The sequence below is a fragment of the Streptomyces sp. NPDC090083 genome (assembly GCF_044747445.1).
In the GTDB taxonomy this organism is placed as follows: Bacteria; Actinomycetota; Actinomycetes; order Streptomycetales; family Streptomycetaceae; genus Streptomyces.
In genome coordinates, this window is the sequence record NZ_JBIVED010000017.1 from 1 (window position 1) to 56828 (window position 56828).

A 56828-nucleotide genomic window follows, 5' to 3' on the forward strand; every position below is an offset into this window, starting at 1 on the left:
AGCGAACTGTCGGGCGAGGCCGCCGCCTACATGCGGCCCAACCTCTTCGTGAACACCCCCGACATCCTCCACGAGTTCCTCCAGCACGGCGGCCGCCCCGCCTTCGAACTACGGGCGGTACTCGCCGCCACCCTCTCCCCGACCTGGGGGGTCTACAGCGGGTATGAGTTGTGCGAGAACACCCCGTTGCGACCGGGCAGCGAGGAGTATCTCGACTCGGAGAAGTACCAACTCCGGCCCCGTGACTGGGCGTCGGCCGAGCGGGAAGGACGGAGCATCGCGCCACTGCTGGGCAGGCTCAACGACATCCGGCGCCGCAGTCCGGCGCTCCGGCAGCTGCGTGACCTCCACTTCCACCATGTGGATCAGGAGGCGGTGATCGCGTACTCGAAGCGGAGCGGTTCGAACACGGTTCTGGTGGTCGCGAACCTCGACCCGCACCACACCCAGGAGGCCACGGTCTCGTTGGACATGCCGCAACTCGGCATGGAATGGCACGAGTCGGTGCCGGTGCGCGACGAGCTCACCGGTGAGACCTATCACTGGGGCAGGGCCAACTATGTGCGCCTGGAGCCGGGCAACCGGCCCGCGCACATCCTCACCGTCCTGCGACCGTCGCCGCAGATCGGAGGGTCACCCGCCATATGATCGTCAACGAGCCCGTCCCGGACACCTTCGAGGACACTCCCGCCAAGGACCGGGACCCCGACTGGTTCAAACGCGCCGTCTTCTACGAGGTCCTGGTCCGCTCCTTCCAGGACAGCAACGGCGACGGCGTCGGTGACCTCAAGGGCATCACCGCCAAACTCGACTACCTCCAGTGGCTCGGCGTCGACTGCCTCTGGCTGCCACCCTTCTTCAAGTCCCCCCTCCGCGACGGCGGCTACGACGTCTCCGACTACACCGCCGTCCTCCCCGAGTTCGGCGACCTCGCCGACTTCGTCGAGTTCGTCGACTCCGCCCACCAACGCGGCATGCGCGTCATCATCGACTTCGTCATGAACCACACCAGCGACCAGCACCCGTGGTTCCAGGAATCCCGCCGCGACCCCGACGGCCCCTACGGCGACTACTACATGTGGGCCGACGACGACAAGCAGTACCCCGACGCCCGCATCATCTTCGTCGACACCGAAGCCTCCAACTGGACCTTCGACCCCGTCCGCAAGCAGTACTTCTGGCACCGCTTCTTCTCCCACCAGCCGGACCTCAACTACGAGAACCCGGCCGTCCAGGAAGAGATCATCTCGGCGCTGAAGTTCTGGCTGGACCTGGGCATCGACGGCTTCCGCCTGGACGCGGTCCCGTACCTGTTCGCGGCCGAGGGCACCAACTGCGAAAACCTTCCGGCAACCCATGAGTTCCTCCGCCGGGTGCGCAAGGAGATCGACGCCCAGTACCCCGACACGGTGGTGCTGGCCGAGGCGAACCAGTGGCCCGAGGACGTCGTCGACTACTTCGGCGACTTCCAGAGCGGCGGCGACGAATGCCACATGGCATTCCACTTCCCGGTCATGCCCCGCATCTTCATGGCCGTCCGCCGCGAGTCCCGCTACCCCGTCTCGGAGATCCTCGCCAAGACACCGGCGATCCCGTCCGGCTGCCAGTGGGGCATCTTCCTGCGCAACCACGACGAGCTGACCCTCGAAATGGTCACCGACGAGGAACGCGACTACATGTGGGCCGAGTACGCGAAGGACCCGCGTATGCGCGCCAACATCGGCATCAGGCGCAGGCTGGCCCCGCTGCTGGACAACGACCGCAACCAGATCGAACTGTTCACGGCCCTGCTGCTCTCGCTCCCCGGCTCGCCGATCCTCTACTACGGCGACGAGATCGGCATGGGCGACAACATCTGGCTCGGCGACCGCGACGCCGTGCGCACGCCGATGCAGTGGACACCGGATCGCAACGCAGGTTTTTCGTCCTGTGACCCCGGCCGCCTGTCGTTGCCGACCATCATGGACCCCGTCTACGGCTACCAGGTCACCAACGTCGAGGCGTCCATGTCGTCGCCCTCCTCGCTGCTGCACTGGACCCGCCGCATGATCGAGATCCGCAAGCAGAACCCGGCCTTCGGACTGGGTTCGTACCGGGAGCTGCCGTCGTCCAACCCGGCGGTGATCGCGTTCCTGCGCGAGTACGAGGACGACCTCGTGCTGTGCGTGAACAACTTCTCCCGGTTCGCGCAGCCGACGGAACTCGACCTGCGGGCGTTCAACGGACGGCATCCGGTCGAACTGTTCGGCGGGGTGCGCTTCCCGGCCGTGGGCGAGCTGCCGTACCTGCTGACGCTGGCGGGACACGGTTTCTACTGGTTCAGGCTCCGCAAGGAAGCCGCCTAGTTCCTTGCTGGATCCCGGTGGGGTGGGGCGGTTTCGGTTTCCCCCGCCCCGCCCGGGGCACGCAACAGTGACACCCCGACCACCCCCCGGGGAAAGGAATGTGGCACCTATGGCGGAGACTGTCACAATTTCCGGCCGGACCAGTCCCGGCGCCGGCCTCCTCGCGTCCCTCGATCCCCTCCTGCGGGACTGGCTGCCGAGGCAGCGGTGGTTCGCGGGCAAGGGCCGTCCCGTCACCGGTTTCTCACTGGTGGCGGCGACGGAGCTGCTTCCGGTGGACGGCCCGCTCGGCCTCTACCACCTCCTGCTCCGGGCCCACCAGTCCCCCGCGCCGGGCGACTGCTACCAACTCCTCATAGGCGTGCGCGAGGCGCTGCCACCCCGGCTCGCGCCCGCGCTGATCGGACATGTGGAGAAGGGCCCGCTCGCCGGACGCACGGTGTACGAGGCCCTGTACGACCCCCGGCCCGCCGAGGTGCTCCTGGAGGCGCTGCGCACCAGGGCCCGCATCGGCGGGCTGCGTTTCGAGCGGGCCCCGGACGCGCCGGAGTTCGGCCCCGGCCTGACCCCCCGCCTCATGACCGCGGAACAGTCCAACTCCTCGGTCGTCTACGGCGACACGTACATCCTGAAACTCCTGCGCCGGATCGTCCCCGGCACCAACCCCGACCTCGAACTCCCGCTGGCCCTCGCCCAGGAGGGCTGCCCCCGGGTGCCCGCCCCCACGGCATGGCTCCGGGCGGAGCTGGCCGACGAGCCGTACGTCCTCGGAGTCCTCCAGCCTTTCGTGCAGGGCGCGTCCGACGGCTGGGAACTGGCGCTGGACGCGTTGGCGAAGGGCGAGGACTTCGGCGAGCAGGCGCGGTCGCTGGGCCGGGCGACGGCGGAGGTGCACGTGGCCCTGGCCCGCGCGCTCCCCACGACCACCCTGGGCCACGCCCAACTGGAACTCCTGGTGCACGGCATGACCGAACGCCTGGACGCGGCGGCGCAGGCGGTACCGGTGCTCCGCCCCTACGTTCCCGGCCTGCGCTCGGCGTTCACCGCGCTGGCGGATCTCGCGGCGGAGGGCGAGACGTGGACGGCCCAACGCATCCACGGCGACCTGCACCTCGGCCAGTGCCTCTACTCGCCGTCCGGCGAATGGTCACTGATCGACTTCGAGGGCGAACCCTCCAGGCCCCTCGCCGAACGCCGCATGCCCCAGCCACCGGTACGTGACATCGCGGGCATGCTCCGTTCCTTCGACTACGCGGCCCACTCCGCGACTCCGGCCGTGCCGGGCTGGGCGGACATGTGCCGGGCGGCGTACTGCTCCGGATACGCCGAGGTCACGGGCACCGACCCGCGCACGGACCCGGTCCTGCTCCGCGCCTACGAGACGGACAAGGCGATCTACGAGGTCCTGTACGAGGCACGGCATCGGCCGGATTGGCTGGCGGTGCCGATGTCGGCGGTACGACGCCTGTCAGATCCGACGTAGCCCCCCCCGCTCCCTCACCCTCACCCCGCCCAGGAGGCCTCGATCGTGACCCCGCGCCCACCGTCCAACCGTCCCCGCCCGGAGAGGACGGCCGAGGAAGACGGCCGCGTGGGAGAGAGGCCGGGAGGTGAAGGGGCTGTGCGCGGAGAGGGGGCGGCCGGGGGCAGGAAGGCGGCGGGCAGCAGGCCGGCGCCGAAGAACGCCGAGGCGGAGACAGGTTCGGCGGACGAGACCTCGGCGACGAGAGCTGCGACGGAGAAGGCCATGACGAAGACGGGCGCCGCGAAGAAGTCGGGTACGTCGGTGAAGCGGACCAGCGTGACGGCGAAGGTTCCGGTGGAGACGGGTTCTGTGGATCCGGGGTCGGTGGATCAGGGTTCAGTGGAGACAGGTTCGGCGGCTGACGCCGTGGCGAAGACGGGCGACTTGAGGAAGACCGTGACGAAGCGAGCCTCAGCGAAGAAGGCGGCGGGCAAGAAGGCCGTGGCCAAGAAGGGCGCCGGAAAGAAGAGTTCGGCGAAGAAGGGCCTGGCCAGGAAGACGAGCGCGGCCGAGAAGCCGACGCGGCGGACGGTGAGCGCCGACACGGACGCGGTCACGGATCCGGAAGCGGCTCCCACTGAGCCGGAGCGGACGGCTGCCGCACCGGAGGAGGCGAGTGCCGGGGCGGAACGGATGAGTACCGCGGCGGACGAGCCGGACCTCGCACCGGAACGGGCGCCCTCCACGCCTGAGCAAGCCGCTGCCGCGACAGGCACCACACCCGCGCCCGAGCCGAGCCCCACCCCGGAACCGGACCTCGCGTCGGTGCCGGAGCCCACGCTGGACCCGAGCCCCGTGTCGGCGTCCGGGCCCGCCCAGGACCCGGTCGACCCCACGGAGACCGTCATACCTCCGACGACTGCCACCCTCCCGGACCCGGTCGAGCCCACGGAGTCGGCCTCCGTCGACGTCCCGGAGCCGACCGCACCCGCATCCCCCACCCCCGCCATCTCCCCCGCCCTGAACGCCACGGATCGTGGCCGTCTCCTCCACGGAACCCATCACGCCCCCCACTCCGTACTCGGCGCCCACCCGGTCCCCGGCGGAGTCGCGTTCCGGGTGTTCCGGCCGTTCGCTCTTGGAGTGACCGTCGTGGCAGGGGAGTTGAGGGCGGAGCTGCATGACGACGGGGACGGTTTCTTCTCGGGGTTGCTGCCCTTGCGGGACGTGCCCGCTTACCGGCTCAGCGTGGCGTACGACGGTGCTGTCCAGGACGTCGAGGACGCGTACCGGTTCCTGCCCGCGCTCGGTGATCTGGACCTGCACCTGATCGGCGAGGGCAGGCACGAGGAGTTGTGGCAGGCGCTCGGCGCGCGGACCATGACGCATCAGGGCGTGCCCGGCACCCGGTTCACGGTGTGGGCCCCGGACGCCCAGGGCGTACGCCTCGCCGGCACCTTCAACTTCTGGGACGGCACCGGCGCCCCGCTCCGCTCCCTCGGTGCCACCGGCGTCTGGGAGGTGTTCATGCCGGGCATCGGCGAGGGCGAGTTGTACAAGTTCGAGATCACCCGCCCGGACGGGTCCAGGACGCTCCGCGCCGACCCGATGGCCCGCCGTACCGAGGTCCCTCCGAGCACGTCCTCGATCGTCACCGCCTCGCACTACACGTGGGGCGACGAGGAGTGGCTCGCCCGGCGCGCCCAAGTCCCCGCCCACGAGGCCGCGTTCTCCGTCTACGAGCTGCATCTCGCGTCCTGGCGGCCGGGACTGACGTATCGCCAGCTGGCGGAGCAACTCCCGGCCTACATAAAGGACCTGGGCTTCACCCACGTGGAGCTGATGCCGGTCGCCGAGCACCCCTTCGGCGGTTCCTGGGGCTACCAGGTCACCGGTTTCTACGCCCCGACCGCCCGCCTCGGCACCCCCGACGACTTCAGATTCCTCGTCGACGCGCTGCACCAGGCCGGCATCGGCGTCCTCATGGACTGGGTCCCGGCCCACTTCCCGCGCGACGAGTGGGCGTTGGCCGAGTTCGACGGCCGCCCCCTGTACGAGCACGAGGACCCGCTGCGTGCCGCGCACCCGGACTGGGGCACCCTGGAGTTCGACTTCGGGCGCCGCGAGGTCCGCAACTTCCTTGTGGCGAACGCGGTCTACTGGTGCGAGGAGTTCCACATCGACGGCCTGCGCGTGGACGCGGTCGCCTCGATGCTCTACCTCGACTACTCGCGCGAGCCGGACCAGTGGACGCCGAACGAGCACGGCGGCCGGGAGAACCTCGACGCGGTGGCCTTCCTCCAGGAGATGAACGCGACCGTGTACCGCAGGGTGCCCGGTGTCGTCACCATCGCCGAGGAGTCCACCGCCTGGGACGGTGTCACCCGGGCCACGCACCACATCGGACCGGGCGGATTCGGCGGTCTCGGCTTCGGGCTGAAGTGGAACATGGGCTGGATGCACGACTCGCTGGACTACATGTCCCACGAGCCCGTGCACCGCAAGTTCCACCACCACGAGATGACGTTCTCGATGGTGTACGCGTACAGCGAGAACTACGTCCTGCCGATCTCGCACGACGAGGTCGTCCACGGCAAGCGGTCACTGGTCTCCAAGATGCCCGGCGACTGGTGGCAGCAGCGCGCCAACCACCGCGCGTACCTGGGGTTCATGTGGGCCCACCCCGGCAAGCAACTCCTCTTCATGGGGCAGGAGTTCGCCCAGGGCGCGGAGTGGTCCGAGACCCGGGGTCCCGACTGGTGGCTGGTCGACCCGGCCTACGGCGCCGAGGCCGACCACCGCGGCGTACGCGACCTCGTCCGCGATCTCAACGAGGTGTACCGGCACACTCCGGCGCTGTGGCAGCTGGACACCGACCCGGCCGGCTTCCAGTGGATCACCGGCGACTCCGCCGAGGACAACGTCATCGCCTTCCTGCGCTACGACGCCGACGGCTCCCCTCTCCTGGCCGTCAGCAACTTCTCCCCCGTCGTCCGCCACGACTACCGTCTGGGCGTCCCCGACGACGTCCCGGCCTGGCACGAGACCCTCAACACCGACACCGCCCGCTACGGCGGCGGCGGCATCACCAACCCGGCCCCGGTCAAGCCCGAACCCCAGCCATGGCACGGCCGCCCGGCCAGCATCCAGGTCACCCTGCCCCCACTGGCCACCGTCTGGCTGCGCCCGTCCTAACAGCGCCCCCCGGAGACGCCCGCCCTCACACCCCGGCCGCCCCGGCCAAGCTCGGCGGCAACGCCCCCGTGTGCAGAACCCCCAACCGCTGCGTGGCCCGAGTCAGCGCCACGTACAGGTCACTCGTCCCGTACCGTCCCGGCTCCACCACCAGCACGGAGTCGAACTCCAGCCCCTTGGCCTGCCGGGGGTCGAGCAGCACGATCCCGCGCGTCAGGTCGGGCTCGGCCCCCGCCGTCACCCCGTCCAGCCGCGCCGCCAGTCGCCGATGCAGATCGCGCGGCGCGATCACCGCCAACCGCCCTTCGGCCGGCGCGAGTTCACCCACGGCCTTGGCAACGGCGCCCGGCAGGTCGTCGGTCGCCCGCACCCAGGGCCGTACCCCCGTCGACCGCACCGAACTCGGCGGCCGGAAGCCGGGGTTCTCCGCGCGGACGACCGACGCCGCGAGGTCCATGATCTCCGCGGGGGTCCGGTAGTTGACCCCGAGCCGCGTGTGGTCGAAGCGGTCCTGGACGTACGGGGCCAGGATCTCCGACCAGGAACCCACCCCCGCCGGCTCCGCCGTCTGGGCCGGGTCGCCGACCAGCGTCATCGACCGCGTGGGACTCCGCCGCATCAGCAACCGCCAGGCCATCGGGGAGAGTTCCTGTGCCTCGTCCACGATGATGTGCCCGAACGCCCAGGTCCGGTCCGCCGCCGCCCGCTGCGCCGCGCTGCGGTGATCCGACTCCTCGTGCCGCTCGGCGAAGCGCTCCGCGTCGATGATGTCGTGGGCCGACAACACCTCGGACCCCTCGGGATCCCCTTCCTCCTTGTCCTCGAACTCGAAGGTCCGCGAGGCGAAGGACACGTCCAGCACGCCCTGGGCGAAGGACACCTGCTCCTCCCGCTCGCGCTGCGCCCGCGCGAGCCGCACCCGGTCGTCGCGCCCGAGAAGCTCCGCGGCCTCGTCGAGCAGCGGTACGTCCGCCACGGTCCACTCGCGCGTCACCGGCCGCCGGATCGCGTCCGCGTCGTCGTCGGAGACGTAGCCCACGGGATCGGCGAGGAAGTCCGCGACGAGGAACTGCGGGGTCAGTCGCGGCCACAACTGGTCGATGGCGGCCCAGACTTCGGGGTTCTCGGCGAGTTCGTCGCGGATCTGGGTGATGTCGCTGGGGTCGAGGAGGTTGGTGCCGTCGAAGGGGTCGGTGCCGATGCGTTCGGCGACCATCTCGGTGAGCGTGTTGAGGATGTGGCCCTCGAAGTACTCACGGGCCGCGTTGTGCGGGAGGCGGGCCTCGCGGGTGCGGTCGCGGGCGACGCGGACGAGGCCGTCGTCGAGCATGAGGATCTCGCGGTCGTGCTCGATCGCGATCACGGGGTCGGGCAGTGACTGCCAGTCGCGGACGACGGCGGCGAGCACGTCGGCCATGTCGGCGCGGCCCTTGACCGCGGCGGCGGCCCGGCTGTCCGTGGCCTTGGCCTGCACGCCGGGGAACAGTTCGCCGACGGTGGCCAGCAGCACGCCGGTCTCGCCGAGCGAGGGCAGCACCTCGCCGATGTATCCGAGGAAGGCGGGGTTCGGGCCGACGATCAGGACGGCCCGCTTGGCGAGCAACTCCCGGTGCTCGTACAGGAGATACGCGGCCCGGTGCAGCGCGACGGCGGTCTTGCCGGTGCCGGGCCCGCCCTCGACGACGAGGACCCCGCGATGGGGTGCGCGGATGATCTCGTCCTGTTCGGCCTGGATGGTCTGCACGATGTCGCTCATCCGGCCGGTGCGGGCGGAGTTGAGCGCGGCGAGCAGGACGGCGTCGCCGGTGGGGTCCTCGTGGCCGGTGCGGGTGGCGTCGCCGAGGTCCAGGATCTCGTCGTGCAGGGCGGTGACGCGGCGGCCGTCGGTGGTGAGGTGCCGGCGGCGGCGCAGGTCCATCGGGGTGTGGCCGGTGGCCAGGTAGAAGGGGCGGGCGACGTCGGCCCGCCAGTCGATCAGGATCGGAGTGAGGTCGGCGTCGTCGGAGCGGATGCCGATGCGGCCGATGTGGTGGCTGACGCCGGAGGTCAGGTCGATCCGGCCGAAGCAGAGCGAGCCGTCCACGGCGTTCAGCGCGGCGAGCAGCCCCGAGCGTTCGGCGACCAGGATGTCCCGCTCCAGCCGGGCCTGCATGGGCGTGTTGCCCTGCCCGAGCGCGTCGGTGACGGAGTCCTCGGTGGCGCCGCGCAGCGCGTCCACGCGTGCGTACAGACCGTCGATGAATTCCTGCTCACCATGAATTTCATCGCTGTTTGACAATTCCACTCCCGGACATATATACTGTGCTCACTAAGCCTCTTTGCGACTCAATTCCCGCTAAGTCGCGAACCATTGAATATACGCAAAGAAATCCCCCGAGCGCAATTGCTCGGGGGATTTTCTCTTCTCCGGGCTCAGATCACGTCGGCGAGTTCCTCCAGCAGTCGCCGCTTGGGCCGGGCGCCCACCATGGCCTTCACCGGTTCGCCGCCCCGGAACACCATGAACGTGGGCATCGAGAGAACCTTGTAGGCGTTCGTGGTCTCCGGATTCCGGTCCACGTTCAACTGCACCACCTTGAACCGGTCGGCCTCCTCGGTGGCGAGGGCCCGCAGCACCGGCCCCATCTGCCGGCACGGAGGACACCAGTCCGCCGTGAACTCCACCAGTACCGGCAACTCCGCCCCGACCACCTCGGCCGCGAAATTCTCGTCCGTGACGTCCATGACGTCCGTGCCATCCACAACGCCGCTCACAGTTCCCGTCCTCCCAGTTCGCACAACGGTTCCGGCTCCTCGACCGTCGCGAGCCGCACCCCGATCTCGGCGCGGACCGCCTGCAACTCCCCGATGAGGGAGTCCAGTTCGGCCAGCTTGCGCCGGTAGACGGCGAGCGAGGCCGGGCACGAATCCCCCTCCGGGTGCCCGGCCCGCAGACACTCCACGAAGGGCCGCGTCTCCTCCAGGTCGAACCCGAAGTCCTGCAGTGTCCTGATCTGCCGCAGCAGCTTCAGATCGCTCTCGTCGTACGTCCGGTACCCGTTGCCTCCGCGCCGCGCGGGCAGCAGGCCGCGCGACTCGTAGTACCTGAGCGCCCGTGTCGTGGTCCCGGCCCGCTCGGCCAGCTCGCCGATTCGCATGCCTACGACGGTAATCCTTGACGTCGGCGTCAGGGCAAGGGCGGCCGGGCGGTGCCGTCAGACCATGACGCCTGCCGACGTCTCCACTTCCAGCAGGGACGCGCTCTCGCGTTCCTCGTCGAAGGCCTTCCGCCCGCCGCGCAGGCCGAACAGCCGCTTGGCGAGGGCGATGTAGAGGACGGCGAGGATGTTGAGGACGAGGGTGGCGATCTTCAGCCAGCTGATGTGTTCGGTGAGTTCGTAGATCTCCAGCGGCAGGAACGCGGCGGTCGCGACCACCGTCAGATACTCCGCCCACCGCTTGGCGTACCAGAGCCCGCCGGCCTCGACGAGTTCGATCAGCGCGTACGCCAGCAGCAGGGCGGCGACCAGGACCAGCGTGGAGTGCTTGTAGCCGAAGGTCTTCTGGATGGTGCCGACGACCGGCGAGTGGTCGAGGTCGTAGTGGAAGTGCTTGAAGACCGGGCGGAAGACGTCGAGGTACTCGTCGAAGAGCCTGCGCACCGAGTCCTGGCTGTTGCTGAACTTCCACACGGCGGCGGCCACCAGCACGATGAACACCCCGCGCACGGCCCGCTCGATCGCCAGGAACCGCAGGATGAACAGGTCCCGCAGCACCTTCCCGCGCGGTACCAACGGGGCCTGGTCGGCGGGGCCCGAGCCATGCGGTTCGCCGAGGACGAAGTCGCCGCAGCGCAGGCAGCGCCAGGCCTCCCCGAGCCCGGTCCCGGCGCGCAGCCGGTCCCGTAGCGCCGTCTCGTCGGGCGCGTACGTCACATGACCGTGCCGGGCGCAGTGCCGCCGGTCCCAGTCGATCTTCATTCCCATGTCCCCCGTGACTCCCGCCGAACGCGAACGTGCCGTGCGCGCCGGAGGTTTCCGGCACGGCACGGCACGCTAGTACATCCCTGTGGGGACCGGGCGGCTGAGCGACGGGGGGACACCCAGCCGCCCGGCGTCGACGGGGTGTCCGGACCGTGTTCAGGTCGGCCCGGGCACCCCGTGTCGGGGGGCGGTCAGGCCTTGGCGAGTTCCTTCTCGCCGCCCTGCTCGGGCACGCCGTCGACGTGGTCGTCGTCGCTCTTCTCGTCGAGCAACGTCTTCTCGTCGAAGGGCAGTTCACCCGCGAGGACGCGGTTGACGCGCTCCTTGTCGACCTCGCCGGTCCAGGTGCCGATGAGCAGCGTGGCGACGGCGTTGCCGGCGAAGTTGGTGACCGCGCGGGCCTCGCTCATGAAGCGGTCGATGCCGATGATCAGGCCGACACCGTCGACCAGGGCGGGCTTGTGCGACTGCAGGCCACTGGCCAGGACGGCGATGCCGGAGCCGGAGACACCGGCCGCGCCCTTGGAGGCGACCATCATGAAGAGCAGCAGGCCGATCTGCTGGCCGATGCTCATCGGCTGGTCCATGGCGTCGGCGATGAACAGCGAGGCCATCGTCAGGTAGATCATCGTGCCGTCGAGGTTGAAGGAGTAGCCGGTCGGCACGGTGATGCCGACGACCGGGCGGCTGACACCCAGGTGCTCCATCTTCGCGATGAGCCGCGGCAGCGCGGACTCGGACGAGGAGGTGGAGACGATCAGCAGGAACTCGCGGCCCAGGTAGCGCAGCAGCTGGAAGAGGTTGACCTTGGCGACCAGCTTGGTCAGCGTGCCGAGGACGATCACGACGAACAGCAGACACGTGATGTAGAAGCCGGCCATGATCGTGCCCAGTGCTTTGAGCGCGTCCATGCCGGTCTCGCCGATGACGGCGGCCATGGCACCGAAGGCACCGACGGGCGCGGCCCACATGATCATGCCGAGGACGCGGAAGACGAGCTTCTGGATGTACTCGACACCGCGCAGCACCGGCTCGCCGGTGCGGCCCATGGCCTGGAGCGCGAAGCCCGCGAGGAGCGCGATCAGCAGCGTCTGGAGGACCTGGCCCTCGGTGAACGCCGAGACGAAGGTGGTCGGGATGATCCCGAGCAGGAAGTCCACCGGGCCCTCGGCGGCGGCCTCGGCCTGCGTGTGTCCGACGCCCTTGACGGCCTCGGTCAGGTGCATGCCGCTGCCCGGGTGGATGATGTTGCCGACGACCAGGCCGATGGCCAGGGCGACGAACGACATCGCGACGAAGTAGCCGAGCGCGAGCCCGCCGACCTTGCCGACCTGGGCGGCCTTCCGTACCGAGCCGACGCCGAGCACGATCGTGCAGAAGATGATCGGCGAGATCATCATCTTGATCAGCGCGACGAAGCCCGTGCCGAGCGGCTTCAGCTCCTTGGCGAAGTCCGGCGCGGCGAACCCGACGGCGATGCCGAGGGCGACCGCGACGATCACCGCGATGTAGAGGTAGTGGGTGCGGTCCCGCTTCGCGGGGGGTGCGGCAGGTGCGGGAGCGGGGGTGCTGGCCACGGCTGCCCTCCTTGACGACGTCGTCGGCATCATCCGGCGTGCGGCTCACGACCGGCGGAACCCGGGCTGCGAGTGCGGCTCACGTCCGGGACGTTCTGGGGTGTCACAGCGGTCCGTACCGAGGGAGGTGCGGACCCGTCCGGGAGGCGGCTCCTTCCGGGGTTGCGGTGACTATCTCCCGGCCTGTGAGCCCGGTCACCCTTCCGTTCATTTAGTTCACGCCATGTCCGGGAGGCACACTGACGGCATGCGCCTCCCGCACGTCCCCCGACCCCGCAGCCTGGCCGGCCAGCTCTTCGCCATGCAGGCCGTGCTGATAGCGGTCGTGGTGGCCGGATACGCGCTGTTCACCTACGTCAGCGACCGCAGCCAGGCCGAGGACGCGGCGGGCCGGCAGGCGATGGCGGTGGCACGCTCGGTCGCGGACTCGCCGTCGGTGGTGGAGGCGATCGGTACGTCCGACCCGACCGCGCGTCTGGAGTCGTACTCCGTGCGGGTCCAGCGGGACACCGAGGTCGACTTCGTCACGATCATGAATCCGCAGGGCATCCGCTGGACCCATCCGGACCGCTCGCAGATCGGGAAGAAGTTCCTCGGCCACATCGAGCCCGCCCTGAAGGGCCGCTCCTTCACCGAGACGTACACCGGCACGCTCGGCCCGTCCGTCCGCGCGGTCACCCCGGTGGAGCGCGGCGGCACGGTCATCGGCCTGGTCAGCGCGGGCATCCGGGTCGAGGCGATCACCCAGCGGGTGCAGGACCAGGTGACGGCGCTCATCGGCGTCGCGGCCGGCGCGCTGGCACTGGGTGCCGTGGGGACGTACGTCGTCAACGCCCGGCTGCGCCGCCACACCCACGGCATGAACGCGACCGAGCTGAGCCACATGCACGACTACCACCAGGCCGCGCTGCACGCGGTGCGCGAGGGGCTGCTGATGCTCGACGGCCAGTACCGGGTGGCGCTGATGAACGACGGCGGGCGGGAGCTGCTGGGCGTCGGCCCCGACGTCGACGTGGTGGGCCACTCGGTGGCCGGTCTCGGCCTGCCGGCACCGCTGACGGGAGCGCTGCTGTCCTCGGAGGAACGGGTCGACGAGGTGCACCTCACGGACTCCCGCGTCCTGGTCGTCAACACCTCGCCGGTGTCGGGCGGCGAGCGCCGGGGCACGGTGGTGACCCTGCGGGACGTCACCGAACTCCAGTCCCTGATGGGCGAGTTGGACTCCGAGCGCGGCTTCACCCAAGCACTCCGCTCGCAGGCCCACGAGGCGGCGAACCGTCTGCACACGGTCGTCTCCCTGATCGAACTGGGCCGCGCCGAGGAGGCCGTGGACTTCGCGACGGCCGAACTGGAACTGGCCCAGACCCTGACCGACCAGGTCGTCTCGGCGGTCAACGAACCTGTGCTGGCAGCCCTGTTGCTGGGCAAGACGGCTCAGGCGAACGAGCGGGGCGTCGAGTTGGTCGTGTCGGAGGACAGCGGCCTGGACGACGGCCTCCTGCCGGACTCCCTGCCCGCGCGGGACCTGGTGACCATCCTCGGCAACCTCATCGACAACGCGGTCGACGCGGCCCAGGGCAGCCTGCGGGCACGGGTCACGGTGACGGCGTACACGGAGGCCGCCGCGGACGGCTCCGCGCTCCTCCTCCGGGTGGCGGACACCGGAGCGGGTGTCGACCCGGCGCACGCGGAGGCGGTCTTCCAGCGCGGCTTCTCGACGAAGCCGGCGGGACCGGCGGGCCGGGGGCTGGGGCTGGCGTTGGTACGACAGGCGGTGAACCGGCACGAGGGGACGCTGACGGTGGCCGAGGCGGAGGGAGGCGGGGCCGTGTTCGAGGTGCGGTTGCCGCTGTGGGGGGCGCGAGAGGACGGCGTGCGCGCGTCGTCCCAGGGTTCTGTTTCCAGAGGTGGCGACTCATGACCACGGCCGATCCGATCCGCGTCCTCGTCGTCGAGGACGATCCCGTCGCCGCCGACGCGCATGTCATGTACGTCGGCCGGGTGCCGGGGTTCGTGGCGGTGGGCAAGGTGCACACCGGGGCGGAGGCGCGGCGGGCGCTGGAGCGGACGCGGGTCGACCTGCTGCTGCTGGACCTGCATCTGCCGGACGCGCACGGGCTGCAGCTGGCGCGGTCCCTGCGGGCGGCCGGATATCACGCGGACGTGATAGCGGTGACGTCGGCGCGGGACCTGGCGGTGGTGCGCGAGGGCGTGTCGCTGGGGGTCGTCCAGTACGTGCTGAAGCCGTTCACGTTCGCGACGCTGCGGGACCGGCTGGTGCGGTACGCCGAGTTCCACGCGGCGGCGGGTGAGGCGAGCGGCCAGGACGAGGTCGACCGGGCACTGGCCGCGCTGCGCGCACCGTCGCCCGCCGCACTGCCGAAGGGGCTGAGCGCGCCGACGCTGGAGCGGGTGACGGTCGCCCTGCGGGACTGCGGGGAGGGGCTCACCGCCGCGGGGATCGCGGAGGCGGTCGGGATCTCCCGGATCACCGCCCGGCGGTACCTGGAGCACCTGGTGGAGGCGGGCAGGGCGGCCCGCAGTCCGCAGTACGGGACCGTGGGCCGGCCGGAGTTGCAGTACCGGTGGGTGAAGGGGTGAGCGGCGGGCCGTCCGGGGCGGCGGCCCGGGTGCGGGTCAACCGCGCGGGCCCGTAAGGGAGTTCACGGTGCCTTCGCGTACCGGACGACCTGCCAGGCCAGCCCCGCCACGGTGAGCGCCTCCAGGGCCGAGACGGCGACGAGCGGACCACCGGGCGCGTCGGCCCAGAACACCGCCAGCGCGGCCAGCGGCACGACACAGAACGCCGTCAGATCCACCGCCGTCTGTGTGGCCTTACGGGACCTGCGCCGCCGGTCCCCGCGATGCGCGGTCTCCCACCCGAACGCCTGGAAGCCACCGCCCGGTTGCGCCAACGCGGCGAGCCTGGGCGCGAGTTCGTCGCGGACGTACGCCCCGATCGCGGAGATCTTCTGGTCGTTCACGAGATACGTCCACCCGAGCACGACGCACACCGGCGGCAACGCCAGCAGCATCGACGCCCGCTCGGCCTGCGCGGCGGCGGCGATGACGGCGGCCACGACGCCCAGCGTGACGTAGAGCAGGTTGTCCCTGAACCCGATCCTCGCCTTCTGCTCGTCCTTGATGCTCTGGTACTCGGCGAGCAGCAACTGCCCGACCGTCACGTCCTGTTCCGGCACTCGATTCCCTTCCCCCGCAGTACCTTATGAGTGTGCCGGAGCCGCAGCCCACCGTCCTCGTCCTGACCGCACTCCCTCTCGAATACGACGCGGTCCGCGCGCACGTCGAGGAGCGAGAGGAACTCGTCCACCCCGACGGAACCCGGGTCGAGCGGGGCCGGCTCCCCGGCACTCCCTGGCGGATCGCCCTCAGCGAACTGGGCGTGGGCGCCGACCGGGCCGCCGCGCTCACCTCCCAGCTCGTCAACTGGCTCCATCCGCAGGCCGTGTTGTTCGTCGGGGTCGCCGGGAGCCTGAAGGACGACATCGGGATCGGCGACGTCGTCGTGGGGACGCAGGTGTACGAGATCCACGGCGGGAAGCAGACGCCGGAGGGCTTCCTGGTCCGGCCGAAGGCTCTGCCCGGGTCGCACGCGCTGGAACAGGCGGCGCGGTCCGCCGTACGGGACATGCCCGACGTGCGGGCGCACTTCGTGCCGATCGCGACGGGTGACGTGGTGCTGGCGGACGCCAGGTCCGAGATCGCCCGGTTCGTCCGCGGCCACTACAACGACGCCGGCGCGATCGAGATGGAGGGCTTCGGCGCACTCCAGGCAGCCCATCTGAACGGCCGGGTGAACGCCCTGGTCGTCCGCGGCATCAGCGACCGCGCCGACGACGGCAAGTCCCGCGCCGACGCCTCCGGTTCACAGCAACGCGCCGCCCGGCAGGCCGCGTCGGTGACGGTCGCGCTGCTGGGGAAGCACCGGCCTCGCGAGGGTTCGGGTTCCGCCGACTCCGAGGAGGAGCCCCATCGGGGGCGCGGCGGAGCGGCGTACGGCGGGGATCACATCGACTTCCGGGGCGGGACCTTCCACGGACCCGTCGTCGGCAAACGGGTCGACGGGCGGGGGTAGGAGAAGCAGGGCGCGGGGTACCACCCACGGCCCGGTGCCCAGCGCGAGCGCGACGCTGCCGCCCCGGCCACCGGGTTTCACCGGGCGCACGGCCGAACTCGACCGGCTGCTCCCCCACTTGACCCCGGACACGGACGACGCGTCCACCCTCCCGCTGCTCATCTTCGCCGTCACCGGGATGGGCGGGATCGGGAAGACCGCGCTGGCGGTGGAGACCGCGCACCGGGCTCGGGCGCGGGGCTGGTTCCCGGGCGGGACGCTGTTCGTGGACCTGCGCGGCTACGACGACGACCCGGTGACCGCCGACCAGGCGGTCCTCGCGTTGCTCGACGCGCTGGGTGTGCGCGGAGCGGACCTCCCGCCGACCGCGGATCGGCAGTACGACGTGTACCGGGGGCTGTTGGCCGCGCGCCCGGAGCGGATGCTGCTGATCCTGGACAACGCGTCCGACCCCTCGCAGTACGTGCCGTTGCTGCCGGGGACCGATCGTCACCGGGTGCTGATCACCTCCCGGGACCGTCCCGACGCCCTCGCGATCCGGCTCATCGACCTGGAGACGCTCACGCCGGAGGAGTCCGTCGCGCTGGTGGCCCGGGCCCTGCACGAGACCGACGAGCGGGACGAACGACCGGGGCGGGAGCCGGACGCCCTGCGTGAACTGGCCGCTCTCTGCGGGCACTTGCCCCTCGCCCTGCAGATCGCGGCCGGGATGCTGCGCAGGCGGAGACACCGTGACATCGCCTCGCTGGTGACCGAGATCCGGGAGGCCGGGGACCCGACGGTCGTCCTCGACGGGGGAAGCCCCGGGGCGGACCTGTACGGGCGGTCGCTGGTGCTGCGGCCCGTGCTGGAGACGTCGTACCGCCGACTGCCGCCCGACCAGGCGCGGTTGCTGCGGCTGCTGTGCCTGGCTCCGGGCGCGGAGACCGGGGCGGAGGCGATCGCGGCCCTGGCCGGCCTCGAACCCGGTTCCGCGCTGCGCCTGTTGGAGGAACTGGCGACGACCCATCTCGTGACACCTGTGCGATCCACCGCCCGCACGGCGTTCGGTGCACGGTGGCGGGCCCATGACCTTGTCCGGGCTTTCGGGGCAGGTGTGGTGGCGAGGGACGCGGGGCTGCGGGAAGAAGGTGAGGCAGCGCGGGAACGGGCGTTGGCGTTCTATCACCGATGGGCCGACGCGGCCGATGACCGGTTGCGGTGGCTGCCCGGCCAGGTGGAGCCACCACGGTTCGGAGACCGGGCGCAGGCGCTGGCGTGGTTCGACCAGGAGAGGGCGGGGCTGGTGGCCGCGGTGGGGTGGGCGGTCGATGAGCGGTTCGCGGACACAGCCACAGGGCTGGCCGAGTGCCTCGCGAAGTACCTGGAGTGGCGGCGGTTCTTCGACGACTGGGGCATCGTGGCGGGTATCGCGCGGGAGGCGGCCCACCGCGCGGGAAACCGCCGCGCCGAGGCCGTCGCGGAGACCCACCTCGGATTCGCCCTGCTGTACGCAGGCCGGTCGAGCGAGGCCGTCGACGCCCACATCCGCTCCCGCGACTTGTTCCAGGACCTCGATGACCTCAACAGCGAGGCCAGCACATGGAACAACCTCGGCACCGCGCTGCAGCACGCGGACCGGACCGACGAAGCGATCGCCGCCCACACCCGCGCCCGCGACCTGCACCGGGCTTCCGGGAACCGCCACAGCGAGGCCAGCACGTGGAACAACCTCGGCCTCGCCCTGCAACGCGTGGCCCGGACGGAAGAGGCGATCGCCGCCCACACCCGCGCCCGCCTCCTGTTCCAGGATCTCGGGGACCGCCACAGCGAGGCCAGCACATGGAACAACGTCGGTCTCGCCCTGCGAGGGGCCGGCCGGGTGGAGGAGGCGATCGAGGCGCACGGCAGGGACCTGGAGATCTGCAGGGAGTTCGAGGACTGGTTCGGCGAGGGCCAGTCCCTGAACAACCTCGCCCTTGCCCACCGGGCCGCCGGCCACCCCGCCGCAGCCCGCACCGCGTACCTCCAGGCGGCCGCCGCCTACACCCGGGCCAACGCCCCCGCGGAAGCCGCCGAAGCCCAATCCCGCGCAGACTCATTGACCTGACTAGACCACTCCACTTACCTTCACCGGGCAGCCATCCGCCCAGGCCACAACGTAGTGAGCCCGTAGGAGGTCGTGCCCGTGCGCCCCACCGCCGCCCGCCCCCGCCGAACTGCCCTTCTCACACCCCTGATCGCCCTCGCCCTCGCCGCGACCGCCCTCACCGCGTGCAGCAGCGGATCCGGAAGCGATCCGGACACGGTGAAGATCTCCTTCAAGCAGTCGACGGACAACTCCATCAAGGTGATGGACACCTATCTCGCCGACATGAAGAAGCAGTTCGAGAAGCAGTACCCCGGCAAGAAGGTCGAGCTCGTCCCGATCAAGGCCCCGGACTCGGAGTACTACACAAAGCTCCAGCAGATGCTGCGCTCCCCGAAGACCGCCCCGGACCTGGTCTACGAGGACACGTTCCTCATCAACAGCGACATCACGTCCGGGTACTTGAAGCCCCTCGACCCGTATCTCGACAAGTGGGCGGACTGGAACCAGTTCGTCGACACGGCGAAGTCCGCGGCCAAGGCGGAGGACGGGAAGACGTACGGCGTCCCGGACGGCACGGACACCCGCGGGCTCTGGTTCGACAAGGGGATCTTCAAGAAGGCGGGCCTGCCCGCGAACTGGCAGCCGAAGAACTGGGACGACGTCCTCGCCGCGGCCCGCACGATCAAGCAGAAGGTCCCGGGCGTCACGCCGCTCAACGTCTACACCGGAAAGCCCGCCGGCGAGGCAGCCACCATGCAGGGCTTCGAGATGCTGCTCTACGGCACCAACGACGGCACCACGGACCCCCTGTACGACCGCTCGTCGAAGAAGTGGATCGCCGGCGGCCAGGGTTTCAGGGACGCCCTCTCCTTCGTCCGCACGGTGTACAAGGACAAGCTCGGCCCGGACGTCTCGGACGCCCTCGACCCCAACATCCAGACCTACGTGGCCGGTGAGCTGCTCCCCAAGGGAAAACTCGGCATCGCGCTCGACGGATCCTGGCTGCCGCAGGCCTGGTTGAAGGGCAGCGGGCACGAATGGCCCGAGTGGTCCACGGAGTTGGGGCTCGCCTACATGCCCACGCAGAGCGGCCAGGCTCCCGGCAAGGTGAGCATGTCCGGCGGCTGGACCTGGGCGATCCCGTCCAAGGCCGGCAACCCGGACCTGGCCTTCGACTTCATCAGGACGATGCAGACGAAGGCGAACGCCGAGAAGTGGTACATCGCCAACTCCGGTATCTCCGTGCGGAAGGACGTCGCCGCCGACCCCGCCTACGCCACCGCGCAGCCCGGCATCAAGTTCTTCACGGACCTGGTCGCCAGCACGCACTACCGCCCGGCGTACCCCGCGTACCCGAAGGTCTCGACCGCCATCCAGGAGGCGATGGAGGGCGTGACGACGGGTGACATGTCGGTGGACAAGGCGGCGAGTTCGTACGACGACGAACTCAAGTCGGCCACGGACAACCAGGTCACGCGGAAGTGACCACGGCACCCCGGCACGCGCCGGGTCCGAACCCGCCGAAGTCCGCGCCCGGCCGCCAGCCCCGACAGGTCGTGCCGCGGCCGGACGTGAGCAACAGCGGACGTACCCGCACCGGGACCCGGATCCTCACCCACTACCTCCCCCTCTCCCCCGCCCTGGTCCTGCTGCTCCTCTTCCTGGCCGTCCCGATCGGCTACTGCGCCTACATCGCCTTCACGGACCTCCAGCTCACCGGCCAGGCCCACTCGTCGTTCGTGGGCTTCGCGAACTTCCGTGCGGCCTTCGGGGACTCGGAGTTCCTCAACGCCGTATGGCTGACGCTGGTGTTCACGGTGGTGTCGTCGCTGATCGGCCAGAACACCCTCGGGCTGGCGCTCGCCACGCTCATGCAGCGCGCCTCGAAACCGGTCCGCACCGTCACGGGCGCGATCGTGGTCACGGCGTGGGTGCTCCCGGAGGTCGTCGCGGGCTTCCTGCTCTACGCCTTCTTCCGCCGCGAGGGCACCCTGGACGCGATCCTGGTGTGGCTCCATCTCCCGTCCCAGAACTGGCTGTTCACGCTCCCGATCCTGGCGGTGTCGTTCGCGAACGTGTGGCGGGGCACGGCGTTCTCGATGCTGGTCTACTCGGCGGCCCTGGACGAGATCCCGAAGGAGATCACGGAGGCGGCGGAGGTCGACGGCGCGGGCGGCTGGCGCCGGATGTGGCACATCACGCTCCCGATGATCCGCCGCTCGATCGGCACGAACCTGATGCTGAACACGCTCCAGACCCTCTCCGTCTTCGGCCTGATCTGGGTGATGACGCGAGGCGGCCCCGGCGACAAGAGCCAGACCCTCCCCCTCTTCATGTACGAACAGGCCTTCCAGAACAGCATGATCGGCTACGGCACGGCGGTCGCCCTGCTGCTGTTGCTGGTCGGCGCGCTCTTCTCCCTCGTGTACGTACGCCTGTTGCGGACGGAGGTCTGACCCATGACCCTCACCCCCGCCCCCTCCCCCGGCCCCGCGCTCTCCCCGGGCCGCTCCCGGCTCTCCCGGCGGACGAGCCGGCGTCTGGCGGCGGACGCCGGACTCCTCGTCGTGGCCGCCGCGTTCGCGCTCCCGCTGGCCTGGGTCGTGCTGTCCTCGCTCGATCCGCACGCGGGGCTGCGGGTGAAGACCCCCAGCAGCGTCACCCTCGACAACTTCGACGCCGTCCTGAAGCCGGACATCACCTTCACGCCCCTGCTCAACAGCCTGATCCTGTGCGGCGGCGGCACGTTGCTGACAGTGGTGTGCGCGGCCCTCGCGGCGTACCCGCTCTCCCGGTTCCGGTCCCGCCTGAACCGCCCCTTCCTGCTCACCATCCTGTTCACCACGAGCCTGCCCATCACGGCGATCATGGTCCCGGTGTACGCCCTGTTCGTCCAGGTCAACCTGATCGACACCATGCAGGGCACCATCCTGTTCTTCGCCGCCTCCCAACTCCCCTTCGCCATCTGGCTGATGAAGAACTTCATGGACGGCGTGCCGAAGGAACTGGAGGAGGCCGCCTGGACGGACGGCGCGTCGTCCCTCCAGTCCCTGATCCGGATCGTGCTCCCGCTCATGGGCCCCGGCGTCGCCGTCGTCACGATCTTCTCGTTCGTGATGATGTGGGGGAACTTCTTCGTCCCCTTCATGCTGCTCCTCACCCCGGACCAGATGCCGGCCAGCGTGAGCATCAACGAGTTCTTCGGCAACCGCGGGATGGTGGCCTACGGCCAGCTGGCCGCGTTCTCCGTCGTGTACTCGACACCGGTGATCCTGCTGTACGTGCTGATCTCCCGGCGGCTGGGGGGCGGGTTCGCACTGGGCGGGGCGGTCAAGGGGTGACCTTCTCGGGCCGCGCGTGTCACTCCCCCGACAGGAGCCAGCCGATGCCCAGTTCCTCCGCGCCGGAGCGGAACACTCTTGTCAGCTCGGCGCGTTCGGGGTCTCCCTCGGGGAGATTGTCGGCGAGGAGGGCCTGGGAGGCGATGGTCTGGGGCCGGGCGCCGAGTGCGGCGCGCAGATGAAGTGAGCGGCGCAGCATGGCCATCCGCATGGCGGGCTCCATGTGCGGTGCGAGGTGCCGGATGACGTAGGACTCGAAGTAGTCGTCGCCGGTCTTCACGGCGATCTCCAGGGCGACGCGGTATCGCGGAACGGCGCCGGCCGCGTCCTCGTCGATGTTGTCCAGCAGGACGGCCCAGTGGTACTCGGCCCACCCGCGCGTCCTCTCGTCACCGTTCTCGGCCACCGCACGGTAACCGGCCTCGGCCGCGGCACGGTCGTCGGCACGAGGCTCGTGCCCGAACAGCAGGCGACTGTAGGCGAGTCGGGCCATGAGCAGCTGCGCGGCCGGCGATGCGGGGGCGAGCACGGCGACCGCCTTCTCGGCCTCGTCGTGCCCCTCGTTCCGGAAGAACCAGCGGTCGACGGCGATCTCCGCGCGCAACTCGGGCTCGGTGTCCGGTTCCAGGACGGAGAGGGCCGCGTCCCACTCTCCGAGGAGATGGAGACGGCGGGCCATGTAGGCGTCATCGGCTACCATGGCGCCTACACTAGGAAGCGGCGATGTAGGCGGTCAAGTGCCATACGGTGACTACATGGGGAACGTGACCCAGCTGGCCGTGGAACTGGCCAACACCGGGACCCTCGACCAACAGGGCGAACTGGTCGGCGCGTTCTTCACGGAACACGGGATCACCCCGCCCCCGGACGGCGACTACGGCGACCTGCCGGACCTCGTACGCGCGGCCCTGGCCCAGTCGGTCGACGGCGAGGCCCCCGAGGCCGTCCACCGCCTGCTGCGCGACTACCCGCCGGAGATGCACCTCTCCGACCACGACGACCATGACGGCTGGCACCTCCACTTCAGCCGCGACGGCACCCCGGCCAAGCGCTGGACCGGCCAACTGATCGCCGCCAAGCTGGCGTTGATCACCGCCGGCGATCCCGCGGTGGCATTGGGCCGCTGCGCCGCCGCCACGTGCGAGAACTACTTCGCCGACCAGTCCCGCAACCGCACCCGCCGCTTCTGCTCCAACACCTGCGCCAGCCGGACCACGGTCGCGGCACACCGGGCGAGGGCGGCGAGAAAGCCTTAGCGGAGCGGATGGCGATGCGGGGGAAGCCGGATGTCCCCCTCAGGCCCCGGCCCGCACGACCAAGGTCCCGATGTAACCAGGCCGAGGCGCGTCAAGGACAGTCGCCACGGCCGAGGAGAACCCGGCCCGGAGCATCAGCCGTTCCCAGACGGCCGGGCGGTAGCTGTACCGGTAGGTGAACATGGCCTTGCCCGCGAAACCTCCCTTGTACATGCCCTGCGGGCCGTACGCGCCGGGGATGGCGGGCGGCTGCGAGAACACGAAGACGCCGCCTGGATTCAACCGTGCCCGTACGAGCGGGAACAGGCGGCCCGGGTCGGTGAACCAGGCAGCGCCGAAGATCGAGTAGATCGCGTCGTAGGTGTCGTCGCACGAGGCGAGGTACTCCAGGACCTCACCGCATGCGAACCCGGCCCCGGTGCCGCCCCATCGCTCACTCGTCTTCCTGACCATGACCGGAGAGAGGTCGACGCCCTGCGCGCCGACCCCGCGCTGCGCCAGGTACGCGAGCGCCCGCCCGGTACCGCACCCGATCTCCAGCACGCTGCGCGGATCACCGAGCAGTTCGGGACCGGGCCCGTGACCGGCGTACTGCGTCCAGCAGAACGTCGGCTCGGCATCGCCCTTGAAGGCGGACTCCGCGTAGGCGTCCCACAGTTCGGTCTCGGCCGGGATGTCATGGGGTACGGGCACGGTGTCGTTCCTCTGCGTCGGGTCGGGGTGCTGGAGCCCTCGCCCTCCCCGGGGAACGGGAGGGCGGGGCCGACTGTAGTGGCCGGTCAGTGGCTGTCGGGGACCTTGTCGTCGCACGGTGAGCAGTCCGTACCGTCGATGGCCCACAACTCCTCGTCCACGGGCCAGCCCTGCCCCTTCAGGAAGTCACCGGTCCGCAGGCACAGGCCGTCGTTCCGGCGCTGGATGAACGGGGCGTGATGCTTGTACCGGCCGTCGTTGTACAGGCGGCAGATGCCGAACCAGACGGGCGTGTCGAGGATGAGCTGATGGACCCCGAGGTCGACCAGCTTGCCCACGCCGAGGTGCACGTCCGGGTTCTCGATGGAGCCGAGCACGTACATGACGGCGTTGCCCAGGACCCGTTCGGCCATGTCGCGGACCATCGTGTGATCCCGCAGCAGCAGTGCTGTCTCACGGTCCCAGATGCTCATCCCCGACTCGAAGACGTTCATGGTCAGTTCGGTGATGTGCGGGGCGACTGCGTTGAGGAGTTCCTGCGGGTCCCGGGTGCGGGTGTCGGCGGGGTGGTCGAGGGTGACGGTCATGGGCGTTCCCTTCTCGCGGGAGAGGCTTGGGTATGAGGCGGGACAGGCCGGCCGCATGTTCAATGACGTTGTTCGCGTTCCTTGCCCGATGGTGAGGGCGCGAGAGGGCCACAAGTACCCCGGGCAGGGGTACTTGGCATGGCTCGCTCAGATCGCGGCGCACCATTCGGCGAAATGGGTGAGGGACTCCGAGTCGGCGCGCTTCAACCGGCGTAGCGTCGCGGCGTCTTCACGGACCCACGGGTGCTCTCGGGTGTGCTGCGGGGCGATCCGTCGGGCGGTCTTCAGCGACTCGAAGGCGTCATCGGCGACGCCTGACCGGAGTTGGGCACGAGCCAGTTCGATGTAGAACCCGGAGCGTCGCTCGGCCGGCAGATGGAGGGGTGGTGTCCACTCGTTCGCGATGGTGAGAGCGCGATCCGTATGCCCGTCGCCGAGGCTGACAGCGACGGACACCTCATGGATGCGGACGGAGTCGGGCCCGAACGCGGTGCCGTGGTAGACGCCCCCGGTGACCTGGTCCGCGAAAGCGCGGGCTTCTCTCAGGTGGCTGGCCGCCACCCCTGCATCGCGCGCTCGGCCGGCGATGACAGCGGCCCTCATGTGGAGCGCACCCCGAGTCGCGATCTCCGGCGGCGTGTTGGGGGCGGGTGCGGAGTCGAGCGCGTGTTCCAGTGCGCGCAGCCCCGGCGCATGGGCGTGGGCGGCGAAGAACGTCTCGGTGCGGACGTAGGCGACGGAGGCCGACAAGAGCGGATCTCCGGCCTCGGGAGCGGCCCATCTCATCAGCTCGACCATGCGCGCGGACAGGTCGAGGGCGCCGGACTTGTAGACGGCGGCGTCGGCGGAGCGGTAGGCGCTGACCAGGAGCGCGGCCAGGTCGGACCGCTTGTGGGCGGAGGCCTGGTGGTAGGCGCGGGTGAGTTCGGTGATCAGCTCGGGAAGCGTCCGGACGATGCGCGTGTACTGGGCGCCCAGCCGCCAGTCGACGGCCTCGGCCACGGCCGCGCGCAGGCTGGGCAGCGGGCGCGTCGGACCGTCCTCGGGCATGTCGTAGGCGGCGATCGCGGCAGAAAGCGCGGGCAGCGCATGGTGCAAGGCCCGCAGCGCGGGGTCTCGGTCGGTTCGCAGCCAGGTCGGGTCGACGCCCAATGCATGTGCGATGGCTTCGAGGGTGGCGTCCGTGACTCCGCGTTCGCCGCGTTCGATCTTGCGGACCGTACCGAGGGCGACACACGCCGCGTCGGCGAGTTGTCGCTGCGTCAGCTTCGGGCGGACGATGCTGCGGTAGTAGGCGATCCGCCTGCCCAGTCCGTCACTCGTGAACATCGCCATACAGGCTCCAGTTGAGGGCGTCCGGTCCGGACCGGACCGGGTCGAAGCAATACGCCTGCGCGAACTGCGCCACCGACCGGGACCGTCGGGACGCGACGCTACGGTCGGCCCGTCACGATCGTTGCGAGCTGGGCAAGACTGTCGATGCGCCAGTCCGCCGCCGCCACGACCTCGGGGTCATCGGCCCACAGATGTCCCCAGGGACCACGGCGGATGTGCGCGGCACGGAGGCCCGCCGATCTGGCGGGGAAGATGTCGTTGGCGGGATGGTCACCGACGTAGACCGTCCGGTCCGGTGCCGATCGGGCCACCTCAAGTACCCGGTCGAAGAAGTCCGGTTGAGGCTTCGCCACACCCCAGTCGCCCGAGGTGACGACGAGATCCGCAGGCAGGTCGAGGGCGCGCAGCAACTCGCCGGCGCGGGGGGTCTGGTTCCCGGCGACGACGACACGCACCCCGAGTGCGCGGAGCGCGGACAGGGCCGGGCGGACGTCGTCGTAGAGGTCGCTCTCGTCGAGGTACTCGCCCTGGCCGGCCGCTTCGCGAGCGCGGTACTCGGCGGCGACGTCGATGTCCGGCCGGACGAGACGGAGCGCCTCCGCGTTGTCCTGGCCCTTGGCCACGACGGCTCCGACGAGCGCGGAGACGGTGTGGCGGGGAACGTCGAGCCAATCGGCCCACGCCTCCCAGTACCGGTCGTCTCGGGTGATCGTCTCGCCGACGTCGAACACGATGGTCTCAATCACCCGGCGAAGCCTAGGCCGTCGCAGCGCCCGCCCGGCTCGCCTCCACGCCCGCCTCTGCCGCGAGGCCCCACCATCGAATTCCCGCCACCCCCCACATCCCCCCACACCCGATCACCGCCCCCACCACAAACGCACTCCCCTTCGAACCCCGGCCGCACACTCCACCCCGGCGCGCCGTCCCCCGAAGCTGCCCGCACCGGCATATGGCAAGGCGGGGCGGCATATTCAGTGGGGCGGGGGTGCTTCCTGCGCGCCCCTCCGCCCCCGGTTTCACCACGCAGAGTCACCGGTCCCGCCCGGCCCGGGCCCGGTACGGAGCCGCCGGGCGACCGGATCCGTACGTTCCTACAATCCGTAATCCTGGCCGAACAGACCGTAGTCACCGCACGCGGGCGCCCCTAGCTTGTGGCGCGTGCGCCGACCCCCCGCTCGACCCAGCCCGTCCACGCCGCCTCCGCCACCCACCCCGCCGTTCGACGCGCCCGCCGCCCGCCGGCTCCGAACCGCGCTCAACATGGGGCCCGAGCATGTCGCGTACGGCATGCGCGCCTCGTACGGGCTGTCGTATGTCACGCCTGACCTGGTCATCGCCTGGGAGCGGGGACTCACCGCGCCGTCCGGGCCGGAACTCACCGCGCTCGCGGGCGTGTTGTGGTGCTCGGCGGGTGAACTCATCGGCAGGCCACGCACACTGCGTGAGCACCGGCTCGCCCGGGGCCTCGCGCCGGAGGACGTCGCCCGGGCCGTCGGGCTCGAACTCCTCGTGTATCTGCGGATGGAGGAGAGCGACCAGTGGCGCGGCACCGAGCGGCAGTCGGCCGCGCTCGCCGATCTCCTCGATCTCTCGCTGCCCGACTTCGTCAGCATCACGGGACGCGACGCCAAGCTCGCGGAGTTGCTGCGCGGCGCGATGACCACGCGGTGGCAGGCGTACGTACGGCCGATCGGCAAGATGGTGCCCCTGGACCGGCGGCTCCTGGAGGACTCCCTCCAGGAGTTGCACGAGGACTACCAGGCGCAGATGGTCGCGACGCTCAGCTGGGGCGGCGGCGCCTCCGCCGTCGAGGCGGGCGAGGCCGGCCGGGACTTCCTCGACCAGATCATCAGCAGGTTCTGGGCCATGGTGGAGAGGAGTGCCTATTGAGCCCGCCGCGCCGGTGGAGTCCCCGATGCCTGTCGGTGGGCGCAGGGCCCCGCGGGCGCTCCGCCCGAAGGCCGGCTCGGTCTCGCTAGAAGACCGACTCCGCCTCGTCCATCCGGTCCTTCGGCACCGTCTTCAGCTCGGTGACCGCCTCCGCCAGCGGCACCATCACCACGTCCGTGCCGCGCAGCGCGGTCATCCGGCCGAACTGCCCCTGGTGGGCGGCCTCGACCGCGTGCCAGCCGAAGCGGGTCGCCAGCACCCGGTCGTACGCGGTCGGTACGCCGCCGCGCTGGATGTGGCCGAGGATGACCGGCTTGGCCTCCTTGCCGAGGCGGCGTTCGAGTTCGTAGGCCAGCGCCGTGCCGATGCCCTGGAAGCGCTCGTGGCCGAACTGGTCGATCTCGCCCTTGTTGTAGTCCATGGAGCCCTCGGCGGGGTGCGCGCCCTCGGCCACGCACACGACGGCGAACTTCTTGCCGCGGGCGAAGCGCTCCTCGACCATCTTGACCAGGTCGGCGGGGTCGAAGGGGCGCTCGGGCAGGCAGATGCCGTGCGCGCCCGCCGCCATGCCGGACTCCAGCGCGATCCAGCCCGCGTGCCGGCCCATGACCTCGACGACCATGACCCGCTGGTGCGACTCGGCCGTGGTCTTCAGGCGGTCCATCGCCTCCGTTGCGACGCCGACCGCCGTGTCGAAGCCGAAGGTGCGGTCCGTCGACGAGATGTCGTTGTCGATGGTCTTCGGGACGCCGACGACCGGCAGGCCCGCGTCGCTCAGCATGCGCGCGGCGGTCAGCGTGCCCTCGCCGCCGATCGGGATCAGGGCGTCGATCCCGAAGTCGCGGGCGATGTCCAGCGCGTTCTCGCACGCCTCGCGGAGCCGGTCCCGCTCCAGCCGGGAGGAGCCGAGGATCGTGCCGCCGCGGGCGAGGATGCCGCTGACCGCGTCGAGGTCGAGGGTGCGGTAGCGGCCGTCGAGCAGTCCGGCGTAGCCGTCCTCGAAGCCGATGACCTCGTCGCCGTAGTTGTCGACCGCTCGGTGCACGACCGACCGGATCACGGCGTTCAGGCCGGGGCAGTCGCCGCCTGCGGTGAGAACTCCGATGCGCATCGTGCTGTGTCTCCTGCTCGCTGTTGAGACCGGTGAGCCAGGGTGATTCTTTCACGTCCTTCACAGGGTTGCCGATTCCGCCTGTCCCGGGGGTGCCGGTTCGGTCCGTTATGCGATGTTCCGCGCTCCGGCGGCTCCCGTGCGCCGCCCTAGCCGGCGGGCGTCTTATCCACCCCCGGAGGTATTGTCAAGATGGTTCTGCTCACCCTCGGTGGGCGATTTTCGCGGCTGTCCGGGGCAGGAACACGGCGGCCGGAACACGACCATCCAGAGGGAGAACGCACCCGTGACGCGCAGCGTGTACGTGACCGGGATCGACCGCGGCGACGGCCGTCAGGTCGTCGAGCTGGGGGTCATGGAACTCCTGACCCGGCAGGTCGACCGGGTGGGGGTGTTCCGCCCCCTCGTCCACGACGGCCCCGATCGTCTGTTCGAGCTGTTGCGGGCGCGCTACCGGCTGTCCCAGGACCCGGCGACCGTCTACGGCATGGACTACCACGAGGCCTCCACCCTCCAGGCCGAGCAGGGCACCGACGAGCTGGTGTCCACGCTCGTCGACCGCTTCCACCTCGTCGCCCGTGACTACGACGTCGTCCTCGTCCTCGGCACCGACTACGCGGACACCCAGTTCCCGGACGAGCTGTCCCTCAACGCCCGGCTCGCGAACGAGTTCGGCGCCTCGGTGATCCCCGTCGTCGGCGGCCGCAAGCAGACCGCCGAGTCTGTGCTCGCGGAGACGCGCAACGCGTACCGCGCCTACGACGGCCTCGGCTGCGACGTCCTCGCGATGGTCACCAACCGGGTCGCCCGCGAGGACCGGGACACGATCGCCACCCGGCTGGAGACGCGGCTGCCGGTGCCCTGCTACGTCGTGCCGGACGAGCCCGCCCTCTCCGCGCCGACCGTCGCCCAGATCACCCACGCCCTCCACGGCACGGTCCTCCTCGGGGACGACTCGGGGCTCGCGCGCGACGCGCTGGACTTCGTCTTCGGCGGGGCGATGCTGCCCAACTTCCTGAACGCGCTGACCCCGGGCTGTCTCGTCGTCACCCCGGGCGACCGCGCCGACCTCGTCATCGGCGCGCTCGCCGCGCACAGCGCCGGCACCCCGCCGATAGCCGGTGTGCTGCTCACCCTGAACGAGCGGCCCTCCGACGGTGTCCTCACCCTCGCCGCCCGCCTCGCGCCGGGCACCCCGGTGATCTCGGTGGCCGGCACCTCCTTCCCCACCGCCGCCGAACTCTTCTCCCTGGAGGGGAAGTTGAACGCGGCGACCCCGCGCAAGGCGGAGACCGCGCTCGGCCTCTTCGAGCGGTACGTCGACACGGGCGACCTGCTGAGGCGGGTCTCGGCGCCGAGCAGCGACCGGCTCACCCCGATGATGTTCGAGCACACGCTCCTGGAGCAGGCCCGCTCCGACAAGCGCCGCATCGTCCTGCCCGAGGGCACCGAACCCCGCGTCCTGCACGCCGCGGAGGTCCTTCTGCGGCGCGGTGTCTGCGAGTTGACGCTCCTCGGCGCCGAGGACCAGATCCGCAAGCGGGCCGCCGATCTCGGCATCGACCTCAGCGCGGCCCAGCTGATCGACCCGCACACCTCCGGGCTCCGCGACCGTTTCGCCGAGAAGTACGCCGCACTCCGCGCCCACAAGGGCGTGACCGTGGAGCTGGCCTACGACGTCGTCGCCGACGTGAACTACTTCGGCACCCTGATGGTCCAGGAGGGCCTCGCCGACGGCATGGTCTCCGGCGCCGTGCACTCCACCGCCGCGACGATCCGCCCCGCCTTCGAGATCATCAAGACGAAGCCGGACGCCGACATCGTCTCGTCCGTCTTCTTCATGTGCCTCGCCGACAAGGTCCTCGTCTACGGCGACTGCGCCGTGAACCCGGACCCGAACGCCGAGCAGCTGGCCGACATCGCCATCCAGTCGGCCGCCACCGCCGAGCGGTTCGGGGTGGCGGCGCGGATCGCGATGCTGTCGTACTCGACCGGTACGTCCGGCTCGGGCATCGACGTCGACAAGGTGCGCGAGGCGACCGAACTGGTCCGACTGCGGCGGCCCGACCTGCGTATCGAGGGACCCATCCAGTACGACGCGGCCGTCGAGCCCAGCGTCGCCGCCACGAAGCTGCCGGAGTCCGAAGTCGCGGGCCAGGCAAGCGTGTTGATCTTCCCCGACCTGAACACCGGCAACAACACCTACAAGGCCGTGCAGCGTTCGGCCGGCGCGATCGCGGTCGGGCCGGTGCTGCAGGGGCTGCGCAAGCCGGTCAACGACCTGTCCCGGGGCGCCCTCGTCTCGGACATCGTCAACACCGTCGCCATCACGGCGATCCAGGCACAGACCCCGAACGAGAAGGCAACCCAGCAGTGACCGCGACCCGTGTCCTCGTCCTCAACTCCGGCTCCTCGTCGGTGAAGTACCAGTTGCTCGACATGGCGGCCGGCACCCGTCTCGCGGTCGGGCTGGTCGAGCGGATCGGCGAGGAGACCTCCCGCCTCCGGCACACCCACGTCGACACGGACACCGTCCGTGAGCGGACCGGGCCGATCCCCGACCACGCGGCCGCCCTGAAGGCCGTGGCGGAAGAGCTGACGAGGGACGGACTCGGCCTGGACTCACCGGAGTTGGCGGCCATCGGGCACCGGGTGGTGCACGGCGGGCAGACCTTCACCGCGCCGACCGTGATCGACGGGGCCGTGCTCGCGGAGATCGAACGGCTGGTCCCCGTGGCCCCGTTGCACAATCCGGCGAACCTCGTCGGGATCCGTACGGCGATGGCCCTGCGGCCCGATCTGCCGCAGGTGGCCGTGTTCGACACGGCGTTCCACACGACGATGCCGGAGTCGGCCGCGCGGTACGCGATCGACGTGGCGACCGCCGACGCGTACCGGATCCGGCGCTACGGCTTCCACGGGACCTCGCACGCGTATGTGTCGCGGGCGACGGCGAAGCTGCTGGGCAAGGCGCCCGAGGACGTCAACGTGATCGTGCTGCACCTCGGGAACGGGGCGTCGGCCTCCGCCGTGCGCGGCGGCCGGTGCGTGGACACCTCCATGGGGCTGACGCCGCTGGAGGGTCTGGTGATGGGGACCAGGTCGGGAGACCTGGATCCGGCCGTCATCTTCCATTTGATGCGTGTTGGCGAAATGTCCACGGATGAGATCGACACTCTTCTCAACAAGAGGAGCGGTCTGATCGGACTGTGCGGGGACAACGACATGCGGGAGATCCGGCGCCGGATCGACGAGGGCGACGAACAGGCGGAACTCGCCTTCGACATCTACATTCACCGTTTGAAGAAGTACATCGGCGCCTACTGCGCGGTGCTCGGCCGGGTGGACGCGGTCGCCTTCACAGCGGGAGTCGGGGAGAACGCGAGTGCCGTGCGGGAAGCTGCCGTCACGGGCCTGGAGCTGCTGGGGCTCGGGGTCGACGGGGCGCTGAACGCCGTACGGAGCGACGAGCCGCGGCTGATCTCACCCGCGTCCGCGCGGGTCGCGGTCGCGGTGGTGCCGACGGACGAGGAATGGGAGATCGCCACGCAGAGCTATGCGCTGGTCGGAAATTCCAACGCCTGAGCGCCCGCCCGCCCATTTGTATCTTCCGCCAGACGGAATATTCCGTAGCGAAACAAACCGATAGGATCGTCCCATGCGCCGTTCGAAAATCGTCTGTACTCTCGGCCCCGCGGTCGACTCCCACGAGCAGTTGGTGTCGCTGATCGAGGCCGGCATGAATGTGGCCCGCTTCAATTTCAGCCACGGCACCCACGCCGAGCACCAGGGGCGGTACGACCGCGTCCGTGCCGCGGCCAAGGAGACCGGCCGTGCCATCGGCGTCCTCGCCGACCTGCAGGGCCCGAAGATCCGCCTGGAGACCTTCGCCGAGGGTCCCGTCGAGCTGGTGCGCGGTGACGAGTTCACCATCACCACCGAGGACGTCCCGGGCGACAAGACCATCTGCGGTACGACGTACAAGGGCCTGCCCGGTGACGTCTCGCGCGGGGACCAGATCCTCATCAACGACGGCAACGTCGAGCTGAAGGTCCTGGACGTCGAGGGCCCGCGGGTCCAGACGATCGTCATCGAGGGCGGTGTCATCTCCGACCACAAGGGCATCAACCTGCCCGGCGCGGCCGTGAACGTGCCCGCGCTGTCCGAGAAGGACGTCGAGGACCTGCGCTTCGCCCTGCGGATGGGCTGCGACATGGTCGCCCTGTCCTTCGTGCGCGACGCCCACGACGTGAACGACGTCCACAAGGTGATGGACGAGGAGGGCCGCCGGGTCCCCGTCATCGCCAAGGTGGAGAAGCCGCAGGCGGTCGCCAACATGGAGGCCGTGGTCGCGGCCTTCGACGCGGTGATGGTGGCCCGTGGCGACCTCGCCGTGGAGTACCCGCTGGAGAAGGTCCCGATGGTGCAGAAGCGCCTGGTGGAGCTCTGCCGCCGTAACGCCAAGCCGGTGATCGTGGCGACCCAGATGATGGAGTCGATGATCACCAACTCCCGCCCCACGCGCGCTGAGGCCTCCGACGTGGCCAACGCGATCCTGGACGGCGCGGACGCGGTCATGCTGTCCGCGGAGTCGAGCGTGGGCGCGTATCCGATCGAGACGGTCAAGACGATGTCGAAGATCGTCGTCGCGGCCGAGGAGGAGCTGCTCAGCAAGGGCCTGCAGCCGCTGGTGCCGGGCAAGAAGCCGCGTACGCAGGGCGGTTCGATCGCGCGTGCCGCGTGCGAGATCGCCGACTTCCTCGGCGGCCGGGCCCTGGTGGCCTTCACGCAGTCGGGTGACACCGCCCGCCGGCTGTCCCGCTACCGCGCCTCGCAGCCGATCGTCGCCTTCACGACGGACGAGGGCACCCGCAACCAGCTGGCGCTCAGCTGGGGCGTCGAGTCGCACGTCGTGCCGTTCGTCAACAGCACGGACGAGATGGTCGACATGGTCGACGCGGAGATCGCCAAGATCAACCGCTTCAACCCGGGCGACACCCTCATCATCACGGCCGGCTCGCCTCCCGGCGTCCCCGGCACCACCAACATGCTCCGCGTCCACCACCTCGGTGGCGGCGAGCGCAACTGACGCTCCGCCGGCGGTTGTCGCACGGCACTGAGGGCGCCCCCTGGAGAAGGGGGCGCCCTCAGTTCTGTGCGCGGCTCCCGAACGGGCTTGTGGGCGGGGTCAGTTCTGGTAGCTGCGCAGGCCCGGGACGGTCAGCGTGCCGCCGAACTGGCCCGCCTGGACCACCTTCACGTTGGTGAAGTAGATCAGCGGGATGTTGAGCGGCGGCGGGTTGTCCGGGTCGAACGTGATCGGGATCAGACCGAACAGGTTGCCCGAGATGGACTCGGTGTACATGACCGTGTCGCCGTCGCGGATCGTGGAGGTCGAGCCGGAGGCCGCCTGCACGTGGTACGTCTTGCCGGACTGCTTGTCGTCGACCGTCTGGTGCAGGTCGCCGATGTCGGTGCCGCCGGAGATGACATACTTCAGGACCTTCTTGACCGAGCCGTTGGCCGTCTTCACCTCGACGACGCCCTGGTAGTCGGCGCCCTTGAGGAGCAGCGAACTCGCGTTCAGGTACCAGGGATCGTCCGGCAGCAGCACCTTGTTGTCGACGCCGCTGGTGTCGTCCGTGGCGACCGGGCAGTCCGAGGTGTCGGTGCTCGCGCTCGCGGACGGGCTCGGGGTGGCCGTGGTGGTGGCCGCGTCCTCGGCCGCCTTCTTGGTGTCCTCGGCCGCCTTGGACGCCGCGTCGGTCGTGTCCTTCACGGTGTCCTTGACCGTGTCGGTGACCTTCTTCGTCGTGTCCTTGACGGTGTCGGACGCGCTGGAGGAACCGTCCGAGGACGTGTCCTTCGTGGCGCTCGCCGAGGCGGACGCGGTCGGCGTCGGGGTGGCACTCGCCGTGCTGTCGGACTTCGACGTACCGCCGGTGAGGATCCCGGTGATGGCGTCGCCGATGCTGTCCAGCAGGCCGCCGCTGCTCGCGGACGCCGAGGGCGTCGCGGTGGCGGTGCTGCCGGACGAACCGCTCGACTCCGCCGACTTGCTCGCGGAGGCGGACGGCGTGGGCTTGGCGGCCTTGTCGTCGGAACCTGAATCCGACGAAGAGGTCTTGCCCGAGTCCGAGTCGTCCGACGTCGACCCGTCCGTCGCCGAGGGCGAGGGCGTCGCGTCGTCCTTGGAGGAGTCGGCGGACTCACTGGCGCTGGTGGACGGCGACGCCGAGGGGGTGGCGCTCGCCGTGGACTTGGCGAGGGCCGCGACGCAGTCCTTGTACTCGTCGGCCGTCAGGCTCTTCGACGACGGCGAGGCCGTCGCACCGTTGTCGGCCAGGGCCAGCGAGGACGTGAGACCCAGGCCCATGATGACGGCGGTGGGCATCGCCACGGTGGCTATCGCCTTGCCGGCGGGCATGTGGAGCCTGGTGAACAGCGGCTTCTTGGGTGCCGCATGCCGCGGCCCGGTTCTCACACGGGACTCGTCCACATCAGTCCCGTGGGTCACCTCGTCAGCCGGCACTGTGCCTCCCGTTCGCCCCGTTGTTCACCGGGCTCGTTCCTGACAGATCGTTCGGCTCGTCCGTACCGTCGGCGGACTCGTACGGCGCGGGCTCCTGCGGCTTGGCGTAGTACGACGCGGAGTCGTGCGGTGCCGCCTCGTACGGCGCGGCCGCGGCCGGGGCGCCGCCCTCTCCCTGTACGTCCTCCGGCGCCTGCGGCTCAGGCGGTGCGCCCGGCGCCCAGGACACGGCCAGCGCCCCGCCGACCATGGCGAAGAGGAAGCCGATCAGGAAGCCGCCGAGGTTGGACACGGGGATGGACACCAGCGCCAGCAGAATCGCCGCGACACCCGCGAAGGTGCGCACGTGCTTCTGGAACCAGAGGCTGAAGCCCAGGACGACGAGCAGCACACCGATGATCAGGGACCCGGCGCCCGCGGTGGTCGCCATCGCCAGCGTCAGATGCCCGATCTGGAGATGCGCGTACGGGAAGTAGGCGATCGGGAGTCCGCCGAGCATGACGAACAGACCGGCCCAGAACGGCCTCGTGCCACGCCAGGCGCGGAACTGCTGCCTCCGGCGGGTGAACTGGCCGGGTGCGGCAGGGGTCTCGGCGCTCATGGAAAACAGCTCCCTGGTACGGCGTTGCTGTGGTGGAGAGGTGCACCTCGCGTGAAGGTGCGGGTGGAAGGTGGACGGGCGGGGGCGCCACCGGCTCCCCCGCCCGCCGTCACGTGCCTAGTAGCACTCGTGCGTGCCGGCCGAGACCGACATCTTCAGCCCGCTGAGCTTGAAGGTTCCGGCAGTGGTGGCCCACGCCGTCTGCTTCACGTTGGTCAGCGTGGCCGACTCGGCCTGCTGCGCGAATCCGTACGGGTTGGCAGCCTCGCTGCCGCCCTTCATGCCCGGACCCTTGCCGCCCTTGTCGGCGCCCGTGTTGCCGGCCGCCACACCGATGTCGATGTTGTGGAACACAGCGTCGGCGCTGAGGTCCTCGACGTCGATGTACAGGTTGTCGGCCTGGACGGGCGTACCGCCGCCGCCGGCCTTCAGCACGAGGCTGACGGACCCGAGCAGCGGGATGTTCGGGGTGACCACCGACTGGCACATGTTGGTGATCGACGCGGACTTGAACGACGAGACCGCGACCGGGTGGAGCGACTTGCTGCCGTCCAGGTTGTAACCCGAGTCGAGCGCCCCGTACTGAGCGAAGCCCGTGCCGTCGAGCTGGTCGGCCGTCACCTTGAACGACTGGCCGGAAACGCTGAACGACGCGGCGAGAGCACCCTGCGCGAGGGCCACACCTATACACGCCGTAGCGGCGACGCTGGGCACCATGACCACAGCGAAGCGCTTCCATCTGGTCCCGCCACGCACCTGGGACTCCATATTTCCTCCTTCTCGGACGTACATCTCCTGGCCCTGACTGCCCCCAGTTGGCGGCTCAGCCGGGCAGGGATGGGAGAAGTGCTACGTCCTCGGGAAGGGGAGCGCCCGTCCTCGGAGGCGCGAACCGCGCACCGATCACCGGCGATCACCCCCGAGCGACAACCACTGGTCGCGCCTGACGCACATCACGCACAACCTTGCTGGACAGGCTCCGCCGAGCGGCGAAGACCCCCCTGCCCAAGAGCCGACTCCATAGTTTCCGGCTCTACTCGGTGGGGACCCAGGAGATTCCGGCGACCCGACCGGCTGTCGGGGTACGGAAATGGACCGAGCGTCGCCGATCGTGGTGCATTCTCGCCGCCCGCACAAGGGGCTTCGTTACTGGGTAGTAACGGCCGGATAACCGAACAACGACCCGCCGGTATCGGTCGACGACGCTGGGTGCCATCCTGGGCCAGGACAAATCAGTTGAGTTCCGGACGGAATCCGACAGATCAAGGGGCCTGACTTACTCCAAGTAACAGCGGCCGCGATTACCAAGTTTTGGTAAAGCGCGGCCGCAGTGACACTCTGTCGGCAGATCTTTCACTCCGGCATCACAGGTCACGAGGTTTACCGACTGGTCAGAACCGGCCCCGTGCCCCGCTCAGAACAACGCCCTCGCCAGTGCCCGCCGGGCCGCCGTCACCCTGGGGTCATCCCCGCCGACGACCTCGAACAGCTCCAGCAGCCGCAGCCGTACGGCGTCCCGGTCGTCACCCACCGTGCGCCGCACTGTGTCGATCAGCCGGCTGAAAGCGTCCTCGACGTGACCGCCCACCAGGTCCAGGTCGGCGGCGGCGATCTGCGCCGGCACGTCACCCGGCTTCTCGGCGGCCTCGGTGCGCACCTGCTGCGGGTCGAGCGCCGACACCCGGTGCAGCAACTCGGCCTGGGCGAGCCCCAGTTTCGCCTCGGAGTTGCCCGGGTCGTCGCTCAGCACGTTCTTGTAGGCCTGCACGGCCCCGCCGAAGTCCCCGGCGTCCAGGGCCTGTACGGCGGCTTCGAGGAGTGCGTCGTAGGGGCCCGCGGGCACCTCGGCGACGGCCTCGGGACGCTCGCCCTGCCCGGCGTCGGGGTCGACGGCCAGCCCGGTGAGACCGAAGCGCTGCTCGGCGACCTGGATCAACTGGTCGAGGGTCTGCCGGATCTGCGACTCGGCGGCGGCCCCCTGGAAGAGCGGGAGCGCCTGGCCGGCGACCACCGCGAAGACGGCCGGGATGCCCTGCACCCCGAACTGCTGCATCAGCATCTGGTTGGCGTCGACGTCGATCTTGGCGAGGACGAAGCGTCCGTTGTAGTCGAGGGCGAGCCGCTCCAGGAGCGGGCTCAGCTGCTTGCACGGCTCGCACCACTCGGCCCAGAAGTCGATGACGACCGGGACCTCGGTGGACCGCTGCAGGACCTCGCTCTCGAACCCCGCCTCATCTACGTCGATCACCAGGTCGGCCGGGGAGACGGCCCCGCCGCCGCCCTGCCGGGCGGACTCGGCGCGCGCCTGCTCCGCCTTGGCCTTGGCCTCCTGGGCCGCCTTCACCGCGGCGAGGTCGACGACTCCGCTCATGGACATGTTCCGTGGCTGCATGCGTCTATCCTCCCCCGTCCGCGCGTGTGAATGAAAAGCGTTGTGAAAGCCGGTCCGGTAAGTGCTGTCCTGCGCCGGGTCCCCACCCCGCGCCCGCTGGTTACGCTACGACCCGTAGCGTAATGGCACGAGGGGCCTCCCGGACACCGGTATCCGGTGATCTCCCTCACTGCGCCACAGGACCCGACGGTTATGGTCGTGCGATGCAGAGCAGCACTCCCGCCCCGCGCGCCGCAGGACGCCCGCGCAGCGCCACGGCGGACACCGCGATCCTCGCGGCCACGCGGGAGGCCCTGGTCGAACTCGGCTGGTCCAGGCTCACGCTGGGGGACGTCGCCGCCCGCGCGGGGGTCGCGAAGACGACCCTCTACCGCCGCTGGGCGGGCAAGAACGAACTCGTCGTCGACGCGGTGGCGGAGCTCTTCGACGAGCTCCGCCTCCCCGACCGGGGCACGCTGGCCGCCGACATCGAGGGCGTCGTCCTCCAGTTCGCGGCGATCCTGGCCCGCCCCGAGGCCAAGAGCGGGCTGATGGCGGTGGTCGCCGAGTCGACCCGCGACGACGCCCTGCGCGAGCGCATCCGCACCTCGATCGTCGACCGGCAGAAACGCCTGGTCCTGGAGGGCAGGGCGCGGGCCCAGGCGCGCGGCGAACTCCCCCCGGAGACCGACCCCGAGGAGGCCGCCCGCACCGCCGACCTCATCTTCGACGTGGTCGCGGGCGCGGTCGTCCACCGCACCCTGGTGAGCGCCGAACCGGCCGACGAACGCTGGGTCCGCAGCCTCACCCAGGTCCTGCTGCTGGGGCTCACCTCACTCAACACCCCGTAGGGACGGGCGGGTTCTAGAACCCCGCGGGCTCGGTGTACACCCCCCACTCGTCCCGCAGCACCCCGCAGATCTCGCCGAGCGTGGCCTCGGCCCGCGCCGCGTCCAGCATGGGGCCGATCATGTTCGACCCGTCGCGCGCCGCCGCGAGCATCGCGTCCAGCGCGCCCGCCACGGCCGCCTCGTCCCGGACGCCCTTGCGCGCGCCCAGCTCCCGGATCTGCTCCCGCTCCACCTCGTGGCTGACCCGCAGGATCTCCAGGTCGCCGGTGACCGAGCCGTGGTGCACGTTGACGCCGACGACGCGCTTGTCGCCCTTCTCCACCGACCGCTGGTACTGGAACGCGGCCTCGGCGATCTCACCGGTGAACCAGCCGTCCTCGATACCGCGCAGGATGCCGGAGGTGATCGGCCCGATCGGGTGCTGTCCGTCCGGGTGGGCCCGCAGCCCGCGCTCCCTGATCTGCTCGAAGATCTTCTCGGCGTCCGCCTCGATCCGGTCGGTGAGCTGCTCGACGTACCACGAACCGCCCAGCGGGTCGGCCACGTTGGCGACCCCGGTCTCCTCCATGAGCACCTGCTGCGTCCGCAGCGCGATCTCCGCGGCCTGCTCGCTGGGCAGCGCGAGGGTCTCGTCCAGGGCGTTGGTGTGCAGGGAGTTGGTCCCGCCGAGCACGGCCGCGAGCGCCTCGACCGCCGTACGGACCACGTTGTTGTACGGCTGCTGCGCGGTCAGGGAGACGCCTGCGGTCTGGGTGTGGAAGCGCAGCCACTGGGCCTTCTCGGTCGTCGCGCCGTAGACGTCCCGCATCCAGCGGGCCCAGATGCGGCGCGCCGCGCGGAACTTGGCGATCTCTTCGAAGAAGTCGACGTGCGCGTCGAAGAAGAACGACAGGCCGGGGGCGAAGACGTCCACGTCCAGGCCGCGGGACAGGCCGAGTTCGACGTATCCGAAGCCGTCGGCGAGGGTGTACGCCAGCTCCTGCGCGGCCGTGGAGCCGGCCTCGCGGATGTGGTAGCCGGAGACGGAGAGCGGCTTGTAGGCGGGGATGCCCGTCGCGCAGTACTCCATGAGGTCGCCGATGAGGCGCAGGTGCGGCTCGGGCTGGAAGAGCCACTCCTTCTGGGCGATGTACTCCTTGAAGATGTCCGTCTGGAGGGTGCCGTTGAGGACGGCCGGGTCGATGCCCTGGCGCTCGGCGGCGACCAGGTACATGCAGAAGACGGGGACGGCCGGTCCGCTGATGGTCATGGAGGTCGTCACGTCGCCGAGCGGGATGTCCTTGAAGAGGACCTCCATGTCGGCGGCGGAGTCGATGGCGACCCCGCAGTGGCCGACCTCGCCCAGCGAGCGCGGGTCGTCGGAGTCGCGGCCCATGAGGGTCGGCATGTCGAAGGCGACGGACAGGCCTCCGCCGCCGTTGGCCAGGATCTTCTTGTAGCGCTCGTTGGTCTGCTCGGCGTTGCCGAACCCGGCGAACTGCCGGATCGTCCAGGTCCGCCCCCGGTAGCCGGTGGCGTACAGCCCGCGCGTGTAGGGGTACTCGCCGGGCCATCCGATCCGCTCGAAGCCGTCGTACCGGTCCCCCGGGCGTGGCCCGTACACCGGCTCGACCGGGTCCCCGGACAGCGTGGAGAAGTCGGCCTCACGCGTGCGTGCGGCGTCGAACCGGGCCTGCCAGCGTCGGCGGCCCTCTGCGATGGCGTCAGCGTCCATACCGTCGAATTTACTAGGACGTCCTAGTAAATGTCGATGGCTGACCGCCGTACGCGACTCGTACGGCGGTGGAGGCGGTGGTGCTCAGACCTCGGCGGCGACCGGAGCGGGCTCGGCGAACCGGCCCTCCAGCTCGCGGCTGATCCTGCGCTCGACGAAGAACGCGGCCGTCGGGATCGTGCCCGCGAGCAGCACCCACAGCTGCTTGCCGACCGGCCACTTGGCCTTGGAGCCCAGGTCGAAGGCGAAGAGCAGGTAGAGGACGTACAGCCAGCCGTGCGCGATGGCGACGACCTCGGTGAAGCTCCCGGCGCCGTCGATCTTCAGGAGGTACTTGGCGATCATGCTCAGGCAGAGCAGGACCAGCAGCACACCCGTGGTGTACGCCAAAACGCGGTAGCGGGTGAACACGCTCTTTTTCATGAGGACGAGCGTAACCACCCGTTCCGGGCGATCTTTCCCCGGGTCGGCGGCCCGGCTCACTCCTCGTCGAAGTCCGCCGCGGCGACCCGCAGCGGCCGGAGCATCGCGAAGATCTCCCCGCACTCCTCGGCGTCGTAGGCGCCCAGGCCGAAGTCCATCTCCATCAGGTCGCGGGTGGCCGCGTCGCAGACCTCGCGGCCCTTGTCGGTGATCGAGGCGAGGGTGCCGCGGCCGTCGTTGGGGTTGGGGCGCTTGGCGACGAGGCCGGACCTGGCCAGGCGGTCCACGGTGTTCGTCACGGAGGTGGGATGCACCATGAGCCGCTCGCCGATCTTGGACATGGGCAGCTCGCCGGCCTTGGAGAAGGTGAGCAGCACCAGCGCCTCGTAGCGCGCGAAGGTCAGTCCGTACGGCTTGACGACCGCGTCGACCTCGGCGAGCAGGATCTGCTGGGCCCGCATGATCGAGGTGATGGCGGCCATCGAGGGCACGCTTCCCCAGCGCTGCTTCCAGTGTTCGTCAGCACGGGCGATGGGGTCGAAAGGGAGACTGAGGGGCTTCGGCACGGCACCAGACCTTACCGGCCGGTCACATCGTGGTCAGCCCCGTCTCGCCTTTCGGTCCCGCGAGACCCCGGGAGCGCTCCGGAGGCACGCCGGTGACACCACGCGGCGGTACCCGTGTGCCCGGTGTCGCACCGGGGCGGGCGACACCCCTTATGCCAGGATTACTTACTGATTGTCCTTCAATATCCCTTCGCGCAAGGAGCAGCATGTCCCGGCTGATCCCCACGTTCGCGGCGCTCGCGGTGCTCGGCCTCGCGGTGGGCTGTTCGTCCGCGTCCGACGTCGACGAGGCCTCCGTCGCCGGTGCCCGGTCCAAGGGGCCGGTCGGCGACATGACCTTCTGGGTCGACCCGGCGAGCCCGGCGGCCGAGCAGATCCAGCTGTGGGAGCGGGAGGGGCGCACCCAGGACGCCGCCCTGCTCAAGCGGATCGCCGACGAGCCGGCCGCGCTGTGGCCCGCCGGGGAGCTCGACCCCGGTCCCGTGGTGCGGGCGGCGACCTCGGCCGCGCGCCAGGAGGGGCGCACGGCGCTCTTCGTGGCGTACGACATCCCGCACCGCGACTGCGGCCAGCACTCGGCGGGCGGGGCGGCGGACGCGGACGCGTACCGCGCGTGGATCGCCAAGTTCGCGGAGGCGCTGGGGAGTTCGAAGGCGCTGGTCGTGCTGGAGCCGGACGCCGTCGCGCACACGGTGGACGGCTGCACGCCCGGCGAGTACCAGGACGAGCGGGAGCGGCTGCTGAGCGAGGCGGTCGTCCGGCTGAAGCAGCAGCCGGGGACGCGGGTGTACCTCGACGCGGGCAACCCGGCCTGGATCAGGGACCCCGGGAAGCTGGTGGAGCCGTTGAAGCGGGCCGGTGTCCAGGAGGCCGACGGGTTCTCGCTCAACGTGTCCAACTTCCAGACGGACGCGGTGACGAAGAAGTACGGCGTCGAGCTGTCGCGCGACCTGGGCGGCAAGCACTTCGTCGTGGACACCAGCCGCAACGGCAACGGGCCGCTGGACGGCGCCTGGTGCAACCCGCCCGGCCGCGGCCTGGGCACCCGGCCGACCACCGACACCGGCGAGGCCACCCTCGACGCCTATCTCTGGATCAAGCGGCCCGGCGCCTCGGACGGCACCTGCGAGGGCGGTCCGAACGCCGGGCAGTGGTGGCCCGAGTACGCCCTGGAGCTGGCGCGCAACTCCAAGGCGTAGCAAGGGCGTTCAGTCTCCGGCGGCCGACCTCACCGGACCTGGATCCACTTGGCCTCCGACGGTGTGCCCTGCGCGTCCGTCACGAAGAGCATGTACCAGCCGGGCGGCACCAGCGCCTGGTCCTTGGGGACGTCCACCGTCACCGACCTGCCGTCCTTGACGAGGCCGAGTTCGATGGAGCGCTGCTCGACGTCGGTGGTGTGCGTGACCGAACTCGGCCGCATCAGACGGGCCTTGACGACCCGTTCGGGGTGGTCGGTGCGGAAGGTCGCGCGGTGGTGCCGGTCCAGGGTCTCCGGACCGTCCTGCAGTACGGGCCTGTTGGCGCCGTTCCTGTGCAGCGCGGGCGGGGTGAAGATCTCCATGCGCTGCTCGAAGTGGCCCAGTTTGGTGTTGGCCTGGTCGTCGAAGAGCGGGTCGGAGCCGAAGGTGACGACCCTGCCGTCGGGCAACAGCAGCGCCTCCGAATGGTAGTTGCGGCCGATCATGGGGGCGGCGGCCTCGTGGAAGGCGTTGCCCTTCGGATCGTAGAACTGCGCCTTGAAGATGTTGCTGGCGCTGCGGCCGCGGTAGTCCGAGGAGCCGTTGGTGGTGAAGACCGAGTCGTCCGGCATGATCACGCTGTTCAAGTACCGCGTGCCCTGCGGGAGTCGGGGGCCGTCCTTGAAGGCCGGGCTGTCCTGCTTGAGGTCGACGACCGCGGTGCGCGGGGTCGACTTCTTGGACTCGCCGACGCCTCCGCCGCCGAGGATCATCACCTTCTGGTCCTGTGCGGGCGGCAGCAGGAGCGAGGACGAGGTCTCGGTCTCGTCGGGGTCGCGCAACCCGGCGACCTTGGTGAACTTGTTGGTCTTCAGGTCCCAGAGACCCGGCTCACGGCCCTTGTCGGCCGGTCCGTAGCCGGCGTTGGAGGCCGGGTAGAAGAGCTTTCCGCCCTTGGTGAGGAAGAGGGCCGGGTAGGTGGGGAAGTAGCGTTTGGGACCCGGGGTCCACTTCTTGGTCTTCGGGTCGTAGATCTCGTTGTCGCCCTGGTCGATGACGCCGACGTCGTCGAGGCCGGAGACGGCGAGGACGCGGCCGTCGTCGAGGCCGACGAGGGTCGGGTACCAGCGGGCCTTCTCCATCGGGTCGACGGGGACGTACCGCTCCGCCTTCGGGTCGAACTCGTAGGCGGCGCGGATGCCTTGGTAGTCCTGCTTCTGCAGGGTGATCTTCTCGCTCAGGCCGTACGTGTTGTCCGCGTCCTTGCCCTTGAGGCCGACGATGTCGTACTGGGCCTGGTTCTCGGTGACCGACATCGGGCCCGGTTCGGAGGCCTCGACGAAGACGCGGACCTCGCTCGCGGTGACCTTGGTCTGCCAGGGCTGCATCACACCGCGGGCGTTGTAGGTGACCTTGAACTCGCGCTTGGCCTTGGGGACGGTGACGTCGAACCGGGTGACGTAGTCGACGCCGGCCGGGGAGCGGAAGACGGTGCCCTTCTTGAGGAACATCGCCTTGTTCGGGCTCTCGTTCTTGACGCGCATGCCGCCGCCGGCCCGCTTGACCTCGCCGTCGAGGAGTTCGTAGCGGGCGGTGCCGCCGGCCACCAGCAGGTTGCCGCTGGGGAGTTGGCTGTGGCCGCCGCAGAAGAAGTCGACCGGGGTCGGGATCTTCTTGAACGTGTTGGCCTTCGGATCCCACAGCACGGTGTCGAAGGAACCCGCGTCGAACTTCTTCTGCTCGTTCCCCGATCCGGCGACGATCAGCACCTTGCCGGTGTGCAGCAGCGAGGCGTGGATGGCGTTGGTGCGGTACTCCTTCGGGATGTCGATCTGGTCCCAGGAGCCGTACTTGGCCATGTACTCGGGCCGCGTGATCTTGTAGTCGTGGTACTGCTCGCTCGCGAAGTCGAGTGCCGCCGGGGCGTTGAGACCGGCCAGCACGGCGACGCCGCCGATACCGAGGACGGTCTTCCTGGTTCTCTGGGACGGCTGGAAAGCCATGGTCAGTTGCCCCCTGTCGTGGTGCTGGAGACGGACGGACCCGCCCCGGTGGTGGCGAGCGCGGGCTCGGCCGTGTCGAGGGTGCGCGCACCGCCGAGCAGCGACCGCCGCTCCCGGCGTTCCCTGAGCAGCGAGCCGGCCCAGATCGCCGGCGGGGCAAGGGAGATGACCATGCCCAGGACGGCCCAGGTGCGCATGGCCGCGTGCGTGTGGTCGAGGACGACGGAGCCGGCCAGCGAGGTCGCCAGGACGAGCGCCCAGAAGAGATGGATGCGGAAGGTCATCACCCGGTCGGGACTGGCGTCGCCGCCCTTGGGAGTGACGACGAACCGGCTCGGCCGGCGGATGAGCGCCTCGCCGAAGGACTTCAGGTAGATGGGCGCGGACAGGGCGGACATCGCCATGCCGGCCAGCCCGCCCGACCCCTCCGGCTCGTGCGGGGAGACGTTGTGCCGCCGGTTCCACAGGTACAGCCCGATCTGGAGCGCGGCGGCGTCGCTGTAGAGCATCAGCCACACCGACGCGGCGACCTGGGTGCCGGACGCCCCGAACCACAGGAACAGGAAGCAACTCGTGATGCCCAGCAGCCAGTTGACGGCCGTCATCGGGTAGTAGACGAGCATCATCGTGTACGAGAACAGCCGCCCCGGAGGCATCGTGAACGGCGCCTTCCAGTACTGCTTGATCAGCGTCTCGTACGTGCCGCGCGACCACCGCATCTGCTGGGTGAAGAAGTCGGTCCAGGAGGCGGGGCCCTCACCGACGGCGAGCACGTCCGGGGTGTAGACGGACCGCCAGTGCGTACGGGTCACCGGATTGCGGTGCCGGTGCAGCTCGAACCCGGTGGCCATGTCCTCGGTGATGGAGTCGTACAGCCCGCCGATCTGCCGGACGGCGGCCATGCGTACGACGTTGTTCGTCCCGACGAACATGGGGGCGCGGTAGCGGTTGCCGGCGCGCTGGATCAGGGCGTGGAAGAGGAACTGCTGCGACTCGGCGGCCTTGGTGACGGGGTTGTGGTAGTTCCCGTACACCTGCGGTCCCACGACGAAGGCGACGTCCGGGTCGCGGAAGTAACCCATCATCCGCTCAAGGAAGTTGGGGAGCGGGACGTGGTCGGTGTCGACGGAGGCGAAGAACTCGTAGTCGCCGCCGTGCAGGGCGATCCAGGCGTTGTAGTTCCCGTGCTTCGTACGGGCCTTGTGGACGCCCTTGGGCCGGTTCCACTCCGGGACGCCGTGCCGGGTGAAGTGCCGTACGCCCAACTCGGCGCACAGGGCCTTGGCCTGGTCGTCGTCACCCTCGTCGAGAAGCCACACGTCGACGGGCCCGGTGTGCGTGACCCTGACCGCGCCTTCGAGGGTGGCGCGGACCATGGCCAGCGGTTCCTTGCCCGGGACGTACGTCGTGAGGAAGGCGACGCGGGTGCCGGGGGCGGGGGCGACGGGGATCGGGTCGCGGGCGACCAGCGTGGCGTGGGCGACGGAGGCCACGTTGACGACCATGAACAGCTCGATGAGGCCGATGGCTATCAGCATCGTGACGTCGAGCCAGACCATCCACTCCTGACCGCCCTCGCGCTCGACCCAGTGGGAGGGCCAGACGAGATAGACGAGCAAAGCGGCGGTGAGCACCGGGGCGAGGCTCATCAGGAGGACAGCGCGTATTCGGTGGGGCTCGCGCGAGAGGAGCGAGGTGTACTGCACCTGGTACGACCCACCGGACGGCTCGGTGAGCGGCCCGGCCAGTCGGCTGTAGGTGTCGTAGTCGTAGCCCTCCGGCCGCACAGCGCCCTCCAGTGATTGAGGAGTGATCGACGCCCGGGTCCAGGAACCACGTTCCGAAGATCGACCGGGCCGATACCCACACACAAGTAGACATATGAGGGCGTGTCGAACTGGGCGCGTCCAGGTGGGTGGGGAGTTGCCTCCGGTGGTGGAACGGGGCGGTTGGCGGCGGCCATGAGGGCGGGGCGGGATGCTTCGGAGGCGGTGCAGGGCGCTCCCGGCAGGAGGGCAACGCGCCTTCGACGGCTGAGTGAGTCGACTCTCGTGGCGGAGCGACACGCCATCGACGAGAGGACAGGGACTTCCCCGCAGTGGAGCGGCGTGCGCGGTGTCCCCGGTGGCCGGGGCGGGTGCGGGTGCCTTCAGTTGGCCCTCGGTGGAGGGGAGGCATTCGCATGCCCGGCCGCGCCGAACTCGTCGGCGGGATCTACGCGCCCGGGGCGCGGCCGTGGGCGTCGACGCCGGTCACCCGGGGGGCGTCGGGGAGGATCCGCGGTTGTCCGGAGGCGGCTCGGGGGCGGGTTCCTCGTGGGCCGTCAGGAAGCTTGCCTTCGACGCGATGAGGAGCGCCCCCCGGAGGGATCGGCGCTGCGGGAGGTTTCGGAGCGGCTGGACAGCGCGTCGGGGTCGCCCCTCGCGCGACCCCGTAGCACTCCCCCTACTCCGCCAAATGCCGTTCGACCGTCTCCACCTTGGACGTGAGGCCGTCCGTCACACCGGGGCGGATGTCCGCCTTGAGGACGACGGAGACCCGGGGGGCACGGGACTCGACCGCGGCGACGGCGCGCTTGACGACGTCCATGACCTCGTCCCACTCCCCCTCGACGGACGTGAACATCGCGTCGGTGCGGTTGGGCAGGCCGGACTCGCGGACCACGCGGACGGCGTCGGCGACGTACTCCCCCACGTCCTCGCCGACACCGAGGGGCGTCACGGAAAAGGCGACGATCATGCGTTCACGATTCCTTCCTGGCGGGCGCGGGAGGCGATGACCGCGTTCTCGGCCTCGCGCTTGAGCTTGCGCTCGGCGAAGAAGCCGCCGGTGGGCAGCACGGAGAGGACGAAGTACAACGCGGCCGTCTTGGCACCCCACTTGGTCCGGTTCCAGGCGTCGGCCCAGAAGAGGACGTAGAGGACGAAGAGCACGCCGTGGACCATGCCCATGACGGGCACCGCGTTGAAGTCCGTGGTCCGCTTCAGCACCGAGCAGACGAGCAGCAGGAGGAAGGACACGGCTTCGGGGGCCGACACCAGGCGGAGGCGGCGGATGGCGGTGGCGGTCTTGATGTCCACGGGTCACCTTCGGGGAGGGAGACGTCCACAGTTTGTGAACGCGAGCACAAACGTTCACCCATTGTGGCAAACGGCTGGGCGCGCCGAGACTGGGGGTCCGCAGCCGACGTTCCGGGAGCTCCCGTGCAGTTCGTGTTCTTCATGACCCTGCCGGGGCTGGTCGTCCTCCTGACCGCGTTCGCCTTCCTCGACCAGCTGCTGCTGAAGGCCGGCCGCGCGGGCGTGCTGCCCTGGCGGAACGCCGGCCGGCAGGGGCAGATATCCGCGACCGGCTTCGAGCAGCTGCACGCGAGCCTGTCGCCGGGCAAGCAGACCGAACTGAAGGAACGGCAGAGCGCCCTGGTGATGCGGGACGACGAGGAGGACGGGGCGCCGCCCTGGTCCACGGTCGACCTGCGCGCCGGCACCGCGGTCATCCGGCTGACCGCGCACGCGCCCCGCGACACCGCGTAGATCCGCCCTTAGGGGGACAGATCAGGGTCGATCTCCACCCACGGGCCCTGTCCTCCACCGCGCCCCTGCGGCTACCTTCGCTGCGTGGCGATGTTTCGGCTCCAGGGCAGCAAGGTGCTCGCCGTCGACATGACCGGGGACGCCGTGAAGGCGAAGAACGGCTCGATGGTCGCGTACGACGGGCAGATGGCCTTCAAGAAGATGACCGGCGGCGGTGAGGGCATCCGGGGGATGGTGACCCGGCGGCTCACCGGTGAGCAGATGACGGTGATGGAGGTGAGGGGGCAGGGGACCTGCTGGTTCGCGGACCGGGCCTCCGAGATCAACCTCGTGAGCCTCCAGGGGGACAAGCTGTACGTCGAGTCGAGCAACCTGCTGGCGACGGACGCGGGGCTGCGGACGGGCACGACGTTCACCGGCCTGCGCGGCGCCTCGCAGGGCAACGGCCTGTTCACGACGACCGTCGAGGGACACGGCCAGGCGGCGATCATGTCGGACGGCCCGGCCGTCGTGCTCCGGGTCAGCCGGCAGTACCCGCTGACGGTCGACCCCGGCGCGTACATCGCGCACCAGGGGAACCTCCAGCAGTCCTTCCAGTCCGGTGTGACCTTCCGCACGTTCTTCGGGGAGGGCGGCGGCGAGGCCTTCCAGATCCGCTTCGAGGGCGACGGCCTCGTCTACGTCCAGCCCAGCGAGCGGAACACGATCGCGGGGGACATGTGACATGGCGTTCACCGAGATCAACTCGAAGATGATCCAGGCCACGGTCGTGCCGGGCCAGCGGCTGTTCAGCCAGCGCGGCGCGATGCTCGCCTACAAGGGGGACGTCTCCTTCACCCCGAACATCCAGGGCGGCCAGGGCGGCGTCATGTCGATGATCGGACGCCGCGTGGCCAACGAGGCGACCCCGCTGATGACCGTGGAGGGCAGCGGCACCGTGATGTTCGGTCACGGCGGCCACCACATCCAGATCATCAACCTCAGCGGGGACACCCTCTATGTGGAGGCCGACCGCCTCCTCGCCTTCGAGGGCACCCTCCAGCAGGGCACCATGTTCATGGGCTCGCAGGGCGGCGTCATGGGCATGGTCCGCGGCCAGGTCACCGGCCAGGGCCTGTTCACCACCACGCTCCAGGGACAGGGCTCGGTCGCGGTGATGGCCCACGGCGGTGTCTTCGAGGTCCCGATCACCCCCGGCCGCCCCGTCCACGTCGACCCGCAGGCCTACGTCGCCCACCACGGCGACGTACGCAACAAGCTGTCCGCCGCGCTCGGCTGGCGGGACATGGTGGGCCGGGGCTCCGGCGAGGCCTTCCAGCTGGAGCTGAGCGGCAGCGGCGCGGTGTACGTCCAGGCGTCGGAGGAGAAGCTGTGAGCCAGTACGCGGGGCCCGGCCCCACGGTCTTCGACCCGATGACCCTCCCGGTCGACGACAACGTCAACAAGTACACCTTCTGCGTGGAGCTGAAGAGCAGCCAGTGGTTCCTGCAGAAGGGGAAGATGATCGCCTACTACGGCTCGATGGAGTTCAACGGCATCGGGCACGGGCGACTCGACCGACTTGTCCGTACGTCGTTCCATTCGCCTCTGCACGCGAGCGACTGGGTCGTGGCGGAGGGTTCGGGCAAGATGCTGCTCGCCGACCGGGCCTTCGACGTCAATTCGTACGACCTCGACGACGGCAACCTGACCATTCGCTCGGGCAACTTGCTTGCTTTTCAGCCAAGTCTCGCTCTCAAGCAGTCGATTGTTCCCGGCTTTCTGACACTCATCGGAACCGGCAAGTTCGTGGCCGCCTCGAACGGCCCGGTGGTGTTCATGGAACCCCCCATCAGAGTCGACCCCCAGGCCCTCGTCGGCTGGGCCGACTGCCCCTCCCCGTGCCATCACTACGACCACGCGTACATGACCGGCCTGATGGGCGGCCTACGTGCGATGACGGGCATCGGCGGAGCGTCCGGCGAGGAGCACCAGTTCGAGTTCGTCGGGGCCGGCACGGTGCTGCTCCAGTCGTCCGAGGCGCTCATGGCCGAGCAGGCCACGGGGGCCGTTCCGCACGAGCCGGGGGTACCCGGCGGGGGTGGGGCCCGCACAGGCCCCGCACAGCAAGCGGGCGCACCGCGCCTTCCCGGACAGCTGGGAGATCTCCAGCGTCGCTTCGGGCTGTGAGCGGTAGTCTGCGGAGTGTGACGTCGAACATGTGCGCGCCGTCACGCCACCCTCACTAGTTCGCCTTTCAACATTTTAGGTAGACTTCATTCATGGAGACCGAGACGGCCACGCGCTGGCTGACCGATGAGGAGCAGTGCGCCTGGCGCACCCACCTGGAGGTCAACAGGCTGCTGACATACCAACTCGAAAAGGATCTGCAGCCGTTCGGCCTGACGATGAACGACTACGAGATTCTGGTGAATCTCTCAGAAGCGGAGGACGTACGGCTGCGGATGAGCGATCTCGCCGCCGCCACGCTCCAGTCCAAGAGCCGCCTCTCGCATCAGATCACCCGGATGGAGAACGCGGATCTGGTCCGGCGGGAGAACTGCGAGTCGGACCGCCGCGGGCTGTACGCGGTGCTCACCGAGCACGGCCTGGAGACGATGAAGAAGGTCGCGCCCCACCATGTGGCGTCCGTCCGGCGGCACTTCATCGACCTCGTGACACCGGAAGGTCTGTCGGAACTCGACAAAACACTGAAGCCGATCGCGGAACACCTGCGCGGCCAGCGGGGACGCCCCTGACCCGGGTGACGGGACAGTCTGGGGGCCCCGCCCCCAGACCCCCGACCGGCCCTGAAGGGGCCTCGTCCTCACACGCCGTGACGGGCCGAGGACACGGGCCCGCACGGAAAGGCTCCGGCTCACGGCAGCCCCTCAGGGGCGCGGGGAACTGCGCGGCCGGCCCCAGCGCGCCGGCGGACAGGCAACCATCCCGGCACCCCCCGCCACCACCCCGGCCACCACGAAACAGACCCCGAGCGGCAGCCGCCCGACCAGCAGCCCCGCCGCCACCGACCCACCCGAACTCCCGGCGTTCACCGCCATGTTGATCCACGCCCCGGCCTGCGTCCGCGCGCGGGGCACCGCGATCTCGTCGGCCAGCAGATACGCCGTGGTCAGCGCCGGTGCCACGAAGAACCCCGCGCACCCCACCGCGACGGTGAGTGACCAGACCCCCGTCGCGAACCCGGCCGCGGCCAACGCCAGCCCGAGCCCCAGCGCCGCCCCGGACAACCGGACCCGCGCGGCCGTACGCCAGGCGACCGCCCCGTTCAGCAGGCCGCCCACCGCGCTGCCCGCGGAGAGCGCCGCCAGCACCCACGGCACGACACCGTCGCCGTACCCCCGCTGCTCGACGAACACCGTCACCAGCAGGTAGACGGCGCTCAACGCGAGCCCCGTCCCGGCCGCCACGACGACCGGGCCGAGCAGACCGCGGACCCGGGCGAGCCCCGACCCCCGCGCGCCGCCCGCGGGCACGTGGACCCCGGACAGTGCCGGTGACATGACGAACGCGAACGTCCCGGTGACGACGAGGACCGCGCTGAGCAGCACCCCCACCGCCGGCGGAGCGAAGCCGAGCACCGCGCCGACCGCCAACGGGCCGACGACGTAGAGGAGTTCCTCGGCGACCCCGTCGAGGCTGTACGCGCGCTGCAACAGCCCGCGCTCGCCCACGAGTTCGGCCCAGACGGAGCGCATCGTGGGTCCCAGCGGGGGCGCGCACACGCCGGTGAGCGCGGCCACCGCGCCGAGCACCACCTCCGGCGTCCCGGGGCTCCGGGTCACCGCCGCGAGGACGCACAGGAGACCGCCGTAGAGGAGGGCCATGGGTGGGAGGGCGCGGCGGGGGCCGTGGCGGTCGACCAGGGCGGCGCGCAGGGGCAGGAGGAGGACGGTCGCGGTGCCGAAGGCGGCCATGATCGTGCCGGCGGCGGCGTAGGAGCCGGTGGCGCGGACGACCGCGAGGAGGACCGCCGGGGAGACCATGCCGTACGACAGGCGGCCGACGAGCGCCGCGGCGAACGTGCGGCGGGCGTAGGGGACTTGGAGTACGGCGGCGTACGAAGGGCACGCCGGAGTCGGCGTGGAAGAGGGCGCGGGCATGCGAGGGGTTCCTCAGCTGGAGGCAGGTGAAAGGGACGCCTGTGCGCCGCGCGACGGTGGTGGGACGCGATCAGGTCCCGTGCGATCCGACGGGATCGCTGCCGTGCGCGGGCCGGGCGGGCCCTATGCCAAGAGGAGGAACATGCGGTCAGCGTATCGACCGGGGGTCGGCCCCCGCCACCGCGTCAGCCCTGCGTGATGCCCTCGATCAGCTCGTCCGCCGCGCGGTAGGGATCCAGCTCCCCCGCCACGATCCGCTCCGCGAGAGCGCTCAGCCGGCGGTCTCCGTGCAGGTCGCCGATGCGGGCGCGCAGGGCGGTGACCGCGATCGTCTCGACCTCGCGCGCCGCCCGGGCCGCGCGGCGCTCCGCGAGGACGCCGTGCTCCTCCATCCACGCCCGGTGCTTCTCCAGGGCCTCCACGACCTCGTCGATGCCCTCGGCGCGGGAGGCGACCGTCCTGACGATCGGGGGGCGCCAGTCGCCGGGGCCGCGGGACTCGCCGAGGCCCAGCATGTGGTTCAGCTCGCGGGCGGTCGCGTCGGCGCCGTCACGGTCGGCCTTGTTGACGACGTAGACGTCGCCGATCTCCAGGATCCCGGCCTTCGCCGCCTGGATGCCGTCGCCCATGCCCGGGGCCAGCAGCACCACGCTGGTGTCGGCCTGGGAGGCGATCTCGACCTCCGACTGGCCCACGCCGACCGTCTCCACCAGGATCACGTCGCAGCCCGCCGCGTCCAGGACGCGGATGGCCTGCGGGGCGGACCAGGCGAGGCCGCCGAGGTGGCCGCGGGTGGCCATCGAGCGGATGTAGACGCCGGGGTCGGAGGAGTGGTCCGACATGCGGACGCGGTCGCCGAGCAGGGCACCGCCGGAGAACGGCGAGGACGGGTCGACGGCCAGCACGCCGACCCGCCTGCCCTGCTTGCGGTACGCCGTGACCAGCGCGGACGTCGAGGTCGACTTGCCGACGCCCGGCGAACCGGTGAGGCCCACGACGTACGCCCCGCCGGTCAGCGGTGCGAGCGCCGCCATGACCTCCCGCAGTTGCGGGGAGGCCCCTTCCACCAGGGAGATCAGCCGGGCCACGGCGCGCGGCCGGCCTTCCCTGGCCTGGGCCACCAGCGAGGCGACGTCCTGCATCACGGCTCCGTTCCGTTACGAGAGATACTGCTGTCAGGCCTTCGGCACCCGCACGATCAGGGCGTCGCCCTGACCGCCGCCGCCGCACAGCGCCGCCGCGCCGACCCCGCCGCCGCGCCGCTTCAGCTCCAGGGCCAGGTGCAGGACGAGACGGGCGCCGGACATGCCGATGGGGTGGCCCAGGGCGATGGCGCCGCCGTTGACGTTCACCTTTTCCGTGGACACCCCGAGGTCCTTCATTGACTGCACCGCCACGGCGGCGAAGGCCTCGTTGATCTCGATCAGGTCGAGGCTCTCGACCTCCAGGCCCTCCTTCTTGAGGGCGTGCAGGATCGCGTTGGACGGCTGCGACTGGAGGGAGTTGTCGGGTCCCGCCACATTGCCGTGCGCGCCGATCTCGGCGATCCACTCCAGGCCCAGCTCCTGCGCCTTGGTCTTGCTCATCACGACCACGGCCGCCGCGCCGTCCGAGATCTGCGAGGAGGTGCCGGCGGTGATCGTGCCGTCCCTGCTGAACGCGGGGCGCAACCGGGCGAGGGACTCGGCCGTGGTCTCCGCGCGGATGCCCTCGTCCTTGCTGAAGACGACCGGCTCGCCCTTGCGCTGCGGGATCTCGACCGGGGTGATCTCGGCCTCGAAGACGCCGTTCTGCTGGGCCGCGGCGGCGCGCTGGTGGGACAGGGCGGCGATCTCGTCCTGCTCGGGGCGCCCGATGCCGAGGCGGGTGTTGTGCTTCTCCGTGGACTCGCCCATGGCGATGTTCTCGAAGGCGTCGGTCAGGCCGTCGTGGGCCATCGCGTCGAGCATCTCGATCGCACCGTACTTGTGTCCCTCGCGGGACTTGGGGAGCAGGTGGGGGGCGTTGGTCATGGACTCCTGGCCGCCCGCGACGATCACGTCGAACTCACCTGCACGGATGAGCTGGTCGGCGAGCGCGATGGCGTCGAGGCCGGAGAGGCAGACCTTGTTGATGGTGAGCGCCGGGACGCCCATGGGGATGCCCGCCTTGACGGCGGCCTGGCGTGCCGGGATCTGCCCTGCCCCGGCCTGGAGCACCTGGCCCATGATCACGTACTGCACCTGGTCGCCACCGATACCCGCACGGTCGAGGGCGGCCTTGATCGCGAAGCCGCCGAGGTCGGCTCCGGAGAAGGACTTCAGGGAGCCCAGCAGGCGTCCCATGGGCGTCCGGGCACCCGAGACGATCACCGAGGTCGTGCTGTTCGTTCCAGACATGAGGTGCGATCCCCTTCCAGCGTTTTTCAGCTGAGGAGTGAACGAGGGTTTACTTGAAATGTACTGAGCGGTAGTACACCCCGTCATCGGGCCGTCGGTGTGATCGCGCGCACGTTGCGTAACCGCCGCGCGAGCGCTGCACTACATACATGCTGACGCGAATCGACCACATCGGGATCGCCTGCCTCGACCTCGACAAGACGGTGGAGTTCTACCGTGCCACCTACGGCTTCGAGGTGTTCCACTCCGAGGTCAACGAGGAGCAGGGCGTGCGCGAGGCCATGTTGAAGATCAACAACACGGACGACGGCGGCGCCTCCTACCTCCAGCTCCTCGAACCCACCCGCGAGGACTCCGCCGTGGGCAAGTGGCTGGCGAAGAACGGCGAGGGTGTCCACCACATCGCCTTCGGTACGGCGGACGTCGACACCGACTCCGCGGACATCCGGGGAAAGGGCGTACGCGTTCTGTACGACGAGCCCCGGCGCGGCTCCATGGGGTCACGGATCACGTTCCTGCACCCAAAGGATTGCCATGGCGTACTGACAGAACTGGTCACTTCGGCGCCTGTTGAGTCACCTGAGCACTGACCCTCGTACATATGGGCCGGTAGGGTTGGGGTCGGTCGTCGCCCGCAACCGGGGCAACGGCATGCCGGGGTCCGGGTTTCGGGGGGCGAGCGTCGGGCAGCAGCCCATGCTCCGTCGTTGATCTGACACCATTCCCCGGGAGCACCGTTCGGCGGATGGACGGCGCTCGTTGGAGTAAACCGCGACCAGGGGACGGATGGGACCGCGCAGTGCGGGGCTACGAACGCCAGGAGCGAGAGCCGGCGGCTGACGTCGACCACCTCTCTCGGTTCGAGGCCGAGATGGAGCGGCTGAAGACCGAGCGGGAAAAGGCGATCCAGCATGCCGAGGACCTCGGCTACCAGGTCGAGGTGCTGCGCGCCAAGCTGCACGAGGCGCGCCGCACCCTCATGTCCCGACCGGCTTACGACGGCGGTGACATCGGCTATCAGGCCGAGCAGATGCTGCGTAACGCCCAGGTCCAGGCCGACCAGTTGCGGCAGGACGCCGAACGGGAGCTGAGCCAGGCCCGCGCGCAGACCCAGCGCATCCTCCAGGAGCACGCCGAGCAGGCCGCGCGCCTCCAGGCGGAGCTGCACCAGGAGGCCGTGACCCGGCGCCAGCAGCTCGACCAGGAGCTCTCCGAGCGCCGGCAGACCGTCGAGTCCCACGTCAACGAGAACGTGGCGTGGGCCGAGCAGCTCCGCGCCCGCTCCGAGTCGCAGGCCCGCCGTCTCGTGGACGAGTCGCGCGCCGAGGCCGAGCAGGCGCTGGCCGCCGCCCGCGCCGAGGCCGAGCGGGTCGCCACCGAGGCCAGGCAGCGGCTGGAGATGGACGCCGAGGCGGCCCGCGCGGAGGCCGAACAGCTCCTGCGCCGTGCCCGCACGGACGCCGAGCGCCTGCTGAACGCGGCCTCCACCCAGGCCCAGGAGGCCACCGACCACGCCGAGCAGCTGCGCAGCTCCACGGTCAACGAGTCGGACTCCGCCCGCCGCCAGGCCACCGAGCTGAGCCGGGCCGCCGAGACCCGCATGGCCGAGGCCGAAACCTCACTGCGCGAGGCGCGCCTGGAGGCGGAG

The 56828-nt window shown here is 70.1% G+C and carries 51 protein-coding genes and 1 pseudogene (1 of these 52 running past the window's edge); 25 read left to right on the forward strand and 27 right to left on the reverse strand.

Annotated features, from left to right (window positions below):
- The 3 genes and pseudogenes from ACIPTO_RS39530 to ACIPTO_RS39540 all read left to right on the forward strand — a co-directional run.
- Positions 1-648, forward strand: a pseudogene (locus ACIPTO_RS39530) (alpha-1,4-glucan--maltose-1-phosphate maltosyltransferase); the annotation flags it as partial.
- The gene (gene treS, locus ACIPTO_RS39535) at positions 645-2345 is read left to right on the forward strand and encodes a maltose alpha-D-glucosyltransferase (RefSeq protein ID WP_401200066.1); all 1701 of its coding nucleotides are present in this window, start codon (positions 645-647) and stop codon (positions 2343-2345) included. The pseudogene ACIPTO_RS39530 and the gene treS, both read left to right, overlap by 4 nt.
- A gap of 109 nt (positions 2346-2454) precedes the next feature.
- The gene (locus ACIPTO_RS39540; protein ID WP_366325212.1) at positions 2455-3828 is read left to right on the forward strand and encodes a maltokinase N-terminal cap-like domain-containing protein; all 1374 of its coding nucleotides are present in this window, start codon (positions 2455-2457) and stop codon (positions 3826-3828) included.
- Between the two features lie 20 nt (positions 3829-3848).
- Here the strand turns inward: ACIPTO_RS39540 and ACIPTO_RS39545 are convergent, their stop codons facing one another.
- On the reverse strand, positions 3849-4094 hold the full coding sequence (locus ACIPTO_RS39545) for a hypothetical protein (protein ID WP_401200069.1): 246 nt from the start codon (positions 4092-4094) through the stop codon (positions 3849-3851).
- On the opposite strand from ACIPTO_RS39545, the gene glgB reads away from it, so the two are divergent.
- Entirely contained in the window at positions 4093-7005 is a 2913-nt protein-coding gene (gene glgB / locus ACIPTO_RS39550; protein ID WP_401200072.1) for a 1,4-alpha-glucan branching enzyme, read from the forward strand. The genes ACIPTO_RS39545 and glgB overlap by 2 nt on opposite strands.
- A gap of 25 nt (positions 7006-7030) precedes the next feature.
- On the opposite strand, the gene ACIPTO_RS39555 is transcribed toward glgB, so the two are convergent.
- The 5 genes from ACIPTO_RS39555 to ACIPTO_RS39575 all read right to left on the reverse strand — a co-directional run bounded on the left by ACIPTO_RS39555 (position 7031) and on the right by ACIPTO_RS39575 (position 12577).
- Positions 7031-9265 (reverse strand): HelD family protein, encoded by a 2235-nt coding sequence (locus ACIPTO_RS39555; RefSeq protein WP_401200315.1) that lies wholly within the window; start codon positions 9263-9265, stop codon positions 7031-7033.
- 152 nt (positions 9266-9417) lie between these two features.
- Positions 9418-9729, reverse strand: a complete 312-nt coding sequence (locus ACIPTO_RS39560; RefSeq protein WP_401200317.1) for a thioredoxin family protein — start codon at positions 9727-9729, stop codon at positions 9418-9420.
- Between the two features lie 26 nt (positions 9730-9755).
- Positions 9756-10142, reverse strand: a complete 387-nt coding sequence (locus tag ACIPTO_RS39565) for a MerR family transcriptional regulator (protein WP_366325219.1) — start codon at positions 10140-10142, stop codon at positions 9756-9758.
- Between the two features lie 57 nt (positions 10143-10199).
- Entirely contained in the window at positions 10200-10964 is a 765-nt protein-coding gene (locus tag ACIPTO_RS39570) for a DUF2127 domain-containing protein (protein WP_366325424.1), read from the reverse strand.
- A gap of 194 nt (positions 10965-11158) precedes the next feature.
- The gene (locus ACIPTO_RS39575) at positions 11159-12577 is read right to left on the reverse strand and encodes a cation:dicarboxylate symporter family transporter (RefSeq protein WP_366325221.1); all 1419 of its coding nucleotides are present in this window, start codon (positions 12575-12577) and stop codon (positions 11159-11161) included.
- Between the two features lie 214 nt (positions 12578-12791).
- Here ACIPTO_RS39575 and ACIPTO_RS39580 point away from each other — a divergent pair, with 214 nt between their 5' ends.
- Both ACIPTO_RS39580 and ACIPTO_RS39585 read left to right on the forward strand, forming a co-directional pair.
- Positions 12792-14465: a sensor histidine kinase gene (locus ACIPTO_RS39580; RefSeq protein ID WP_366325223.1), complete on the forward strand. Its 1674-nt coding sequence runs from the start codon at positions 12792-12794 to the stop codon at positions 14463-14465.
- On the forward strand, positions 14462-15145 hold the full coding sequence (locus ACIPTO_RS39585) for a response regulator (protein WP_366325225.1): 684 nt from the start codon (positions 14462-14464) through the stop codon (positions 15143-15145). The genes ACIPTO_RS39580 and ACIPTO_RS39585 overlap by 4 nt, the downstream gene beginning before the upstream one ends.
- Positions 15146-15207: 62 nt before the next feature.
- Here ACIPTO_RS39585 and ACIPTO_RS39590 read toward each other — a convergent pair whose 3' ends face one another.
- On the reverse strand, positions 15208-15744 hold the full coding sequence (locus ACIPTO_RS39590; protein WP_401200077.1) for a hypothetical protein: 537 nt from the start codon (positions 15742-15744) through the stop codon (positions 15208-15210).
- Between the two features lie 26 nt (positions 15745-15770).
- Between ACIPTO_RS39590 and ACIPTO_RS39595 the strand changes: the two genes are divergently transcribed.
- The 5 genes from ACIPTO_RS39595 to ACIPTO_RS39615 all read left to right on the forward strand — a co-directional run bounded on the left by ACIPTO_RS39595 (position 15771) and on the right by ACIPTO_RS39615 (position 22052).
- The gene (locus ACIPTO_RS39595) at positions 15771-16640 is read left to right on the forward strand and encodes a nucleosidase (protein ID WP_401200080.1); all 870 of its coding nucleotides are present in this window, start codon (positions 15771-15773) and stop codon (positions 16638-16640) included.
- 154 nt (positions 16641-16794) lie between these two features.
- Complete coding sequence (locus ACIPTO_RS39600; RefSeq protein ID WP_401200320.1) at positions 16795-18729, forward strand: tetratricopeptide repeat protein; 1935 nt, start codon at positions 16795-16797, stop codon at positions 18727-18729.
- Between the two features lie 72 nt (positions 18730-18801).
- Positions 18802-20196, forward strand: a complete 1395-nt coding sequence (locus ACIPTO_RS39605; protein ID WP_401200083.1) for an extracellular solute-binding protein — start codon at positions 18802-18804, stop codon at positions 20194-20196.
- Complete coding sequence (locus tag ACIPTO_RS39610) at positions 20193-21167, forward strand: carbohydrate ABC transporter permease (protein WP_401200085.1); 975 nt, start codon at positions 20193-20195, stop codon at positions 21165-21167. Before ACIPTO_RS39605 ends, ACIPTO_RS39610 begins: the two co-directional genes overlap by 4 nt.
- Positions 21168-21170: 3 nt before the next feature.
- Positions 21171-22052: a carbohydrate ABC transporter permease gene (locus tag ACIPTO_RS39615; protein WP_366325233.1), complete on the forward strand. Its 882-nt coding sequence runs from the start codon at positions 21171-21173 to the stop codon at positions 22050-22052.
- Positions 22053-22071: 19 nt separating this feature from the next.
- Here the strand turns inward: ACIPTO_RS39615 and ACIPTO_RS39620 are convergent, their stop codons facing one another.
- On the reverse strand, positions 22072-22752 hold the full coding sequence (locus ACIPTO_RS39620; RefSeq protein WP_401200088.1) for a hypothetical protein: 681 nt from the start codon (positions 22750-22752) through the stop codon (positions 22072-22074).
- Between the two features lie 55 nt (positions 22753-22807).
- On the opposite strand from ACIPTO_RS39620, the gene ACIPTO_RS39625 reads away from it, so the two are divergent.
- A complete protein-coding gene (locus ACIPTO_RS39625) occupies positions 22808-23308 on the forward strand; it encodes a CGNR zinc finger domain-containing protein (protein ID WP_401200091.1) in 501 nt (166 codons plus the stop codon).
- 39 nt (positions 23309-23347) lie between these two features.
- On the opposite strand, the gene ACIPTO_RS39630 is transcribed toward ACIPTO_RS39625, so the two are convergent.
- The 4 genes from ACIPTO_RS39630 to ACIPTO_RS39645 form a co-directional block, all read right to left on the reverse strand.
- Positions 23348-24001: a class I SAM-dependent methyltransferase gene (locus ACIPTO_RS39630; RefSeq protein WP_401200094.1), complete on the reverse strand. Its 654-nt coding sequence runs from the start codon at positions 23999-24001 to the stop codon at positions 23348-23350.
- Positions 24002-24087: 86 nt separating this feature from the next.
- Complete coding sequence (locus tag ACIPTO_RS39635; RefSeq protein ID WP_366325241.1) at positions 24088-24588, reverse strand: hypothetical protein; 501 nt, start codon at positions 24586-24588, stop codon at positions 24088-24090.
- A 147-nt stretch (positions 24589-24735) separates the two neighbouring features.
- Positions 24736-25923 carry a helix-turn-helix domain-containing protein gene (locus ACIPTO_RS39640; RefSeq protein ID WP_401200097.1) on the reverse strand — a complete coding sequence of 396 codons (1188 nt, stop codon included), beginning with the start codon at positions 25921-25923 and terminating at the stop codon, positions 24736-24738.
- 98 nt (positions 25924-26021) lie between these two features.
- A complete protein-coding gene (locus ACIPTO_RS39645) occupies positions 26022-26669 on the reverse strand; it encodes an HAD family hydrolase (protein WP_401200100.1) in 648 nt (215 codons plus the stop codon).
- Between the two features lie 514 nt (positions 26670-27183).
- On the opposite strand from ACIPTO_RS39645, the gene ACIPTO_RS39650 reads away from it, so the two are divergent.
- The gene (locus tag ACIPTO_RS39650) at positions 27184-27813 is read left to right on the forward strand and encodes an XRE family transcriptional regulator (RefSeq protein WP_366325430.1); all 630 of its coding nucleotides are present in this window, start codon (positions 27184-27186) and stop codon (positions 27811-27813) included.
- Positions 27814-27898: 85 nt separating this feature from the next.
- On the opposite strand, the gene ACIPTO_RS39655 is transcribed toward ACIPTO_RS39650, so the two are convergent.
- Positions 27899-28924, reverse strand: a complete 1026-nt coding sequence (locus tag ACIPTO_RS39655) for an ATP-dependent 6-phosphofructokinase (RefSeq protein ID WP_366325247.1) — start codon at positions 28922-28924, stop codon at positions 27899-27901.
- 286 nt (positions 28925-29210) lie between these two features.
- On the opposite strand from ACIPTO_RS39655, the gene pta reads away from it, so the two are divergent.
- From pta to pyk, 3 genes are all read left to right on the forward strand, one after another.
- Entirely contained in the window at positions 29211-31301 is a 2091-nt protein-coding gene (gene pta / locus ACIPTO_RS39660) for a phosphate acetyltransferase (protein WP_366325249.1), read from the forward strand.
- Entirely contained in the window at positions 31298-32509 is a 1212-nt protein-coding gene (locus ACIPTO_RS39665) for an acetate kinase (protein WP_366325251.1), read from the forward strand. Before pta ends, ACIPTO_RS39665 begins: the two co-directional genes overlap by 4 nt.
- Positions 32510-32582: 73 nt before the next feature.
- Positions 32583-34013, forward strand: a complete 1431-nt coding sequence (gene pyk, locus ACIPTO_RS39670) for a pyruvate kinase (protein ID WP_366325253.1) — start codon at positions 32583-32585, stop codon at positions 34011-34013.
- Positions 34014-34112: 99 nt separating this feature from the next.
- Here pyk and ACIPTO_RS39675 read toward each other — a convergent pair whose 3' ends face one another.
- From ACIPTO_RS39675 to ACIPTO_RS39690, 4 genes are all read right to left on the reverse strand, one after another.
- On the reverse strand, positions 34113-35456 hold the full coding sequence (locus tag ACIPTO_RS39675) for a hypothetical protein (protein ID WP_366325255.1): 1344 nt from the start codon (positions 35454-35456) through the stop codon (positions 34113-34115).
- On the reverse strand, positions 35446-36057 hold the full coding sequence (locus tag ACIPTO_RS39680) for a DUF6114 domain-containing protein (protein WP_366325257.1): 612 nt from the start codon (positions 36055-36057) through the stop codon (positions 35446-35448). The genes ACIPTO_RS39675 and ACIPTO_RS39680 overlap by 11 nt, the downstream gene beginning before the upstream one ends.
- Before the next feature lie 117 nt (positions 36058-36174).
- Positions 36175-36825, reverse strand: a complete 651-nt coding sequence (locus ACIPTO_RS39685; RefSeq protein WP_366325259.1) for a DUF6230 family protein — start codon at positions 36823-36825, stop codon at positions 36175-36177.
- Positions 36826-37471: 646 nt separating this feature from the next.
- Entirely contained in the window at positions 37472-38449 is a 978-nt protein-coding gene (locus tag ACIPTO_RS39690) for a tetratricopeptide repeat protein (protein WP_366325261.1), read from the reverse strand.
- A 203-nt stretch (positions 38450-38652) separates the two neighbouring features.
- Between ACIPTO_RS39690 and ACIPTO_RS39695 the strand changes: the two genes are divergently transcribed.
- Entirely contained in the window at positions 38653-39279 is a 627-nt protein-coding gene (locus ACIPTO_RS39695) for a TetR/AcrR family transcriptional regulator (RefSeq protein ID WP_401200108.1), read from the forward strand.
- A 13-nt stretch (positions 39280-39292) separates the two neighbouring features.
- Here the strand turns inward: ACIPTO_RS39695 and ACIPTO_RS39700 are convergent, their stop codons facing one another.
- The 3 genes from ACIPTO_RS39700 to ACIPTO_RS39710 all read right to left on the reverse strand — a co-directional run bounded on the left by ACIPTO_RS39700 (position 39293) and on the right by ACIPTO_RS39710 (position 41982).
- Positions 39293-40993: a methylmalonyl-CoA mutase family protein gene (locus ACIPTO_RS39700; protein WP_366325265.1), complete on the reverse strand. Its 1701-nt coding sequence runs from the start codon at positions 40991-40993 to the stop codon at positions 39293-39295.
- An 84-nt stretch (positions 40994-41077) separates the two neighbouring features.
- A complete protein-coding gene (locus tag ACIPTO_RS39705) occupies positions 41078-41416 on the reverse strand; it encodes a DUF3817 domain-containing protein (RefSeq protein WP_366325267.1) in 339 nt (112 codons plus the stop codon).
- A 56-nt stretch (positions 41417-41472) separates the two neighbouring features.
- The gene (locus tag ACIPTO_RS39710; RefSeq protein WP_366325269.1) at positions 41473-41982 is read right to left on the reverse strand and encodes a MarR family transcriptional regulator; all 510 of its coding nucleotides are present in this window, start codon (positions 41980-41982) and stop codon (positions 41473-41475) included.
- A 206-nt stretch (positions 41983-42188) separates the two neighbouring features.
- On the opposite strand from ACIPTO_RS39710, the gene ACIPTO_RS39715 reads away from it, so the two are divergent.
- Positions 42189-43181: a glycoside hydrolase family 6 protein gene (locus ACIPTO_RS39715; RefSeq protein ID WP_401200111.1), complete on the forward strand. Its 993-nt coding sequence runs from the start codon at positions 42189-42191 to the stop codon at positions 43179-43181.
- Between the two features lie 29 nt (positions 43182-43210).
- On the opposite strand, the gene ACIPTO_RS39720 is transcribed toward ACIPTO_RS39715, so the two are convergent.
- The 4 genes from ACIPTO_RS39720 to ACIPTO_RS39735 all read right to left on the reverse strand — a co-directional run bounded on the left by ACIPTO_RS39720 (position 43211) and on the right by ACIPTO_RS39735 (position 48246).
- Positions 43211-45166: a galactose oxidase-like domain-containing protein gene (locus tag ACIPTO_RS39720; protein ID WP_401200114.1), complete on the reverse strand. Its 1956-nt coding sequence runs from the start codon at positions 45164-45166 to the stop codon at positions 43211-43213.
- Between the two features lie 2 nt (positions 45167-45168).
- Positions 45169-46953, reverse strand: coding sequence for a glycosyltransferase family 2 protein (locus tag ACIPTO_RS39725; protein ID WP_401200117.1), 1785 nt, complete (start codon positions 46951-46953; stop codon positions 45169-45171).
- 658 nt (positions 46954-47611) lie between these two features.
- Positions 47612-47905, reverse strand: a complete 294-nt coding sequence (locus ACIPTO_RS39730) for an MTH1187 family thiamine-binding protein (RefSeq protein WP_366325277.1) — start codon at positions 47903-47905, stop codon at positions 47612-47614.
- The gene (locus ACIPTO_RS39735) at positions 47902-48246 is read right to left on the reverse strand and encodes a DUF3817 domain-containing protein (protein ID WP_366325279.1); all 345 of its coding nucleotides are present in this window, start codon (positions 48244-48246) and stop codon (positions 47902-47904) included. Before ACIPTO_RS39735 ends, ACIPTO_RS39730 begins: the two co-directional genes overlap by 4 nt.
- A 123-nt stretch (positions 48247-48369) precedes the next feature.
- On the opposite strand from ACIPTO_RS39735, the gene ACIPTO_RS39740 reads away from it, so the two are divergent.
- The 5 genes from ACIPTO_RS39740 to ACIPTO_RS39760 all read left to right on the forward strand — a co-directional run bounded on the left by ACIPTO_RS39740 (position 48370) and on the right by ACIPTO_RS39760 (position 51437).
- The gene (locus ACIPTO_RS39740) at positions 48370-48699 is read left to right on the forward strand and encodes a DUF6191 domain-containing protein (RefSeq protein ID WP_401200121.1); all 330 of its coding nucleotides are present in this window, start codon (positions 48370-48372) and stop codon (positions 48697-48699) included.
- Between the two features lie 90 nt (positions 48700-48789).
- Entirely contained in the window at positions 48790-49422 is a 633-nt protein-coding gene (locus tag ACIPTO_RS39745; RefSeq protein WP_401200323.1) for an AIM24 family protein, read from the forward strand.
- A gap of 1 nt (position 49423) precedes the next feature.
- On the forward strand, positions 49424-50074 hold the full coding sequence (locus tag ACIPTO_RS39750; protein WP_366325282.1) for an AIM24 family protein: 651 nt from the start codon (positions 49424-49426) through the stop codon (positions 50072-50074).
- Positions 50071-50868, forward strand: a complete 798-nt coding sequence (locus ACIPTO_RS39755) for an AIM24 family protein (RefSeq protein ID WP_401200124.1) — start codon at positions 50071-50073, stop codon at positions 50866-50868. Before ACIPTO_RS39750 ends, ACIPTO_RS39755 begins: the two co-directional genes overlap by 4 nt.
- 92 nt (positions 50869-50960) lie before the next feature.
- Entirely contained in the window at positions 50961-51437 is a 477-nt protein-coding gene (locus ACIPTO_RS39760) for a MarR family transcriptional regulator (protein WP_329257547.1), read from the forward strand.
- A 132-nt stretch (positions 51438-51569) separates the two neighbouring features.
- On the opposite strand, the gene ACIPTO_RS39765 is transcribed toward ACIPTO_RS39760, so the two are convergent.
- From ACIPTO_RS39765 to ACIPTO_RS39775, 3 genes are all read right to left on the reverse strand, one after another.
- Positions 51570-52802: an MFS transporter gene (locus ACIPTO_RS39765; protein ID WP_401200129.1), complete on the reverse strand. Its 1233-nt coding sequence runs from the start codon at positions 52800-52802 to the stop codon at positions 51570-51572.
- A gap of 185 nt (positions 52803-52987) precedes the next feature.
- On the reverse strand, positions 52988-53944 hold the full coding sequence (gene meaB, locus ACIPTO_RS39770) for a methylmalonyl Co-A mutase-associated GTPase MeaB (protein ID WP_366325288.1): 957 nt from the start codon (positions 53942-53944) through the stop codon (positions 52988-52990).
- 33 nt (positions 53945-53977) lie between these two features.
- Positions 53978-55180 (reverse strand): acetyl-CoA C-acetyltransferase, encoded by a 1203-nt coding sequence (locus ACIPTO_RS39775; protein ID WP_401200132.1) that lies wholly within the window; start codon positions 55178-55180, stop codon positions 53978-53980.
- A 149-nt stretch (positions 55181-55329) separates the two neighbouring features.
- On the opposite strand from ACIPTO_RS39775, the gene mce reads away from it, so the two are divergent.
- Together mce and scy are read left to right on the forward strand one after the other, a co-directional pair.
- Positions 55330-55770, forward strand: coding sequence for a methylmalonyl-CoA epimerase (gene mce / locus ACIPTO_RS39780; RefSeq protein ID WP_366325292.1), 441 nt, complete (start codon positions 55330-55332; stop codon positions 55768-55770).
- Positions 55771-55979: 209 nt separating this feature from the next.
- Positions 55980-56828, forward strand: the start of a protein-coding gene (scy, locus tag ACIPTO_RS39785) for a polarized growth protein Scy (RefSeq protein ID WP_401200137.1). It continues 3000 nt past the right edge of the window; 849 of the gene's 3849 nt are visible here — the first part of the coding sequence; its start codon is at positions 55980-55982; the stop codon falls past the right edge of the window.

Bases quoted from the DNA above. Each gene is read 5' to 3' on its own strand.
- treS (WP_401200066.1), top strand. From the start codon at position 645: ATGATCGTCAACGAGCCCGTCCCGGACACCTTCGAGGACACTCCCGCC.
- ACIPTO_RS39540 (WP_366325212.1), top strand. From the start codon at position 2,455: ATGGCGGAGACTGTCACAATTTCCGGCCGGACCAGTCCCGGCGCCGGC.
- glgB (WP_401200072.1), top strand. From the start codon at position 4,093: ATGACGAAGACGGGCGCCGCGAAGAAGTCGGGTACGTCGGTGAAGCGG.
- ACIPTO_RS39545 (WP_401200069.1), bottom strand. From the start codon at position 4,094: ATGGCCTTCTCCGTCGCAGCTCTCGTCGCCGAGGTCTCGTCCGCCGAA.
- ACIPTO_RS39560 (WP_401200317.1), bottom strand. From the start codon at position 9,729: ATGGACGTCACGGACGAGAATTTCGCGGCCGAGGTGGTCGGGGCGGAG.
- ACIPTO_RS39565 (WP_366325219.1), bottom strand. From the start codon at position 10,142: ATGCGAATCGGCGAGCTGGCCGAGCGGGCCGGGACCACGACACGGGCG.
- ACIPTO_RS39570 (WP_366325424.1), bottom strand. From the start codon at position 10,964: ATGAAGATCGACTGGGACCGGCGGCACTGCGCCCGGCACGGTCATGTG.
- ACIPTO_RS39575 (WP_366325221.1), bottom strand. From the start codon at position 12,577: ATGATGCCGACGACGTCGTCAAGGAGGGCAGCCGTGGCCAGCACCCCC.
- ACIPTO_RS39580 (WP_366325223.1), top strand. From the start codon at position 12,792: ATGCGCCTCCCGCACGTCCCCCGACCCCGCAGCCTGGCCGGCCAGCTC.
- ACIPTO_RS39585 (WP_366325225.1), top strand. From the start codon at position 14,462: ATGACCACGGCCGATCCGATCCGCGTCCTCGTCGTCGAGGACGATCCC.
- ACIPTO_RS39595 (WP_401200080.1), top strand. From the start codon at position 15,771: ATGAGTGTGCCGGAGCCGCAGCCCACCGTCCTCGTCCTGACCGCACTC.
- ACIPTO_RS39615 (WP_366325233.1), top strand. From the start codon at position 21,171: ATGACCCTCACCCCCGCCCCCTCCCCCGGCCCCGCGCTCTCCCCGGGC.
- ACIPTO_RS39620 (WP_401200088.1), bottom strand. From the start codon at position 22,752: ATGGTAGCCGATGACGCCTACATGGCCCGCCGTCTCCATCTCCTCGGA.
- ACIPTO_RS39625 (WP_401200091.1), top strand. From the start codon at position 22,808: ATGGGGAACGTGACCCAGCTGGCCGTGGAACTGGCCAACACCGGGACC.
- ACIPTO_RS39635 (WP_366325241.1), bottom strand. From the start codon at position 24,588: ATGACCGTCACCCTCGACCACCCCGCCGACACCCGCACCCGGGACCCG.
- ACIPTO_RS39640 (WP_401200097.1), bottom strand. From the start codon at position 25,923: ATGGCGATGTTCACGAGTGACGGACTGGGCAGGCGGATCGCCTACTAC.
- ACIPTO_RS39650 (WP_366325430.1), top strand. From the start codon at position 27,184: ATGGGGCCCGAGCATGTCGCGTACGGCATGCGCGCCTCGTACGGGCTG.
- ACIPTO_RS39655 (WP_366325247.1), bottom strand. From the start codon at position 28,924: ATGCGCATCGGAGTTCTCACCGCAGGCGGCGACTGCCCCGGCCTGAAC.
- pyk (WP_366325253.1), top strand. From the start codon at position 32,583: ATGCGCCGTTCGAAAATCGTCTGTACTCTCGGCCCCGCGGTCGACTCC.
- ACIPTO_RS39680 (WP_366325257.1), bottom strand. From the start codon at position 36,057: ATGAGCGCCGAGACCCCTGCCGCACCCGGCCAGTTCACCCGCCGGAGG.
- ACIPTO_RS39685 (WP_366325259.1), bottom strand. From the start codon at position 36,825: ATGGAGTCCCAGGTGCGTGGCGGGACCAGATGGAAGCGCTTCGCTGTG.
- ACIPTO_RS39690 (WP_366325261.1), bottom strand. From the start codon at position 38,449: ATGCAGCCACGGAACATGTCCATGAGCGGAGTCGTCGACCTCGCCGCG.
- ACIPTO_RS39695 (WP_401200108.1), top strand. From the start codon at position 38,653: ATGCAGAGCAGCACTCCCGCCCCGCGCGCCGCAGGACGCCCGCGCAGC.
- ACIPTO_RS39700 (WP_366325265.1), bottom strand. From the start codon at position 40,993: ATGGACGCTGACGCCATCGCAGAGGGCCGCCGACGCTGGCAGGCCCGG.
- ACIPTO_RS39705 (WP_366325267.1), bottom strand. From the start codon at position 41,416: ATGAAAAAGAGCGTGTTCACCCGCTACCGCGTTTTGGCGTACACCACG.
- ACIPTO_RS39715 (WP_401200111.1), top strand. From the start codon at position 42,189: ATGTCCCGGCTGATCCCCACGTTCGCGGCGCTCGCGGTGCTCGGCCTC.
- ACIPTO_RS39720 (WP_401200114.1), bottom strand. From the start codon at position 45,166: ATGGCTTTCCAGCCGTCCCAGAGAACCAGGAAGACCGTCCTCGGTATC.
- ACIPTO_RS39730 (WP_366325277.1), bottom strand. From the start codon at position 47,905: ATGATCGTCGCCTTTTCCGTGACGCCCCTCGGTGTCGGCGAGGACGTG.
- ACIPTO_RS39745 (WP_401200323.1), top strand. From the start codon at position 48,790: ATGTTTCGGCTCCAGGGCAGCAAGGTGCTCGCCGTCGACATGACCGGG.
- ACIPTO_RS39750 (WP_366325282.1), top strand. From the start codon at position 49,424: ATGGCGTTCACCGAGATCAACTCGAAGATGATCCAGGCCACGGTCGTG.
- ACIPTO_RS39760 (WP_329257547.1), top strand. From the start codon at position 50,961: ATGGAGACCGAGACGGCCACGCGCTGGCTGACCGATGAGGAGCAGTGC.
- ACIPTO_RS39765 (WP_401200129.1), bottom strand. From the start codon at position 52,802: ATGCCCGCGCCCTCTTCCACGCCGACTCCGGCGTGCCCTTCGTACGCC.
- meaB (WP_366325288.1), bottom strand. From the start codon at position 53,944: ATGCAGGACGTCGCCTCGCTGGTGGCCCAGGCCAGGGAAGGCCGGCCG.
- ACIPTO_RS39775 (WP_401200132.1), bottom strand. From the start codon at position 55,180: ATGTCTGGAACGAACAGCACGACCTCGGTGATCGTCTCGGGTGCCCGG.
- mce (WP_366325292.1), top strand. From the start codon at position 55,330: ATGCTGACGCGAATCGACCACATCGGGATCGCCTGCCTCGACCTCGAC.